Raw genomic sequence first — 57671 nt, forward strand, 5'->3', positions numbered from 1 at the left:
CGCTCCTGCCAGAGGGATCGTCTGCGCGGCAGTTACGGGAAGGCAGAACCTATGTCCTTGCAATCGCATCGAACGGAAAAGCGCAGGCGCGGGTCGCCCTGACGGGACCGGAAGCCTACAGGTTCACTGTGCTTTGTCTCAGGGAGATCACCCGTGCGGTCCTGGCGGGGAGGTGGTCCCCCGGCTTCCAGACTCCCGCGCTATACGGGCGGGCGCTTCTTGAAGGAATCGAAGGAGTGAGATGGGACAAGGAATAGTCGGCAGAGGGAAGGACGAAGCCGGTTCAGCAGGTCCGATCAGCGCCGTATTGACTTGGCCGGCTGGGCTGATTGATCTCGCCAGCGCCGGGCGCCGAAGCCGGTGTCTACGCCGCCAGACGGGCTTCCAGAGCGGGTTCGAGGGGGAACGCACCACGGCAGCAATTCCTCGAGGCGATTGATCGGGTGCAAGGCGAAGCCCCCGGCCACCCAGCCGGCGAGCGTCGAGCGCTCGAAGTCGACGCCTTCGCGCGCATAGATCTCCGACTGCCGGTGTTGTTCCAAGGCTGGCATGGCCCCTCGGAGTTCCGGGCCCGATCAGATATTCATGCAGCCAGCCCCGGTTGCCGCGTGCGTTGGGGTCGACGCCAGTCGATAGCCTAGAGCAGCATCGACAGCTGTGCACTGCTGAGCGATACCGGACCACTGCTCGCCTGCGGCCACACGAAGCGGCTGCGCTGGAGCCGCTTGGCTGCGCTGCGCGATCGCCCGGAGGGCAGGCACTCGCGCAACGACACCGGCGTGGAGGACTAGATGCGCGCGGCGGGCGATATGGGCATCGCGGCGCAGCGCGGATCGCATGCGCCGGGCATCGAGGCCTTCGGCACGAAGGCGGTCACCTGATCGCCTTGAGCCAACCCGTCACCGCCGTAACCACTTCCCTGTCGATGCCGGCGAATCCGTGGTGGCCAGAGGCTTCACACGCGTCGCCCTTGTTGACCCCGCCGCGCAGCATCCGCACCTCGACTGTCGGAGCATGCGTGAGGAGCCTCGTGAACGGCTCGACATCGGCTGCCGGGGTATAGGAGCACTCGTCGCGTTCGTGGTGCACGAGCAGCGTGGGCACCGTCACCCGCTCCAGGGCACCGACCGACCGCTGCACGTTCGGCTGCCTTGGCGTACGTTCCATCAGCATGCCGGCCGTGACCACGATCGCATCGGGGCGCGCATCGCCGGAAAGACGCGCCGCCGCGTTGACCACCGACAGGGCCGCGCGGCTGGTGCCCACCAGATGCACCGGCGGCGCCACCTTGCGCAGATGCTGCACAAGCGCGCCGATGTCGGTGGCGTGCGCCTCGCTCCACCGATAACCGGCAACCGCAGTGCCTGGAAGCTTGTGGTCGGAGGCGATGTCCATCGTCGCCGTGACGTAGCCCGCGCGCACATACAGGCTGCGCGTGCGAACGAGCTGGTTCCCGGCACCCCAGCCGATGCGCCCTTCCTCGGACAGGTCGAGGTTGCCATGGCCGCCAGCCACCAGGATGACGCTGCCCAAGGCCTTTGCCGGCACTTCCAGCAGCGAACGCATCGTCACGCCGGGCCGAGGCTCGATGGTGATCGTCGTCTCTTGCGCGAAGACCGGTCCGACCGTCGCGAAGGCGAACGCGATCGACTGCAGACCGAGCGTCATCGAAAGGCGACCGGCGACCGCACGCCGCACGCGGCTGCTCAACGACTCAACTCCAGCGTCACCCCGATCGTGGTGGTACGTCCGGGCGACGGCTCGTAGAAGCGTCCGTTCGCATCGGCCACGATCACCGAGCCGATGTAGCGCCGGTCGCTGATGTTGTCCACGCGCACGAACTCCGTAAGCCGCCAGCCCTTGCCCCGCTGCTGGAAGCCGCCGCGCAGGTTGCCAATGGTGTAGGCCGAGGCTGCTTCGCTGTTCTGGTCGTTGACGAACACCTTGCCGCTCTGGCGAACCTCGAGGCCGGCGTGGAAGCCGGTGCCGGCGTGGCGCCAGACCAGTTCCGCATACGCGAACCTCGAGGCGACGCCAGGCAACCGGCTGCCGGCGGCAACGGTGGTGGGCGGCGTGCCCGACGTGAACGGCTGCTGGAAGCGTGCATCGAGCGCGGTCCAGGCCACCGCTGTCTCGAAGCCCCCGGCGAGGCGCTGCCGCCAGGCGAGTTCCAGGCCTTCGCGCCGGGTCTCGGACGCATTGCGGAAATCGGTACGCCCGCCCGAGGCGCTGTTGACCACGATCTCGTCCTTCACGTCGACCTGGAACAGCGCGATGTTCAGGTGGCCGTCGTCGCCGGTCAGCGCCTTCACGCCGACCTCGCGGTGCAGGCTGCTGGAAGGCCTGAGCGCGAAGTTCAGGCCGGTGGCCCCGCCCGGCCTGTACGCCAGTTCGGCGAAGGTCGGCGTCTCGAAGCCGCGTCCTACGTTGGCATAGGCATTGACCAGCGGCGTCATCTTCCACAGCAGCCCGGCCGCCGGCGTCGTGCGCGAGAACGACAGTCCACCGCTGTCGTCCGGGTTCCCGGGTGCGATGAAGCGATCGCGCGAATCGAAGCGCACCCGGCTGTGGCGCAGGCCAGCCAGCACGTTCAACCGCGGCAGCGCCTGCCAGTCGGCCTGCGCGTAGAGGTCGGTGTTGGTCACCGTGTCGTCCTGGTCGCGCTTGAGCGCGCCGGCGACGCCATTGTTGTTGATGAAGCCGCGCCGGTTCTCGCTCATCCGGTCGTGGTCGACGCCGACGCTGGCACTGAAGGCGCGTCCGGCCACCTTCGTGTTGCGCGTCCAGCGCAGGCCCATGCCGGCGAAGCCGCGGTCGAGGTCGACCACGCCGCCGGCACTGGTCGCTGCGGCCTGTGCCGCCAGCGGCGTCGCAAGGTACTGGGTGACCTGCCGGTCCCCGGCGTAGAGCCGCGTGTGCAGCGTGTCGCCGCCGGACAGCGGCAGGTCCCAGGTGAGACCGCCCTGGGCCTGCGAGGTACTCTTGCGCGTGCCGAACTGGTAGGCCGCCGCCACCGCCTGACGCGGGTTCAGCGCCGCCTGCGCGGCCGTGAGACCGAGCGGATCGCGCGTCTCGGGCTGGTCGAGCGTGTTGGCCACCAGCGTCAGCACGCCTGCGTTGCCCAGGTCGAACTTCACCTTCGCATTCGCCTGGTCGCGCCGGGTCCAGCTGTTGGCGCGATAGCCATCGGTCTCGAAGCGCGAGACGTCGACGATGCCGTTCAGCGCCCCCTGCTGCCCGCCCGCCTGGAAACCGATGCGCGAGGTGCCATAGGACGAACCCAGCAGGCTGCCGGACAGGGTGGGACGCTCCGGTCCGTCGGCGGTGAACACCTGCACCACGCCGCCTGCCGCATTGCCGTAAAGGCTCGAGAACGGTCCGCGCATGACTTCGATACGCTGCGCCGAAGACAGGTTGAACGAGGCTGCCTGTCCCTGTCCGTCGGGCATCGTCGCCGGGATACCGTCGGCGATCAGCCGGATGCCGCGTACGCCGAAGGCCGCGCGCGCACCGAAGCCGCGCGAGGAGATCTGGAGGTCCTGGGCGTAGTTCTGGCGGTTCTGCACGGCAATGCCCGGCACCCGGCCGAGCACTTCGGACAGGTTCACCTGTGGGTTCGCTTCACGAATGGTCTGGCGGTCGACGCTGTCGATGGACACTGGCAGGTCCATCGGGTCGCGTTCCGTGCGGGTCGCACTGACGGTGACTTCGGGCAGCACCACGCTCGGGGCGACCGCAGCCGCTGGCGCGGCCGCCTGCACCGACTGGGCCCGGGCATCGTGCGTGGCTGCAAACGCAGCAGACACCACCATCCACGGCAATATGCGCATTGTTCTCCCGTCTGTCGACCCAGTGTCCCCGGGTCGGGCAGGGCCCGCCGCAGGCTGTGGCGCGATTGTGCCTGCGCTGGGCGGCCCGGCGCTAGCCGCGCGCGATCGACGCCACGGCCTGCGCCGCGATGCCTTCGCCGCGCCCGGTGAAGCCCAGCCGCTCGGTCGTGGTCGCCTTGACGTTCACGGCCCCCGGATCGGCATCGAGGTCGACCGCGAGATCCGCCGCGATGTTCGCGACCATCGAGGCGACGTGTGGCGCCATGCGCGGTGCCTGCGCGATGATCGTTGCATCGACGTTGCCGACCCGCCAGCCGCGCGCGGCCAGCAGCGAATGCACGTGGCGCAGCAGCGTGCGGCTGTCCGCGCCCTTCCAGCGCGGGTCGGTGTCGGGGAAATGGCGCCCGATGTCGCCTAGCCCGGCAGCACCGAGCAGTGCATCGCAGATCGCATGGAGCAGTACGTCCGCGTCGGAATGGCCGTCGAGCCCTCGCTCGAACGGGATCTCGACCCCGCCGATCACCAGGCGCCGCCCGGCGGCGAAAGCATGTACGTCGAAGCCGCTGCCGATGCGCATCGGGAGGAGTGCTGCAGCCGCCTTGGGCGAGTCGATCATCGCATGTCCGGAAAATGTTGCAGGAAGCCTTCGGCCAGCGCCACGTCGGCTGGCCAGGTGACTTTCAGGTTGCGCGGATCGCCGCGCACCAGGCGCGGACGCAGACCGCCGGCTTCGACCGCCTGCGCCTCGTCGGTAGCCGGCTGCCCACCCGGCCGGGCGGCGGCCTCGACGGCCGCATCGAGCGCGGTGAGCAGCGCTGCGTAACGGAACATCTGCGGCGTCTGCGCGGCCCACAGTCCTTCACGCGAGGGGGTATCGACGACGATTCCCTCCGCATTTCCGCGCTTGAGGGTGTCGGCCACCGGCATCGCCAGCAGCCCGCCGACCGGATCGTCGAGCAGGGTGTCGATCAGCCTCGCCAGCGCCGAAGGCGGCAGGCAGGGCCGTGCCGCGTCGTGGACGAGCATCCAGTCCTGCGCGCCGACGGCTCCGGCCAGCGCGCGAAGCCCGTTGCGCACGCTGGCGGCACGGGTGTCGCCACCGCAGCGGATGACGCGGACGCGCTCGCCGTGCCGCTGCAGGCTGCCGGCGCACCCGGATGCGTCGAAATCGCCATCATCGGGAGCGAGCACCACCGACACGCTGGAGAGCCGCCGCTCGGCGAGCAGCGCCTCGACCGTATGGACCAGCATGGGCCTGCCCGCCAGCGGCAGGTACTGCTTCGGCAGGCCCGAGGCCATCCGCGCCCCGCGTCCGGCGGCAGGGACCAGCGCATGCAGGCATCGGGGATTGGTCAAGGCAGGCCGGGTGGTGGGTTGGAACCGTTCAATGCACGGCAAGTATACGACCCACCGGCCGGGCCGGTACGCGCCGCTATAATCGCGCTCCTTCGAAGTGGCGACACCGAGCCGTGCCAGTTTTCCCCCCTGCCCCCCGTCCGAGTCCCGGCCGGCCGCTGCGTGCCGCGCCGCTGGCCTCGTCCGCGGACGCGCTCGCGATCGCGCGCTGGGCGACTGCGCTCGGGCCGATCGCGGTGTTCACCGCCGATGCACCGGACAGCCAGCGGCTGCTCGAGGAGATCGCCTGGTTCGAGCCGACGCTGCGCGTGCACCAGTTGCCCGACTGGGAGACGCTGCCCTACGACGCGTTCTCCCCGCACCAGGACCTGATCTCCGAACGGCTGGAGACCCTCTGGCAGATCGGCCAGGGCGCCTTCGACGTGGTCACCATGCCGCTGACCACCGCACTCTACCGCCTCGCGCCACCCGAGTTCCTCGCCGGCTACACGTTCTTCTTCAAGTGCGGCGAGGCGCTCGACGTCGACCGCTTCCGGATGCGCCTGGCCTTCGCAGGCTACGCGCACGTGTCGCAGGTGGTGTCGCCCGGCGAGTTCAGCTTCCGCGGCGGCGTGATCGATCTGTTCCCGATGGGCAGCCCCCTGCCATACCGGCTCGACCTGTTCGACGACACGATCGAGACGATACGCACCTTCGATGTCGACTCGCAGCGGAGCATCTATCCGGTGCAGGAGGTGCGACTGCTGCCCGCGCGCGAGTTCCCGCTCGACGATGCGGCGGTCACCCGTTTCCGGCAGAACTTCCGCGCGTCGATCGAGGGCGATCCTTCGCGGCGCCGGCTCTACAAGGACGTGAGCAACCGGGTCGCACCGGCCGGCATCGAGTACTACCTGCCGCTGTTCTTCGACCACACGGCGACGGTGTTCGACTACCTCGGCACGCACACGACGCTGATGGTCCATGGCGACGCGCAGGCCGCGGCCACGCGTTTCTGGAACGACACCCGTTCGCGCCACGAGTTGCTGCGCGGCGATCCCGATCGCCCGCTGCTGCCGCCCGAGCAGCTGTTCCTCGCGGCCGAGCAGTTCTTCGTCGCCACACGTGCCCATCCGCGCATCGACCTGCGCACCACCGCGGCGCCCGGCGACGTACGAAGCGACGGCACCGATACGCTCGCCGCCGGCATGAGTGCGCCGTTGCCGGTGCTGGCGATCGACCGCAAGGCCGACCTGCCACTCAACCGCCTGCTGGCTTTCTGCAGCGCGTTCGCCAGCGAGGGTGGCCGGGTGATGCTGGTGGCGGAGAGCCTGGGCCGGCGCGAGACGCTGCTGCAACTGCTTGCCGAACATTCGAGCGTGCCACGCACGCTCGACAGCCTGGCCGCCTTCGTCGACGACGATGCGCCGCTGGCGCTCGGCGTCGGGCCGCTGGCCAGCGGGTTCATCCTGCCGGCCGCGAAACTCGCTTTCGTCACCGAAGGCGAGATCTATGCGCTGACCGCGCGCAACCGGTCGACGCGTGCAGGCCGCCGCGTCTCCACCGAGAACATGCTGCGCGACCTGTCCGAGGTCAAGGTCGGCGATCCGGTGGTGCATGAGCAGCACGGCATCGGACGCTATGCCGGACTGGTCTCGCTCGACCAGGGCGAAGGCGTCACCGAATTCCTGCAGCTCGACTATGCGGCCGGCGACAAGCTCTACGTGCCGGTGGCGCAGCTTCATCTGATCAGCCGCTACACCGGCGGCTCGCCCGAGAACGCGGACCTGCATCGGCTCGGCAGCGGACAGTGGGAGAAGGCGAAGCGCCGCGCGGCGAAGAAGGCGCGCGACACGGCAGCCGAACTGCTCAACCTCTACGCACAGCGGGCCGCGCGCAAGGGGCACGCGTTCAAGCTGAAGGAGCACGACTACCAGGTGTTTGCCGACGGTTTCCCGTTCGAGGAGACGCCCGACCAGCAGGCGGCGATCGAGGCGGTGATCGCCGACCTGTCCCGCGGCAAGCCGATGGACCGGCTGGTCTGCGGCGACGTCGGCTTCGGCAAGACCGAGGTCGCACTGCGTGCCGCGTTCGTCGCGGTCAACGAGGGCAAGCAGGTGGCGGTGCTGGTGCCGACCACGCTGCTCGCCGAGCAGCACCACCAGACATTCTCCGACCGGTTCGCGGAATGGCCCGTGAAGCTGGCCGAACTGTCGCGCTTCCGTTCGGCGAAAGAGCAGGCCGTGGCGCTGGCCGGCCTCGCGGAGGGAAAGATCGACATCGCGATCGGCACGCACCGGCTGATCCAGCCCGACGTGAAGTTCGCCAACCTCGGTCTGGTGATCATCGACGAGGAGCACCGCTTCGGCGTACGCCAGAAAGAGCGCCTGAAGGCGCTGCGCGCCGAGGTCGACGTGCTCACGCTCACCGCGACGCCGATCCCGCGCTCGCTGGCGATGGCGATGGAAGGGCTGCGCGATTTCTCGGTGATCGCGACCGCTCCCGAGAAGCGGCTGGCGATCAAGACCTTCGTGTCGCGGACCTCCGACGGCCTGCTGCGCGAGGCCTGTCAGCGCGAACTGCGCCGCGGCGGCCAGATCTACTTCGTGCACAACGACATCGGCACCATCGCGAACCTGGAAGAGCGGCTGGTACGGCTGATCCCCGAGGCGCGCATCCGCATCGCCCATGGCCAGATGCGCGAGCGCGAGCTCGAGTACGTGATGCGCGACTTCTACCAGCAGCGCTTCAACCTGCTGCTGTGCACGACCATCATCGAGACCGGCATCGACGTGCCGAGCGCCAACACGATCATCATCGACCGTGCCGACCGATTCGGCCTGGCCCAGCTGCACCAGTTGCGCGGCCGCGTCGGACGCTCGCACCACCAGGCCTATGCCTACCTGCTCACGCACGACGAGGCGCCGGTAAGCGCCGACGCGCGCAAACGCCTGGACGCGATCCAGATGATGGAGGAGCTCGGCTCCGGCTTCTACCTGGCGATGCACGACCTGGAAATCCGGGGCGCGGGCGAGGTGCTCGGCGACAGCCAGTCCGGCGAGATGCAGGAGATCGGCTTCGGCATGTACACCGAGATGCTGTCCTCGGCCGTGCGCTCGCTGCGCGCCGGCAAGGAACCCGACCTCGACGCGCCGCTGGCGATCACCACCGAGATCAACCTGCACGCGACCGCGGTACTACCCGAGAACTACTGCGCCGACGTGCACGAGCGGCTGGTGTTGTACAAGCGGCTCGCCAACTGCGAGTCGCTCGACGACCTCGATGCGCTGTCGGAAGAATTGGTCGACCGCTTCGGCCTGCTGCCGGAAGCGGCGCGCACGCTGGTCGACACGCACCGGCTGCGTATCCTGTCGAAACCGCTCGGCGTGATGCGTATCGATGCCGGCGCGAACGCAGTCCAGATACAGTTCGTCCCCAACCCGCCGGTCGACCCGCAACGGGTGATCGCGCTGGTCCGCAGTCGGCCGGGCCATCGCCTGACCGGTTCCGAAAAGCTGCGCATCGACGTCCCGCTTGCCACCACGGGGGAACGGGTAGAGCTGCTGCGCAAGACCCTGCAGGCGCTGCAATGACACCGACCGAAACGCCCGCCGCACTGATCGTGCAGGGAATCGATGTAGAGACCCGTGCACTCAAGATGCTCGCTACCTTGACCGGCGCGCGGTCGATCGCCGGCCTCGGCAACGGCGCCTTCCGCCTGGTCGAAGCCCGGCCGCACGAGCACATCGCTGGCTTCTGCGCGAACGAGAAGCTCGATTGGGCCTGGGTACCCGCCGCGCGCGGGCTCGACACGCTCAGGCTGGCGGTGTTCGACATGGATTCGACTCTGATCACCATCGAGTGCATCGACGAGCTGGCGGACTTTGCAGGCTGCAAGGACAAGGTATCGGAGATCACCGCGGCGGCGATGCGCGGCGAACTGGACTACCCGTCGAGCCTGCGCCGGCGCGTGAAGCTGCTCGCCGGCATCGATGCCGCATCGCTTGAATCGGTCTTCATCGAGCGCCTGAGGTATTCGCCCGGAGCCGAGTCGCTCCTGCGCCGGCTCCGCTCGCTCGGCGTGCGGACGCTGCTGGTATCCGGCGGCTTCACCTACTTTACCGACCGGGTACGCGATCACCTCCAGATCGATTACACCCGCTCGAACACGCTGGTGGTCGAGGACGGCAGGCTGACCGGCGAGCTCGACGGCAACGTGGTCGATGCCGATGCCAAGGCCGCCGAACTCGCCAGCCATGCACGCGATCTGGGCATCGGCGTGTCGGGGGTGCTGGCCGTCGGCGACGGCGCGAACGACCTGAAGATGATGGCGCTCGCGGGCACCAGCGTCGCGTGGCGCGCGAAACCCGCCGTGCAGGCGGCCGCGACCCACGCACTGAACCATGCCGGCCTCGACGGCGTGCTGAACCTGTTCAACCCGCTCGAGGCATAGGCGCGCGGAGGCACCGGTGGCGGAAGCAATGCTCGATGCACTGATCATCGGCGGTGGGCACAACGGCCTGACCTGTGCCTGCTACCTCGCCGCTGCCGGCCTGAAGGTCCGGGTGCTGGAACGCCGCCCGGTCCTCGGCGGCGCCGCGGTGACCGAGACCTTCCATCCGGGGTTCCGTAACTCGGCGCTTTCCTACACGGTCAGCCTGCTCAACCCGACGGTGATCCGCGACCTGCGCCTGGCGGAACACGGCCTGCGCGTGCTCGAACGGCCGCTGGCGAACTTCCTTCCGCTGTCGGACTCGTCGTTCCTCAAGATGGGCGGGGGACTGGCAGCCACGCAGGCCGAGGTGGCGAAATTCTCGACACGCGATGCGCAGCGGCTGCCGGAGTACTACGAGCGGCTGGAACGGGTCGCCGACGTGCTGCGCGGGATCGTGCTCGAGACGCCGCCAAACGTCGGCGGCGGCTTCGGGGAGATGCTGCGCGCATTGTCTGCCGGCAACCGGGTGCGCCGGCTGTCGATGCCGGAGCGCCGCGACCTGCTCGACCTCGTCGCGAAGAGTGCCGGCGACCTGCTCGACGGATGGTTCGAGTCCGACCCGATCAAGGCGGTGCTAGGCTTCGACGCGGTGGTGGGCCACTATGCCAGCCCGTACACCCCGGGCAGCGGCTACGTGCTGCTGCATCACTGCTTCGGCGAAGTGAACGGACGGCGCGGGGCGTGGGGCCATGCGGTCGGCGGCATGGGCTCGATCACGCAGGCGATGGCCGCCGAGGCGCGTCGGCGCGGCGTCGAACTGGTGACCGATGCCGCAGTGGCCAGCGTACTCGTGCGCGCCGGCCGGGCCTGCGGGGTGGTGCTGGCCGATGGCAGCGAGATCAGCGCGCGCAGCGTGGTCTCGAACCTGAACCCGAAGCTGCTCTACCGGGACCTCGTGCCGCAGGAAAGCCTGGACCCGGAGTTCAGGCAGCGCGTGGCCGGCCATCGCAACGGTTCCGGCACGGTACGCATCAACGTCGCGCTGTCCGAACTGCCCGCGTTCACCTGCCTGCCCGGCACCGGCGTGCACCACCAGTCGGGCATCATCTGCGCACCGTCGCTCGCCTACATGGAGCGTGCGTTCTTCGACGCCCGTACCGAAGGCCTCGCGCGAGAACCGATCGTCGAGGTGCTGATCCCGAGCACGGTCGACGATTCGCTTGCCCCGCCCGGCCAGCACGTGGCCAGCCTGTTCTGCCAGCAGTTCGCGCCGGAGTTGCCGGGCGGCCGGACCTGGGACGACGCGCGCGACGAGGCCGTACGGCGCGCGTTCGCGGTCGTCGACCGCTTCGCGCCGAACTTCAGCCGTTCGGTGATCGCGTACAAGGCGAACACGCCGCTCGACCTGGAGCGCGAGTACGGCCTGGTCGGTGGGGACATCTTCCACGGCGCGCTGACACCGGACCAGCTCTACAGCGCCCGGCCTTTCCTGGGCCATGCCGACTACCGGGGCGCGCTGCCCGGCCTGTACCTGTGCGGCTCAGGAACCCATCCGGGCGGTGGCGTCACCGGCGCCCCGGGACACAACGCGGCGCGCGAGATCGTCAAGGACTGGAAGCGCGGGCGCCTGCGCCACTGAGCCGCATGGCTGCCGGTTCGTATGCAGGGCAGCGCCAGGATTTCGACCACCGCGCGGTTCAGCGCGCCGACGAGCGGCCATGGTAATGGCGGTGTCAACAAGCCAGAGGTATCCTTCCCGCATGGACCATCGCTCACAGTCTCGCCTCAACGGTCTCTGCGGCTATGTCGTGGACCGCGTCACCCATCTGCGTGGCGACACCGACTGGCTCGCCGCCCGGCTGGCCGATCCCTCGAGCCGCGTCGTGCCGGTATGGCGCAGCCGCAACCTGATACGGCCGGGTACCGACCTGTCGGCGGTGTTGCTCGATCGCGAAACGGCTGCAGAACTGATCTCGACGACCGAAACGCTGGTGCTGCTGGGCGAAGACGAGGGCGTCGCCTACTTCGCCGTGGGCCTGCCCGGCCGCGAAGACGAACTGCACGGGCGGCTGAGCAACCTGGGCGAGTTCCGCGACCTGCGCGATACCGCCGCACTGCTGCCCGCGCGCGAGGGTGCGCTGCTGGCGCATGCACGCGCCATGGTGTTCTGGCACCAGACCCACCGCCACTGCGGCAGTTGCGGGTCGCCGACGCGCAGCGCGGAAGCGGGTCACTCCCGCATCTGCCTGAACGAGGCCTGCAAACGTTCCTGTTACCCTCGCACCGATCCGGCGGTGATCGTCGCGGTCAGCCGCGGCGAGCGTATCCTGCTCGGGCGCAAGCCCGAATGGCCGCCCGGCCGCTTCTCGACCGTCGCCGGCTTCGTCGAGCCCGGCGAGACGCTCGAAGAAGCCGTCGCCCGCGAAGTGAAGGAAGAGACCGGCATCGTCTGCAGCGAGGTGATGTACCACTCGTCCCAGCCCTGGCCGTTCCCGAGTTCGATCATGCTCGGCTTCCATGCATTCGCGGCGAGCGAGGCGATCACCGTCGACACCACCGAACTGGACGATGCGCGCTGGTTCACCCGTGAAGAGATGGTCGCAGGCCTGCTTTCGGGCAGCTTCCTGCTGCCGCGCAGCCTGTCGATATCGTTCCGACTGATCGAGGACTGGTTCAACGCCGGACGCGCCGAGGGCATGCCGACGCTGCGCGAACTGGGCGCGGGCAGAACCTGGTAGGCCGGCGCTCGCGCGCCGTCACAGCAGGTTGAACAGGCTCAGGTTCTGCGTCTGCACGAACGACTTCTGCGCCGCCTCGAGCAGGGTCTTCTGCAGCGTGAGGTCACTGATGGCCTGCGCGTAGTCGACGTCTCTGAGTTCGCTCACGCTGGCATCGAACTGCACCGCGAGGTCGCTGTTGGTCGCGACGGTAACTTCCACTTCCTTCATGCGCGCGCCGATCGCGGTCTGCACGTCCAGCGTGCGATTGATCGCCTGGTCGATGTTGGCGAGTGCAGTACCCAGGTCGTTGGTGAGCTTCGCGCTCTGCGCCGGCGTGCTTATGGTCGTGGTCAGGGCATTGATCAGGGCGTTCACCGTGGTGAACATGCTCTGCGTCGGGCTCTGGCGCAGCGTGAAGGTATCGGCGTCCCCGGGGCTGCCGTTGATCGTGACCGTCGCTCCGTAGTCGAACGCGGGTTCTGTCCCCTGGCTGCGCAGGTTGATCGCGCTGCCGGCCGTGAAGGTGCGCAGGTAGGGCCCGGTGGCAGACGCGGCTGCCCCGGTCAGCAGCGAATTGCCACTGACGTTGTCGACCAGGTCGTAGGTCGTCGTGGCCGGGTTGGTCGCGCTGTTGACGTCGAAGCGGATGGTGAAGTCCGACGGGTTGCCAGCCGCGTTCCAGGTGGCCGGATCGGTCACCGCGCCGATGCCTATCGTGCCCGTACCCGTATTGGCGGTGGCCGCTGCAGCCGCGAAATCGCCGTTGCCGGTACGGATCCGCTGGAAGATTTCCGAGCCGGCATCGCTGATCGGCACATAGCGCGATGGGCTGATCTGCAACAGGCGCTGGCCCTGGTCGCCGGAGTACTGCACCGTTCCCGGTGCAGTCTCGGAGAACGGTTGCGTCTGTCCGCGGTAGCCGGAGAACAGGTAGCCGCCCTGCCCGTCGGTCGCATTCGCGAGCGACAGCAGTTCCTGGTAGTTGCCGCGCAGTTCGCGCGCAAGGATCGCCCGGCCGCTGTCGCCGAGCGTGCCATTGCCGGCGCTGACGATCGTGCTGCGCACGTCCTGGAGGGAACGGATCACGCTCTGCAACGACTGCTCGCCCAATGCAAGCGACGAACTGGCTGCGCCTGCGTTCTCCACGAACTGCTGGGTGGCAGACTTCGCCTGCGACAGGTCGAGGATACGGCCGGCCGCGATCGGGTCGTCCGAAGGCGTGCCGACCCGGCGTCCGGTCGAGACCTGCTGCTGCACCTCGAGCAGGGAGCGCTGCCGGTCGATGATCGTCCCGATCCCTTGTTCGAAGAGGGTATTGGTGCTGATGCGGATGCCCATGGTGGAGGTGTGACTCCAGTCAGTTCATTTGCAGGATCGAATCGAACAGCTTCGCCGAAACGGAAATCAGCTTGCTGGCCGCCTGGTAGGCCTGCTGGAAACGGATCAGGTTCGCCGCTTCCTCCTCCAGGTTCACGCCAGACAGCGACTGCTGTGCCGCCTTCGTCTCCTTCAGGATTCCGGTCAATGCGGTCCCGGTCACCTTCACCTCGCTGGCGATCGCCCCGATGCTGCCGACCATCGCGCTGTAGGCCGTCTGGTAGGTGCTCGCGCCACCGTCGAGGCCGGGTACCGACTGCAGACCGGCGAGCAGCAGCGCATTCCGGTTGTCCGTCCGCCCGCCGGTGTTGGCCTGCACCACCAGCGTATCGGCAGCCTTCGGCTGGCCAGCCAGCCGCGTGGACCAGCCGTTGTAGCTGATCGTCATGCCGGCGGTGAAGGTGACGTTGCTCGCCAGCGTTGTCGCGGCGGTGTTGTCCACCACGTTGAACGTGGTGGGCGGCGAGTTGAACGTGATGGTGACGGTATTCGAAAGCGCGGCGTTGAGCGGTGGCTGGCTGCTCGCATCGACCACTGGCGCCTCGATGGTGGCCGATCCCAGGTTGGATACCGTCGCCTGGCTGCGCACCGGTGCGGCCGCGGCGATCAGTGAAGGGTCGCCGAACGCCAGGGCGAGGTCGCGTGCGCCGAAACGGGTCGGCTGCACCAGCCAGCTGTTGCCGGCCGCCGGAGTACCGGCACCCGCCGCCAGCGTGACACCGTCGACCGTCTGCGGCAGGGTCGCGAACGGCCCGCTCGAAACGTCGTCCGACAATCTCGTCACCGTATAGGCCGTGCCACTGAAGGAGACACGGTAATCGCTGAGCGTGAGGGCGGACACGTCGACGATCGATGCACCGATGGTCGCGGTGGTGCCGCTGGCGGGGGTCACGGCTGGCGAGCCCACCGCGAAGAAATCGCCGCCGGCAGCGCCATTCAGGTCCTGGCCCAGGCGATGCTGGGCGTTGAAGGTTTCGCCCAGGCCGATCGCGATCCGCCCCAGCGCATTCTGTGCTGCGTCCAGCGACTCGCTGCGGAACTGCAGCAGCGCACCCAGGCTGCCGCCGGTGATGCTGCGACTGTCGATCGGCACCGGCGCGCCGGTGAACTGGTAGCCGACGTCGAGCCTGCGCGGATCGTCCGGATTGGGTACCGCCGCCAGCGTCAGCGCAGCTTCGCCGACGACCAGCGCCTGCCCGGTGCCGATGGTCACGTTGTAGCCGCCGTCGGACTGTCGAATGACCTGGGCGGACACCAGCTTGTTGAGCTCCATCACCAGGTTGTCGCGCTGGTCGAGCAGGTCGTTCGGCTGCTGCGCACTGGTCCCCGCTGCCGTGGCGATCTGGCCGTTCAGCTTGCCGATCTGGCTGGCGATCGTGTTGATGCTGCCGATCGTGCCGGACAGTTCGATGTTCACGCCCGAACGCAGGTCGGTGAGCCGCTGGTCGAGCGCAGCGAAGCGCGAGACCAGCGCTCCGCTGCCCGACAGAAGCGCTTGCCGAGAGGTGGTCGTACCCGGGCTGGCCGCGACATCCTGGACTGCACGGAAGAACTGCTGCATCGCAGGCGACAGGCCGGCGGCGGGATCGGCCACGAGGTTGTTGATCTGGTTCACCTGCGCCGCATACTTGTCGTAGAACGACGCCTGGGTCTGCGCAAGCTGCGCCTGGCGGTCCAGCACCTCGCTGTAGGCGCGCCGCACGTTGTCGACGTTGACACCGCGCCCGAAGAAGCCTCCACCCGAGAACTGCGGGACCTGCGGTGACGAGTCGATCCGCTGGCGGTGGTACCCGGCAGTGCCTGCGTTGCTGATGTTGTGGCCGGTGGTGACCAGCCCGGCCTGCGCCGCGTTCAGGGCGGTCAGGCCAATGTTCAACACGCTACCGGACATTTCGATCTCCCTGACGGATTATCGGCATCGCCTGTCCATTCTTGACGTCGCCCACCGCCGGGACCGTACCCGCAGCCTGCTCCGCCGCCCTGGCCATCGCGCGCGAACGGTCGATCTGCGAGATCACCATGTCGGCCATGCCGATACCCGGACCGTTGGCGATCCGGTTCGCCAGCTGCTCGTCCAGCAGGCCCGTATACATCCGCGATTCGCTGCTGTCGAAGAGGCCTTCGCCATCGCCCTTCTGCGCATCGCGCATGCTCTTCAGGAGCTGGTTCAGGAACAGTGACTCGAACTGCTTGGCTGCCGCCTGGATCGCCTTCGGGTCGTCTGCCCGGGCCTTCGAGCGCAGCGCGCCGAGCGCGTTCGGATCCAGGGAAGAGCTGGATGGGACGAACTTCGCATCCATCAGATGATCTCCAGCTCGGCCTGCAGCGCGCCGGCGGCCCGCATCGCCTGCAGGATCGACAGCAGGTCCTGCGGGCTGGCTCCGATCGCGTTCAGTGCACGCACCACCTCTGCGAGGGACGGGCTCGCGGGGATCTGCACCAGCTGGCCACGGTCGGCCTTGACCTCGATGTTCGCGCTCTCGGTCACCACCGTCTGTCCCCCGGAAAGCGCGCCTGGCTGACTCACGGCAGGAGTGCTGCTGATCGTCACCGAAAGGCTGCCGTGGGCGACTGCACAAGGCAGCACCGTCACCAGCTGGTTCATCACCACCGAGCCGGTGCGCGCATTGATGATCACCTTCGGCGAAGCGTCGGCGCGTGTCACTGGCAGATTCTCCATGGATGCGAGGAAGCCGACGCGCTGGTGCGGATCGACCGGCGCCTGCACCCGCACATGTCGCGCATCGAGCGCCTGCGCCACCCCGCCGCCGAAGCGGGTGTTGATCGCCTCGGCCAGCCGGTTCGCGGTGGTGAAGTCGGCCTCGCGCAGTTCCAGGTTGACGAACTCGCCCTGTCCGACCGGCGTGGACGGCGTGCGCTCGACCGTCGCGCCGTTCGGGATGCGGCCCGAGTTGAGCTGGTTGATCTGCACGCTCGAGCCACCGGCCGCAGCACCTGCGCCGCCGAGCAGGATGTTCCCCTGCGCAACCGCGTAGATCTGGCCGTCGGCACCTCGCAGCGGGGTCATAAGCAGGGCGCCACCGCGCAGGTTGCGCGCGTTGCCCATGGAGGAAACGGTGATGTCCAGCGTCTGGCCCGGGCGCGCGAAGGCCGGAAGCGTGGTCGTCACCATCACGGCCGCGACATTGCGAAGCTGCAGGTTGGTGCCGGGCGGCAGCTGCACGCCAAGCTGGCCGAGCATGCTGACGATGCTCTGCACGGTGAACGGAGTCTGCGTGGTCTGGTCACCACTGCCGTCCAGCCCGACCACGATGCCGTAGCCGACGAGCTGGTTGGGGCGGGCACCTTGCAGGGTGGCGAGGTCCTTGATGCGGTTCTGGCTCCACGCCGGCACTGAGCCGCTGCCGAGCACGGTGAACAACAGCGCGAGCAACAGCAGACGCGAACGGCCGATGGCTGCGCGAGTGAAGAAGCAGGGTCGATGTGCCATGGTCGGTGCCCAGGTCAGAACGGCAGGAAGGTCAGGAACATGCGAGCCAGCCAGGCCATGCGCTGGGCCTCGCTGATGTATCCGGAGCCCCGGAACTCGATGCGTGCATCGGCCACCCGGGTCGAGGACACGCTGTTGGCCGCGGTCACGTTGTTCGGATTGACCACGCCGGAGAAGCGGATGTACTCGGTGTTGGTGCCGATCGAAACCTGCTTCTCGCCCGACACGAGCAGGTTGCCGTTCGGGTACACCTCGATCACCGTCACCGCGATGCTGCCGGTGAGGATGTTGTTGGTCGACGCACCACCGCTGCCCGCGTGCGAGTTGCTGGATGAAGCCCTCACGTCCAGGCCCTGGAAGCTCTTGCCGAGCATGCCCGCGATCGACGGGACGCTGGCGGTGGTGTCGCCCTCGCGCTTGGCGCTGCTCGACGTCGTGTTGCTCGCCTGCAGGCGCTCCTCGATGGTGATCATGATGGTGTCGCCGACGAAGCGGGCCCGCCGGTCGTTGAACAGCAGCAGGCGCGCGGTGCCGTCCTGGAAGATGGCACCGTCGACCGGCGCCGGGCGCGCCTGCTGCTCGGGACGCACGCTCATCGGCTGGTGGACATTGGTCGGCGGCACGGTGCTGCAACCGGCGGCAGCCAGCAGCAGGAGGAACGACGGAAGACGCAGCAGGGAGCGGAGGGCGGTGTTCATGATCGACTCGTTTCGGCGAGAGTTCTGGTCGGGGGCGCAATGCCGCTATCGGATCAGAGCTGCGTCAGCTTCTGCAGCATCTGGTCGGAGGACTGGATCGAGCGCGAGTTGATCTCGAAAGCACGCTGTGCGGTGATCAGGTTCACGAGTTCCTCGGTGACGTTCACGTTCGAGGTCTCGACGAAGCCCTGGTTCAGGGCGCCAAGTCCGTTGGTGCCGGGCACGTTGGTCTGCGCGGTACCCGACGCGGCGGTCTCGAGGAACAGGTTCTCGCCGCGCGCCTGCAGGCCGGCGGGATTGATGAAGTTGGCCAGCTGGATCTGGCCGACCTGGGTGGGAGCGGCCGCGCCCGCGGCCAGCACGCTCACCGTGCCGTCGCTGCCGACCGTGATGCTCAGCGCGTTGGGCGGGATGGTGATGGTTGGCTGCAGCGGGTACCCGTTCGACGTGACCACCTGTCCCTGGTTGTCGAGCTGGAACGAGCCGTCGCGCGTGTAGGACACCGAACCGTCGGGCAGGGTGACCTGGAAGAAACCGTTGCCGTTCACCGCGAGGTCCAGCGGGTTGCCCGTGTTCTGCAGGTTGCCCGTGGTGAAGATCCGCGCGGTCGCGACCGGACGCACGCCGGTACCCATCTGCAGGCCGGAGGGTACCTGCGTCTGCTGGGTCGACTGCGCCCCGGGCTGGCGCAGCGTCTGGTACAGCAGGTCTTCGAACACCGGACGCTGGCGCTTGAAGCCGTTGGTGCTGACGTTGGCAAGGTTGTTCGAAATGACGTCGACGTTGGTCTGCTGCGCTTCGAGACCGGTCTTGGCAACCCACAGGGAGCGGATCATTCTTGGCTTTCCGAGGATCAGGCGTTGAGGTTGAGCAGCTGCGCCGCCGAGCGTGCGTTCTGGTCGGCGGTCTGCACCATGCGGATCTGCAGCTCGAACTGGCGCGCCTGCGAGATGATGTCGGTGATCGCAGATACCGCGTTCACGTTGCTGCGCTCGAGCGCGCCGGAGGCGAGCGCGACGTTCTCGGCCACCGGCGCCGGCTGCCCGTTCGAGAGCCGGAACAGGCCGTCGTCTCCGCGCACCAGGTCGCGCTCGTTCGGATCCACCAGCTTGATGCGGCCGACGGCGTTGGTGATGTTCGGGATGCCGGCCGTCGGGATGGTCGATACGGTGCCGTCGCGGCCGATGCTGATCTGCGTATCCGGCGGAATCGCGATCGGTCCGCCGTCGCCCAGCACGTCGAGGCCGGTCTTGGTCTGCAGCTGGCCGTTGGCGTTGATCTCCAGCGCACCGGCGCGGGTGTAGGCCTCACGGCCATCCGGCGTCTGCACCGCAATCCAGCCACGCCCCTCGACCGCGACGTCCAGGGTGCGGCCGGTACGGTCGATCGGCCCGGGTGCGAAATTCGTGCCGACGGTCGAATCGACGACGAACGTACGGGTCGCCTGGCCCGGTCCGATGACGGCGGCCGCGCGCGCGCTGTTGTACTGCGAGCGGAAGCCATCGGTGGAGACGTTCGCGAGGTTGTGCGAGGTCGAAGCCTGCCTGGACAGCGCATGCTTCGCGCCGTTCATCGCAATGTAGATCAGGCGGTCCATTCAGTTCTCGCGTCCGGGAGCGGCAGCAGTGGCGGGATCAACGCAGGTTGACGAGGGTCTGCATCACCGCGTCGTTCGTCTTGATGGTCTGCGCGTTGGCCTGGTAGTTGCGCTGCGCGGTGATCAGGTCGACGAGTGCCTGGGTCAGATCGACGTTGCCTTCCTCGAGGGCGGCTGCCTTCAACGACCCCAGCGTGCCACTCCCGGGGGTGCCGGTGACCGGCAGTCCGGAGCGCGGCGTCTCGGCATACTGGCCTGCACCCAGGGGGTTGAGGCCCTGCGCATTGACGAAGGTCGACAGGACGACCTGGCCGAGGTTGCGCGTCTGCCCGTTCGTGTAGCGTCCGCGGATGATGCCGTCGTCGGCGATGTTGAAGCCGGCCAGCTTGCCGGAGGTGAAGCCGTTCTGGCTCAGCGCCGTGACACCGAAATCGGACCCGTACTGGGTGGCGCCATTGAAATTGAAGGACACGGTCAGCGGCGAAGCCGCGCCCCCGGTGACCGGGAACGTCACGCCGGTGATCGGCATGGTCGTGGTCAGCAGGCCGGTGTTCGAGAAGTTGAGGGCTGCGGGCAGCCCGGTCACGTTCGGGGTGGCGGAATTGTCCACCGTCCCGTACAGGTCCCACTGGCCGGCGGTCGCGCTGCGCACGAAGAACAACTCGAGCACGTGCGGGTTGCCCAGCGAGTCATAGACGGTACTTGCCGTCGTGTTCGTGTATGTAGAGGGATCGTTCGCGTTGAACGGCACGGTGATCACCGGCTTGCGCGAATCGAGGTTGAACACCGCGTCGAACTGGGAGGTCGGCGTCGGTGCCAGGTCCGATGTCGAGACGCGCAGCGGCGCCGGCTGGCTCGGCAGGATCACGCCGGAGACGTCGGCGGTGTACCCGGTCAGGTTGTAGTTTGCACCGTTGACTATGTAGCCGGCATTGTCGACCTGGAACTGGCCGTTCCGGCTGTAGGACACGGCTCCGTTCTGTTCCATCCGGAAGAAGCCGTTTCCCGAGATCGCCACGTCGAGCGGGTTGTTGGTGACGGTGATGGTGCCCTGGGTGAAGTCCTGGGCGACGCTGGTGACCTTGGTACCGATTCCGACCGGGCCGGAACCGCCACCGCTCAGGGACGAGGCCATCACGTCGGCAAACTGCGCACGCGATCCCTTGAAGCCAATGACGTTCGCGTTGGCCACGTTGTTTCCGACGACATCGAGGTCGCGTGCGGCGCTGTTCAATCCACTCAAGCCGGTCTGGAAGCTCATCGGTTCTCTCCTGTGGTGCTGTCTGTGTGTGTGCGGTTTCGAAATCGGTGTGTTGCCGCGCCGCTGCCTGCCGGGCTCAGTCGATGCGCCTGACCTGCGACACGTCGGCGGCGCCCATGCTGCGCAGGTTGAGCAGCGAGGAGCCGCCCTGCATGCTCACGCTGTCGACGTAACCGGCGACCAGGCCGGTGGCCGTCACTGCCTTGGATGCGGCGGTCGCATTCAGGCGCAGCGAGTAATCCCCGGCCGCCACCGTCTCGCCGGCATTGTTGCGGCCGTTCCATTCGAAGGTCGACGTACCCTGGGGCAGCGCACCGAAGGCCATGCTGCGCACGGTCCTGCCGGCGGCATCGACGATGCTCACGTCGACCTTGTCGGCGGCGGCGGCCAGTTCGACGCCGACCGTGACCGGGCTCGAGCCGCCGAATCGCACCAGATCGCTCGCCACCACCACCGTGCGGCCGATCAGGGAAGCGTTCTGCGTGGCAGACATCGCGCTGGACATCGCCGACAGCGAGCTGTTCAGCTTGTCGATGCCACCGACGGTGCTGATCTGCGCAAGCTGGGTAGTGACCTGTGCGTTGTCCATGGGGTTCATCGGATCCTGGTTACGCATCTGCGTGACGAGCAGCTTCAGGAAGCGGTCCTGGCTTTCGTCGGCGGTCGAACTGGTAAGGGTGCCGCCGACGGAGGACCGCGGCAGCACGCTGGCGGCGCTGTTGACGGCAGGCAGTACGGTGGACATGGCGCGACTCCTCGGGTCTGTACGGGCGATCAGGTCTGCAGCAGCGACAGCGTGCGCAGGGTCATCGTCTTGGCCGCGTTCATCACGTCGGCATTGGTCTGGTAGGCGCGGGAGGCCGAGATCATGTTCACCATCTCCTCGACCGCATCGACGTTGGGCATCGTCACGTAGCCGCGCGCATCGGCCAGCGGATGGTTGGGATCGAACTGCAGCCGCGGCGGCGACGGGTCATCGATCACCCCGGCCACGCGCACGCCGACGGCCGACTTGTCGCGGCCGACCGGCTGCGCGCTGAACACCACCTGCTTCGCCTTGTATGCGCCGCCGGTGGAGCTCGCGGCGCTGTCCACGTTGGCCAGGTTGCTGGCGACCACGTTGAGCCGCTTGGACTGCGCGGTCATCGCGGAACTGGCGATCTCGAATACGGCATTCATCGACATGGTGTGCTGGCGTCCCTGGTGGGTTGCGCGGATGCGGATCGGCTGGCTGCTGCTACTGGCCGGAGATCGCGCGCTGCAGGCCGCTGACGCGCGACTGCATGAACGCGACATCGGCCTGGTACTTGACCGAGTTCTCGGTGAATCGGGCCATCTCGAGGTTCATGTCGACGGTATTGCCGTCGATCGAGCCCTGGACCACTTCCCGGTACTTCGCGCCACCCGCGCCGGCCACGCCGGAGGAAGGAGCGAGGTGGGCGCCGTGGGTCTGCGCCATCGAGAAACCGCCCTGTCCGGCCTGTATGCGGCGCAGCTGGTCGCGGAAGTCGATGTCGCGTGCCTTGTAGTTCGGCGTGTCAGCGTTCGCGATGTTGGTGGCGAGCACCTGCTGGCGCGCCGCGCGCAGGTTCATCACCTGCAGGCGGTAATCGAAGTGCTGGTCGAGGCGGCTGGTCATCATGGCAATGCGGCAAGCCCGGGGTGGCGACGCCTGCTGTATTGCGATTACCGTGCCAGCACACGGCTTCTCCAGAAAACGTAGCAGCTTCAACAACTTGCACCGATCCGCCAGTTTCGGCGGCTGTCACCGGACCGATTGCCGCCGTGGCATCCATTGCCGCAGGCGGCAATCGATGCCGCGGCGGCGACGGCGCTAGTCCTCGGCGACCACGCGGTTCTTGCCGGCCTCCTTGGCACGGTACATCGCCTGGTCGGCTCGCCTGACCACATCGGCTTCCGATTCCCCGCGACGCAGCTGCACCACGCCTGCGCTGAACGTGATCAGCAGCCTTTCGTTGTTGGCCAGGAAGAACTGCCTGGTCAGTTCGCGCTGCAACCGCTCGATCGCGACCCTGCCCGCATCGAGCGTTGTCTCCGGCAGCAGCACGACGAACTCCTCGCCGCCATAGCGTCCGATGGTGTCGCTCGGACGCAGCAGCGCCTTGGCGACCGTCACCAGGTGCACCAGGGCTTCGTCGCCAGCGCTGTGTCCGTGCGTATCGTTCAGCTTCTTGAAGTTGTCCAGGTCGATCACCGACACGCAGAGTGCGCTGCCGTAGCGCTCGGCCCGCGAGGCCTCCCGGGTCAGGGCTTCGTTCAGCCCGTGCCGGTTCAGGCTGCCGGTCAGCGCATCCTCGCGCACCTTCTCGCTGATCTCCTCCAGTTCGGTCTCGAGCTGTCGGATCTTCGATTCGGCCGCTTCCGCCTGGCGACGTGCGGCCGTGACCTCATCGTGCGAGCGAAGGGTATCTCGCTGCATGTCGCGCATGTCGCCCATCAACCCGTCGAGTACATCCTTCAGGCTGCCGATGTCCTCGATACGCTCGATGCGCTCGGCATGGACGCCGATCTTCTCGTGGTACACGGCGGTGCTGTCGGACATCTCGCCGAGCCGCTCGATGAAGATGCTGAACATGTCCTTCAGCGTGCTCTTGGCATCGGCAATGCTGTGCTTGAGCGCGCCCTGGCGCAGGATGATCTCGCGGAAGCGGGCCTGCGCATCGGTCAGCAGTTCCGGGGTCGGAGGCCGCGCCATCAACTGGCGCATTACCTCCACCTGCCCGCCGATCCACTGGTCGTCATCGACCAGTTCACCGATGTTGTCGATGAGCAGCCGGACCAGGCCCATCAGTTCCGGAACCATCCTGGCGTCGAGGCCGCGTGCGCCGGCCGTGCCCTTCCAGAATGCATCGAGGCGCGTCGCAAGCTGGGCGCACGCCTCGGTGGAATCGGCCGACGCGGCGAGATCGGCAAGAGCGACCAGTTCCGCATTGAGCGAAGGATCGATGACGAAACGGGGTGCGACGTCATTGCGCAACACCTCGGCGAGGAGGCGGCGCAGGGTCTCGACCGAGGACAGCGGTGTGCCAACCGCGTCCAGTCGAGCCAGCGCACCGGCCGCCAGCGGCATGGCCGGCGCGGCGGCGGGATCGCCGGCCGAGGCCTCTCGCAGCGCGAGGATTTCCGCCCCGAAAGCCTTCCAGTTCCGGCTGACCAGCGCGCGCTGCAGGCGGGCCACAGGCTCCTTCAATGCCGGATCCGTGCGCGGCAGATCGCGCAACGCGCCAAGCATCGGCTCTAGTGTGCCGTCCGCGTGCTGATTGTCGGTGCCCGAAATTTCCTCGTAGACACGCTGGTAGTTGTCAGGTGTCGGCGCGAGTTTGCGCACCGCCAGCATGCGCAGCGTTTCGCGGGCGAAATCGGCGGGACTCTTGCCGGTGGGTGCCGCCGGGCCGACAGGCCCGGCGACCGCCGGGTTGACACTCTGCATGCCTGATCCGTTCCAAGGCTGACAAGGGCGCGGTTAGTGCTGTAACGTCAACCCGGCACCAGATCTTTAGCTGTACCTGAAGGAAAAGCGCGATGTCCGTGAATACGCTCCCGAAGCCCCTGTCCGACCGTCCGCCTGCGGACCCCGACGAAGGCGCCGGCATGCCAGCTGCAACGCCCCGAATCCGGCAGATCGGCCGCGCACTCGCGCTGGCCTGTCTGCTGCTGCCTGCGTGGACCCTCGTTCCACCGGCCATGGCGCAATCGGCGGCCGGCCAGGCAACCGTTTTTCCTGCACTGCATGAGCGGATCGTGCAGCAGGTACAGCGGCATCTGCAGGAGCAGACATCCTCGCTGCCGGGCGAGGTCCGCATCACGGTGAACGCGCCGGACGAACGCACCCGCCTGGCCGGCTGCGACGAGTTGCAGGTGTCGCTCGCGCCGGGAGCCCGAGCCTGGGGACAGGTCCCGGTCGGGGTACGCTGCGTACGCCCGCAGGGATGGCAGATATACGTCCAGGCGACGGTACGAGTGTCGGCACCAGTGGTAGTTGCGGCACGTCCGTTGCTTGCGGGCAGCGTGGTCGACACGGCCGACCTGACTACGCGGATCGAAGAGCTGACCGCGCTGCCGGCGTCGGTCATCCAGGATCCGAACCAGGCGGTCGGGCGCGTCGCGGCGTCCACCGTTTCAGCCGGCAGCGTGTTGCGCGCCGAGAACCTCAAGCAGGTCCTGGCGGTAGTCAATGGACAGACCGTGCGCCTGGTTTACGAATCGGCGACACTCAGCGTATCGTATGACGGTCGTGCGCTGGGCAATGCTGCGGTCGGCCAGGGCGTAGACGTGCGCGTCGGGTCGGGCAAGGTCGTACGCGGCATCGTCCGGTCGAATGGCGTAGTTGTCGTACAGTGACGTGCCGGGGCACGCAGCGTGCGCACCCGATCGGCAGTTCGCGCCGATCCGGCCTGGCTGCCGCAATCCTGCACGACACGAGACACTTTGTTGGCGGACATTCCTAAAGGTCCTGTTTCAGGAGCCGTAAACGGAACCATGAAGATGAAAATCGACAGCGGCATCCCCTCCTCCACCCCGGTCACCCGCGTCGCCGAGACACCGGGCCGTCAGAATACCGTCGCTCGCGCCACGACCTCGGGCTCGTCCGGGGACAGCGTCGAAATCACCAGTCTTTCGGCGAGGCTGAACCAGCTCGAGGGCGTGCTGGCAGGCGTGCCGGTGGTCGACAGCGCACGGGTGCAGGCGATCAAGGACGCGATCAGCGAAGGCCGTTTCCAGGTCGACTCTGAAGTGGTAGCCGACCGTCTGCTCTCCAGCGTGAAGGAACTGCTGATCCAGCGCGGCCCTGCCTGAAGGCGTGAGTCCTCCCGCCGCGCCGCGGATCGCCCCGACGGATCCCCGCTCTCGCTTTACGGCCGACCTGCAGGCCGAAGCGGCGGCCTTTGCCGATTTCTTCGAACTCCTGCGCACCGAGCAGGCTGCGCTCGAGTCACGCGATATCGAGGCGCTGCTGCAGATCGCCCCGGCCAAGTCGGAACACATCCGCACGCTGAACGACCTCGCGCGCCGCCGCGCGGTCTACCTGACCGGGCAGTCGTTCACCCCCGACCGATCCGGCATGGCGCAATGGCTGATCGTGCATGGCGGCGCCGACCAGGGGTCGTTGTCCGCCATCTGGCGCAACCTGATCGATACCGCCGCAAAGGCGCAGGCGCTCAATCGCGAGAACGGGGTGCTGATCGAAACCCGGCTGCAGCACAATCAGCGCCTGATGTCGGCGCTCGCGGCGGGTGTGCAGCCGTCGCTCTACGGCCCCGACGGGCAGACCCGCATCGGCAGTACCGGACGAAACCTCGGCAAGGTCTGAGCCCGATCGCCAGCGGCCTCGGGCACATGCCACGCAGACCTAATTGCGTGGATCGCCACCGGACGCCGGCATGCCTGCCGGTCGAGGCTGCTGCGACTGACCGGGTTCGGGTTCCGCCTGGATGATCACCGCGACCCGACGATTGCGTGCCCGCGCCTCGGGCGTATCGCCAGGTTCGATCGGCTGGTTGTCGGCATGGCCGATGGCGGTAAGCCTCGGCGCGGCGATGCCGGTCTCGACGAACAGCCTGACCACCACCGCCGCACGCGAGGCGGACAACTCCCAGTTCGACGCGAACGCCGGGGTGGAGATCGGCACGTTGTCGGTGTGCCCCTCGACTGCGATCGCACCGCCCGTGCGCGCGAGTACGCGCGCCACTTCGGACAGCGTCTTCGTAGCAGCAGGTTCGAGCGAGGACTGGCCGGAACGGAACAGCACGCTGGCATTGATCTCGATCACCAGCCCGCGACGGGTCTCGCTGACCCGGACCAGGCCCTCCTTGACGAGCGGATCGAGCATCGTCGACAACTCGGCGCCGAGTTCGCGCATGCGCGCCATCATCGCCCGCATCGCAGCCTCGTCCCTGGGCGACCCCGGCGCCGGACCGATGATGCCGCCCTGCTCCTGCCCGACGATCGAGCGCGGCGAGTTGCTCGGGCTCTCGGCATCCGGCAGGCGCGATGGATTCTGGAAGGCCTGCACCAGCGAGTCGCTGAGCACCCGGTACTTGCTCTCGTTCACCTGCGAGATTGCGTACATGACCACGAAGAACGCGAACAACAGCGTGATGAAGTCGGCGTACGACATCAGCCAGCGTTCGTGCGATTCCGGCTCCTCCGGCAGGCGCTTGCGCGGCATCGTGGCGGCTAGACCAGGTAACCCTGCAGGCGGATCTCGATCGACCGAGGGTTCTCGCCGTTGGCGATACCCACCAGCCCCTCGATCAGCATCTCGCGCGTGCTGACGTCGCGCGCGACCAGCGCCTTGATCTTGTTGGCAACGGGCAGGAACACGAGATTGGCGAGCCCGACACCGTAAATGGTTGCAACGAACGCAACCGCGATGCCGGCACCGAGCCTGGCCGGATCGGTGAGGTTTTCCATGACCTGGATCAGGCCCATCACCGCACCGAGGATGCCCACCGTCGGCGCGTAGCCGCCCGCCGATTCCCAGACGCGGGCAGCGGCCCGGTAGCGCGCCTCGAACGCATTGATCTCCAGTTCGAGCGCTTCGCGCAGCACGTTCGGCTCGGCACCGTCGACCAGCAGCTGCAGGCCCTTGCGTTCGAACGGCTCACGCGAGGCTTCGATTGCAGTCTCGAGCGCGAGCAACCCCCCGCGGCGGGCCGTCTGGCTCCATCCGGTGATCCGGCCGATCAACTTCTTCGGCTCGTGCGGAGGCGGCTTGAATACCCAGCCCGCGGTGCGCAGCGCGTCGGAAAACTGCTGCGCCGAGCTCTGCAGCATGACGGCTCCGGCTGTGCCGCCGACCACGATCAGGAAGGCCGTGACCTGCAGCAGCGAGGCCGGATGCCCGCCTTCGAGCATCAGGCCACCGATGATCGCAGTCAGGCCCAGCAACAGGCCGGCTATGCTTATCCGGTCCATCAGGAGGTCACGCGCGCCGGGCTGTGCTGGGCCCCGGTCGCGCTCACGCGTTCTGCGTCCACTCCTTCATCCGTGTACGCAGCCGGGCCACCGCCTGACTGTGGAGTTGACAGATGCGCGACTCACTGACGCCCAGGACCTGGCCGATCTCCTTCAGGTTCAGCTCTTTTTCGTAGTAGAGGCCCATCACCAGCTTCTCGCGCTCGGGGAGGTTGCTGATCGCGTTGACGAGCATCTGGCGGAAGCCCTTGTCCTCGATGATCGCAAGCGGGTTGGACTGATTGTCTGCGAGGAAGAAGTCGAAGAAGTCATTGTCATCGGACTCCTGGAAATCCTCGTAGTGCAGCAACTGCGATCCACGGGCGTCGCTCAGCATGTGCTGGTAGTCGGAGAGCGGCACGTTCATCTCGTCGGCCAGCTCGGTCTCGTTGGGCTGGCGACCGAACTTCTGCTCGAGCTTCGCTACCGCGGCCTCGATCTTGCGAAGGTTCTTGCGGACGTTGCGCGGCAGCCAGTCGGCATGGCGCAGCTCGTCGAGCATGGAGCCCCGGATGCGCTGCACAGCATACGTTTCGAACTGCGCGCCCTGCGTGCTGTCGAAGTTGTCCGAGGCATCCAGCAGCCCTATCAGGCCAGCCTGGATGAGGTCGTCGACATCGACGCTGGCTGGCAGCCGGGTCATGAAGTGGTAGGCGATCCGCTTAACCAGCGGTGCCATCTCCTTGACGATGGCATCCTTGTCGTCTATCGAGGCAATCGGGGGCATCTAAAGGGGCGATCCTGTACTGAATTACCGCGATACTAGTGCGGTTCGGCCCGGCGCGCCGAACGGCGACAGTTTCTGGGACGGGCTGGGGGTCGAGTCGTACGACGGGTTGCGGGGCGTTTTGCGTTCTACGACAGCCCCCGCTTCTGCCCTCGCATTCTGCGCCGGATCAACGGCTCGCGCCGTCTCGCCGACCAGCAGGGCCTGCCAGGCCTGTTCCGGTGCGCTTGGCAGCGGCACCGGGATGTCGATCCGTTCGGCCAGCATCGCACTGGCGGCGGCAGCGCAGCTTCCCGGGAAGACCTCGGCGAGCGGGCGATGGAGGCGTTCGGCGCGTGGCACCGTCGGATCGACCGGCACGGCGCCGGCATAGTCCACCTGCACCTGCAGGAAGCGGCGTGCGGTCTGTGCCACCTTCTGCCACGCCGCCTCCGCCGTACCGGCATCGTTGGCACGTGCCATCCACCACAGGTACCGCTGCTGCCCGACCTCGAGGGCCAGCATCTTCAGCGCGGCATAGGCCGCGGTCACCGAACGCTGGACCGTGGTGGATCCGAGCAGGACGGTACCGGCTTGCGCCGCGGCCGGCCACCAGCGCTCCACCCGGTCGGCAGGCACGTCGAGCAGTACGCAATCGAAGCGCACGGCAAGATCGGACAGGGTACGGGCGACGGCGGCCCCGGCTGCCGGGTCGACCGCTGCGGGTAGGCGGGCAGGGCCGAGCCTGGCGGCCGGCACCCAGGTCACGCCGCCGGCAGCATGCAGCAGCACCTCGTCGAGTCGGCGCTGGCCGGACAGCGCCTCGGCCAGGTCACCGCGCGGAAACAGCCCGAACCAGCCAGCGCCACTGCGTAACTGCGGCTGTGCGTCGACCACCAGCACGGCATGGCCGCGCCGCGCCATCGCGCCCGCCGTCGCGGCGACCAGCGCGGTCTGTCCGATCCCGGCATCGCCACCGATGAACAGCGCACTGCGCAGCGTCGATCCGCCCAGCAGGCGGCGCAGGCTCGAGGCCTGATCATCGCCCGGGCCGATCATCGCGGGATCCTCCCCGGCTGCACGCGCGATGACGGAAGATCCTGGGGCAGCGGGTCACGCACCGGAGCCTCCGCTGGCGGCAACCAGGGCGAACTCGTCGCTGGCCGGGGTAAACGGGTTGGCGGCCTCACGACCGCGCAGCGCGCGATCGATCAGGTAGAGCGGATTGGGCAGGTGCAGGTCTTCCGGCACGCGCTGGCCATTGGTCACGAAGCACACCGGCAGCCGGTGGCGCAGCACTACATCGAGCACGCCGCCCAGCGACACCGCCTCGTCGATCTTGGTCAGGATGCAACCGTCGAGCCCTCCCCCCGCATAGCGCGTCGCGACGTCCTCCAGCGTGCTGCCGGCGGAAGCGGCCGACAGCAGCAGCAGCCGCCGTACGCCGCGGCCCTCGCCGGACAGCAACGCAGCCTGCTCGGCAAGCCGGCGATCGCGCTGGCTCATGCCTACGGTATCGATCAGCGTAAGGTGGCGCGCCGCCAGGTCGCCCAGCGTCATCTGCAGTTCGGGTTCGTCGCGCACCGCGATCACCGGGACACCGAGAATGCGCCCATAGATGCGCAGTTGGTCGAGAGCGCCGATCCGGAAGCCGTCGGTGGTCAGCAGCGCGGCGCTGGACGCCCCACGCGCGAGCACGCAGCGCGCAGCCAGCTTGGCGACCGTCGTGGTCTTGCCGACACCGGTCGGTCCGACCAGCGCAAACACGCCGCCCTGTTCGCAGGGGTCGACCGGCTGCAGCAGCGTCTTCAGCCGGTCGAACAGCAGGGCGCGCACCTGCCGCCAGGCAGTGTCGACCGGCGTATCGGGTACCGGGACGCCGCGCACGGGCGTCCCGGCCGTGTCGGGTTCCGTGGCATGGTGTCGGCTGACCGCCTCGGCGAGGTCGCGCGCGAGCAGCGTGCTGAAGCCAGCCGCAAGCAGCCGCCGCATCACTTCGGTCTCGACCGGCGAACGCCGTGACCGCTCGCCCCAGGCAAACCCGGCCAGCTGATGCTCGACCAGCGAGCGCAGCGAGCGGACCTCGGCGGCGATCTCGGTGATCGCACCGGGGTCTGCGGCGCTGCGCGCCGCGGCCGCCGGCCGCGCGACTGCCGGTGCCGGTGCCGGCTCGGGCGCAGGCGATGCCATCGGCACGGCTGGCGCTGCAGGCGCCGCAGCCGCCGGACCGGGCGCCACCGAGCCGCGCGCGCCGGCCGGCACCTGCAGCGGCGGCCACGGTGCCGCCGGCGGCGCGGCGCGGCGCACGACATCGGGGAGATCCGGATCGTCCGCGAGCGCGGCCTGGGTATAGGCATCGATCGCCGAACGCCGGAGCGGCTCGACCTCGGTCCGGGGCGGGAACGGTGCGGGCAGCATCGCCGGCTCGGCGCCGGATTCGATCATCGCCACCAGTTCGACGCCGCCCGAGGGCAGCCGCCGGTTGGACAGGATCAGCGCATCGGCGCCCAGCGCATCGCGTACTTCGCGCAAGGCATCGCGGGTCGACTGGGCCTGGAAACGCCGGACGATCATCCCCGTCCTCCGAGCACGGCAACCACGCGGATGGTCTTGCTGTCAGGGATTTCCGAGTGCGAAATCACCTTGAGCTGGGGAACGGCACGCTTCAGGAACCGCATCAGCAGGGCTCGCAGCGCCGGCGCGACCAGCAGCACGGCCGGTTGTCCCGACTGTTCCTGGGTCTGGGCGAGTACCGCCGCCTGGCGCAGCAGGTTCTCGGCGAGCGAAGGCTCCAGGCCGGCGCCGTCGGCCTGCCGGTCGGCCTTGTCGCCGGCGCGTCCCTGGGTCATCTGGGTCAGCATCTGCTCGAGTGTGGGGTCGAGCGCGATTACCGGCAACTCCCCCGCGCCCGGGAACACCGACTGCATGATCGCGCGCCCCAGCGCGATGCGCACATGGCTGGTAAGTTCCTCGGCATCCTGCGTCTTCGCGCCGTGTTCGGCCAGCGACTCGATGATCGTGCGCATGTCGCGGATATGGACACCGTCGGACAGCAGGTTCTGCAGAACGCGCTGCACGACCGTGAGGTTCAGCACCCGTGGCACGAGGTCTTCCACCAGCTTGGGGGAATCCTTTGCGATGTGGTCGAGCAGCGCCTGAGTCTCTTCACGGCCGAGCAGTTCGTGCGCATTCGACTGGATCATGTTCGACAGGTGGGTCGCCACCACCGTCCCGGCGTCGACCACCGTGTAGCCGAGGCTCTGCGCCTGGTCGCGCTGGCCGGCATCGATCCAGGTGGCTGGCAGACCGAATGCAGGATCCTTCGTGGCCGTGCCCTGCAGGTTGCCCAGTACCCGCCCGGGATTGATCGCCAGGAACATGCCGGGGAACACTTCGCCGGTACCGGCATCGACGCCCTTGAGAAGGATCCGGTAGGCATTGGGCCGCAGCTCGAGGTTGTCCCTGATGTGCACCGCGGGCACCAGGAAGCCGAGGTCCTGCGCGACCTTCTTGCGGATGCCGCGGATGCGCTTGAGCAGTTCACCGTCCTGGGAGCGGTCGACCAGCGGGATCAGCCGATAGCCGACTTCCAGGCCGAGCATGTCGACCGGCACCACGTCGTTCCAGCCGACCTCGGCTGGCTCCGCCCTTGGCGGCGGCGGCGGGGGAGGCAACGCCGCCGCCTGCTGCTGCTTCTGCGCGGTGTACCAGCCGATCCAGCCGAGACCCCCGGCGATCGCGAGAAAGGCCAGGTTGGGCATGCCAGGAATCAGGCCGACCAGCCCGATCATGCCGGCGGTGATGTACATCACCTGCGGCCGGTTGAACATCTGGCCGATGAACTGGTTGGACAGGTCCTGCTCGCTGCCGGCGCGGCTGACCACGATGCCGGCGGCCGTCGAGATCACCAGGGCCGGAATCTGCGCAACGAGGCCGTCGCCGATGGTCAGCAGCACGTAGGTCTCGGTCGCATCGCCGAAACCCATGCCATGCTGGAGCATGCCGATCAGGAGCCCGCCGACGATGTTGATCACGACGATCAGGATGCCGGCGATCGCATCGCCGCGGACGAACTTCGACGCACCGTCCATCGACCCGTAGAAATCGGCTTCGGCGGCGATCGCCTGGCGCCGCGCGCGCGCCTCGTCCTCGCGGATCAGCCCGGCATTCAGGTCGGCGTCGATCGCCATCTGCTTGCCCGGCATCGCATCGAGCGTGAAGCGTGCCGCAACCTCGGCGATGCGGCCTGCACCCTTGGTGATCACCACGAAATTGATCACGACCAGGATGATGAACACGATCAGGCCGACCGCGTAGTTGCCGCCGATCAGGAAGTGGCCGAAGGCCTCGATCACCTGGCCGGCGGCATCCGGGCCGGTGTGGCCTTCGAGCAGGATGACCCGGGTGGAGGCGACGTTGAGCGACAGGCGCAGCAGCGTGGTGACCAGCAGGATGGTCGGGAACACCGAAAACTCGAGCGGCTTCAGCGTGTACAGCGCGACCAGCAGCACGATCACCGACAGTGCGATGTTGAACGTGAACAGCAGGTCGAGCAGGAGCGTGGGCAGCGGCAGGACCATCATCGCGAGCACGAGGATGATCAGCATGGGCGCCGCGGCGCGCGTCCACTGCGAGCTTGCGGGCTGGCCGCCCGGCAGGGTCAAGGCCCCGCCCGGGCCTGGCGGCAGGGCGCTCATCGGTCAGCTCCCGAGGCAGGCAGCAGCCCTCCCCGCACCCGGGCCGGCTGCAGCGCCGGCACGGCCTCTGCTTCCGCGTCCGGCCCCGGGTCGAGGTCGGCAGGAACGTCCAGCAGCGTCGGCGCACCCGGCAGTACCGAGCCATAGCCGCGCGCGAGGCGAAGCTGGTACACCCAGGCCAGCACCTCGGCGACCGCGGCATAGAGCGCCGCCGGGACACCGTCGCCGACCTCGGCATGCCGATGCAGCGCACGCGCGAGCGGCGGCGCGCTCAGCACCGGCACGTTGTTCTCGCGCGCGAGGTCGATGATGCGGCTGGCGACCTCGCGCGAGCCCTTGGCCACCACCTGCGGCGCACGCATGCGGCCCTCGAGGTACTGCAGGGCCACCGCGTAATGCGTCGGGTTGGTGACTACCACGTCCGCCTTGGGCACCGCCGACATCATCCGGCGGCGTGCCATCTCGCGCTGCATCGCCCGGATCCGCCCCTTGACCTCGGGGTTTCCCTCGGTCTCCTTGCCCTCCTGGCGCACCTCCTCCTTGGTCATTCGCAACTGCTGCACGTGATTCCAGATCTGGAACGGCACGTCGATCGCGACGATCAGCAGCATCGCCAGCATCACCGCGACGAACGCATCGGTCATCATCGAGCCGACGTGCGCGAGCGCGGTCTCGATCGGCTCCAGCGCGAGCATCGCCATCGCGTCCTTCTGCTTCCAGAGCATCACCACCACGACCGCGCCCAGCACGACCATCTTCAGGATGGCCTTGATCAGTTCGACCGCGCCTTGCCAGGAAAACGTGCGGCCGAGGTAAGCAGTCGGCGACAGGCGGCTCAGCTTCGGCTGCAGCGCGTCCGCGCTGAACAGCCAGCCGGACAGCAGCATCGGCGCGAGCAGCGCGACCAGTAGCGAGGCGACGAACAGGGGCGCCATCACCCATAGCGCGCCGACCATCGTTTCGTACAGCCGGGAGAGCGCTACGCCGACATCGAATGCGCTGGCACGGTCGAGTTGCAGCCCGCTGGCGAACAACGTGCGCATGCCGTCGATGAGCGTTGCGCCGGCGAAAAGCAGAAGGCCGCCGGACACCAGCAGCGACGAGAAGCTGTTGAGCTCGGTCGAACGGGCAACCTGTCCTTGCTCGCGCGCCTGTTCTATGCGGCGGGAGCTGGCTGGTTCTGTCTTTTCGAGATCGCTCTGCTGCGATTCCGCCATGGCTGGTCAAGTCGTTTCGCGATAGTAGCATGCAACGAGTCCGCGAAAACCCCCACGCCCGACGCGCGGCACGCGTTCGTGCTAACTTCTTCAGGGGCTGCAGTGCCCACTGCAGCGCCTTTCTCGCCCCATTCCCCAGACAGGCCGGCAACCCCGGTGCAAACGCCATGCCAGACCAGCGCGACCCGGTCCGCTCAGAACTGTTCCCGCCGATCGAGCCCTTCTCCAGCGGCATGCTCGCGCTCGACGGCCGGCACCGGATGTACTGGGAGCAGTCGGGCAATCCCTCCGGCGTACCGGTCGTGTTCCTGCATGGCGGCCCGGGGGCGGGCAGTTCGCCGGAACACCGGCGGTTCTTCAATCCGGCGTTCTACCGGATCGTCGTCCTCGACCAGCGCGGTGCGGGCCGGTCGCTGCCGCACGGCGACCTGGTCGACAACACGACCCCTCTGCTCATCGCCGACCTGGAACAGCTGCGCGCGCACCTGAACATCGATCGCTGGCTGGTTTTCGGAGGGTCATGGGGAAGCACGCTGGCGCTGGCCTATGCCGAGGCGCACCCGGAGCGCTGTCACGGACTGATCCTGCGCGGCATCTTCCTGTGCCGCGATTCGGAGATCGAGTGGTTCCTCTACGGCCTGAAGGCGATCTTCCCGGAAGCCTGGCGCGCGTTCACCGCGCAGCTGAGCGCCGCCGAGCGGGAAGACATCCTCGTCTCCTACCATCGCCGGCTCATTGACCCGTCGCCCGCGGTGCACATGCCGGCCGCACGGGCGTGGAGCGTGTACGAAGGCAGCTGCTCTACGCTGCTGCCCAGCCCGGAGACGGTTTCGTACTTCTCCGGCGACAGCGTTGCACTCGGCCTCGCCCGGATCGAAGCGCACTACTTCATCAACCGCATCTTCCTCTCCGACAACGCGCTTCTCGACAACATAGGTCGCATCCGGCATCTGCCGGGCGTGATCGTCCAGGGGCGGTATGATGCCGTCTGCCCGATCGTCAGCGCAGACGACCTGCACCAGGCGTGGCCGGAGGCCCAGTACGTCGTCGTTCCCGATGCCGGACACTCGGCGTGGGAAGCGGGCATCAGGGCGGAACTGGTCCGCGCGACCGAACGCTTCCGGCTGCGACTGGCCGGCTGACCGCGGATCCGGCAGTCGCGCCGGGTACGGCACCCCTGGCGCATCCGGGCGCAGGCCGCCCCCCGCAGACAGGACGGGCCTGACGCACCCTGACGCACCCTGATGCACCCCGACGCACCCTACGCACTTTACGCACCCCTACGCAGCCCTTCCCGGAATCCAATCGCCAGAACGCACACCGTGCACCGAGACACCGAACAGATGGAGTCAAGTCAAGCATGAAGCTCTACACCTACAAGGCCGCCGCTGGCGCGGCGTCCACCGTCGGCGTCCTCGACGCCGACGGCATGCACCTGGTCGACCTCGCGGCAACCGCCGCTACCGGGGGCGCGGCGCTGCCGTTCGACCCGACGAGCATGCAGTCGCTCATCGATGCCGGCGCGCCCGGCCTGGCCGCTGTGTCGGCGCTGGCTTCGCATGCGAAGGCGGTACGCATCGCGCTATCGACCGTCACGCTGTGCGCGCCGCTGCCGCGCCTGCTCCGCAACGTCTACTGCGTGGGCTGGAACTACCTCGACCACTTCAACGAGGGCGCAGCCCATCGCAAGACCGCCGTCGAACTGCCCGACCACCCGGCGCTGTTCACCAAGGCATCGAACGCCCTGAACGGACCCTTCGACCCGATCCCGTACAACGCCGAGGTCAGCGAGAAGATCGACTGGGAATGCGAGATGGGCATGATCATCGGCCGCCGCGGACGCAACATCCCGGAAGCCGACGCGATGTCCCATGTGTTCGGCTACACCGTCCTGAACGATGTCACCGCGCGCGACATGCAGCGCTACCACGGCGGGCAGTGGTTCAAGGGCAAGAGCCTGGACGGCAGCTGCCCGATCGGACCGTGCATCGTGACGGCCGATTCGATACAGCCCGAGTCGCTCGACATCTTCACGCGCGTCAACGGCGTCGTGAAGCAGGAATCCAACACCCGCCACCTGTTCTTCAAGCTGCCGCGGCTGATTGCCGAGCTGTCGCGAGGGCTTACGCTCGAACCCGGCGACCTGATCGCCACCGGTACGCCGCAGGGCGTGGGTTACGCCCGCACGCCACCGGAGTTCCTGAAGCCGGGTGATGTCCTCGAGACCGAGGTACAGGGCATCGGCGTGATCCGCAATCCGATCGTCGCAGTGAACGACTGAACCACGGCAGCCGACCCCGGCTGCACCCAGGCATCAGTCGCGTTTTCGTCAGGAGTAATCGGACATGCGTACCGAAGTTCATGTGCACGGCACCGTGGTGCTGGTCGAAGGTGTTTCCATCGGCCAGGTGGAGGGTGCCCTCCGCCCCTGGCTCGACTACCTCGACTGCGCTTCGATCAAGGAAGCCCGCAGCCTGGAGCAGGACGAGCCCGGCATCGTGTTCGACCGCAAGCGGTTCCTGCTCGAGATCTGCTGGACCGGGGACGTCGGCCGCAACTTCCAGGGCGTGCTGGGCGATGCACTCGCCGGCCTGGGCCCGCTGGCCGAAGAAGCCTCTACGGTCGAGATCACCTACTTCCACGACAAGGGCGACGAGGTGCAACTGATGTTCGTCGGTCCTACGCCGCAGGCGATCCACGACATGCAGCGGCGCCTGATGGTCGAGGAAGTGTCCAACCTGCTCGGCCGGCAGTTCGGTGCCGAGGACGTCTCTCAGGTCGGGGCACTGATCAACAAGCTCTTCGCGGAAGACTGGACACGCAAGCAGGCGGCTGGCGAAAGCGGGCTCGCCAGCGCGACGCAACCGCATACGCGACCCAAGCAGTTGCACTGACGGCGCGGGCGGGTACGCTCAGACCGCAGCGTTCACCCGGAACGGCGGCGGATCGTCCATGCGGCGGCGCTCGCCCCGGCGATCTCGGCCGCTGCGTGTGTCCAGCATGACGGGCACCTGGAGCCGGCGCCTGTCGGGTCCTGCCCGACGTGAGCCCTGCCGACGCTCCGCTGGCGGCAGCCCGCCCTGAAGCGGCTGCGCGGCTGGTTGCGCCCGGAACAAGCCCGGGATCGCCGACTGGCCCGCGTCGGACGTACCGGCCGCAGCCACACCCGCGACGTCGCGGCGGGCGACTGCGGCGACTTTCTGGGAGGGTATCGTCGGAAACTGCATCGTCGAGTGCCGGGCTGGAATGGACAAGCAACCGGGCGCTGCATCGCCCCTGCGCGAAGGCTACCGCGGTTTCGACCCCGCCGCAGCCGAACTGGCGATCGACTCGAGCGCCGACTTCTGCACCTCGAGCGTCTTCACCGTCATCTGGATGAAGCCGACGTTCATCTTCAGCCAGTTCTCGACCGCCTGCAGTTCATTGATCCGGCGCTCGATCTCCTTCGGGTCGGCGGTCGGAGTGAACATCGGCGGCATGCCCGGAAAGCCTGGCATCGGAGTCGTTGCGGACATCGCGGCCATGCCGGGCAGGCCATAAGCCTCGGGCGACCACATCTTGCGGACCCATTCGAAGAACTCGCTGGTCTGGTCGGTGGAATCAGCCATGCAGGCCTCCTGCGACGGTGGGAATGCGGATACGGACGAGAGTCGGATTGGGTACTCTACTCGCAACTAGGAATGCACCGGAACCCATGGACGACATTGTCGCGCAGGCGATGGCCCGATGGCCGGATGTTCCGGCGGTCTACGGCTGGCTGCGTCTCGACCGCCGGGGACGATGGCTGGTGAAGGGCGAGCCGATCGGCCATCGACCGACGGTAGAGTTCATCGGCCGCAATTACCACTGCGATGCGCAGGGACGGCACTTCTTCCAGAACGGCCCGCAGCGGGTCTTCGTCGACGTCGACCATTTTCCCCACGTGCTCTGGCTGGACGGCAGGGCCGGCAACCAGGCTGCCCTGGTCACGCACGCGGGTGCGCCGGTCGCTCGGCCGTACCGGGCCTGGATCGACCCTGCCGAGGGCGTGGTCGTCGAATTCGCATGGACCGGCTCGGCCATGCCCGCGCTCGGAAGCGTGCTCGACCGTGACCTGCCGGCGCTGGTCGACTGCTTCACCTGCGCGGATGGCCGTGCACTCGACGCGGATGGCTGGGAGCGCCTGCTGGAAGGACGCGCCTCGGGCACCCGTCTGGCGATCGGCGATACCCTCCTGCCGGTGGCAAGCCTGCCGGCGCTCGACTCGTTTCCATTCGTCCGCGCACCGCGCCCGGCAGCGGGCGAGGATGCCTGCACCTGATGCTGCCTCCCCGATCAACGCTCCCGATGCAAGAAGGATTGTGCGCATGACCCAGACGAACCCGCCCTCCGTCGCCATCGTCGGTGCCGGCCTGTCAGGCCTCACCTGCGCACGCACCCTGCAGGACGCGGGGTTCCGCGTACAGGTGTTCGACAAGTCGCGCGGGGTCGGCGGCCGGCTCGCGACGCGGCGTACCGATCATGGTTCGTTCGACCACGGGGCACAGTACTTTACCGCGCGGGATCCGCGTTTCCGCGAGCGGGTGGAGCAATGGGTGGCACAGGGGCTTGCGGCACCGTGGACGCCCGCACTGTTGGCCATCGACATGGCGAGCGGAAGCCCCGTGCGTACCGCCGTCGGGGACGGGACGATACGCTACGTCGGCCTGCCGGCAATGAATCGCATCGGCCGCACGCTCGCCGATGGCCTCGAGGTACGTACCGACTGCACGGTCACCGCCGCGCGCCGCGTCGCAGGCGCCGGTCACCGGAAACAGTGGCAACTCTCCGCCGCCGACGGCAAGGGTGCCGCCGTGGCACCGGAGGGCAGCTTCGACTGGCTGGTGGCTGCGATACCTTCCCCGCAGGCTGCCATGCTGCTCGGCGAAGCCGGCGGCCTGCAGGCGCAGGCCCGCGCGCTGCCGATGGTGCCGTGCTGGGCGGTGCTGGCCTCGTTCGATGCACCGGTCGAGGCCGGCTTCGATGCGGCCTTCGTCAACGGCTCGGCCCTCACCTGGATCGCACGCAACAATGCCAAGCCGGGCCGCGACCCCGGCCCGGAATGCTGGGTCCTGCACGCTGCGCGCGACTGGAGCGAAACAGCCCTTGAAGATCCGGCCGAAGCAGTCTGCGCGCGCATGCTGGCGGAGTTCAGCCGCGTCACCGGATACAGCCGCGCGCCGCTGACCGCACGGGCGCATCGCTGGCGCTACGCCGGTCCTGGTGCCCGAACCGATCTCGCCTGCCTGTTCGATGCCACAAGCAGCGCGGGGGCGTGTGGCGACTGGCTCGCCGGATCCAGGGTCGAGGGCGCATGCCTCAGCGGCCTGGACCTGGCCGGACGCATCCTCGACGCCACGCACTGATCGTCCATGGCAAGCGGCCATGCCCGTGCAGGCTGCACGACACCGGGCCGGTGCTGGTATGGCATAGTCACGCTGGTGAAGGGCGCAGCCATCCCGGCCCGCGCATTTGCCCCGAGGAGGTCCAGCATGCTCGCCATGGTCAGGGCGGTATCCGCCGCTGCAGTGTTTTCGATCATATCCGTTGCGATGCCACTCGCGGCGCATGCCGCGGAAGACGCGCGCACGAAGCAGCAGGAACTGATGGGAACCTGCAACCGGATGGCTGCGCAGAAGGAAATGAAGGGCGACGACCGCAAGAAGTTCATGAGCGCCTGCCTGAAGGGCGAGGTACCGATGGCTCCAGCCCGCACGCCGCAGCAGGAACGCATGGCCAATTGCAACACCGAGGCCGGAAGCAAGGCGCTGAAGGGCGACGACCGCAAGAAATTCATGAGCGATTGTCTCAAGGGGTAGCCGACCCCTTCAGTCCGCAGGCCGATCGCTGAGCATGGGGCTCGTCTGGCGGACGCTATCGCCCCATAAACAAGCACTTCTCACGAAAACGCGAACGTATTCCCGACCGTCGCATAGGGTCAATGCAGAACCTGTCCGCACGCTCATCCCTGAAATTATTTTCTTTGACAATCAATGCGTTACATTGATTTGCAGAGAAATCGGACGGTGACGATAGGCGCAGTTCGGTCGGTCTGCTATTCTTTTCTCGCAGCCCACAAGGCTGGCGGAAGCAACTCCAGACTGTCGAACCAGTGTTTCTCGATCAGGCGACAGCCGATGTGAAAGCCTCGGCGGTACGCCTGAAAGAAGGGTCGGCAGAGCTTCGAAATCGCAGCCGGTCAACGCCCGAATATCGGGAAGGGCCAGGCACCCGGCACGGTAACCGGCCGGGGCGCTGCGAGTGATGAAGCAGGCGCTGTAACCGGGTTGACCATAGTTGCCGTCGCGGGCTTCGCTATCGACTTCCCAACTGCAGGCTTTTCCGGAGTTCTGACGACCGCCGGTCCTGGGGCTGTCTTTTTTTGTGCGCTCTTCCTGGGCACCGCCTTCGCCATCGACTTCGCGACAGCCTTCGCCACCGCCTTCACCACCGCAGGCTGCGCGTGCGCACGCGAGGGAGCCCTGCCGGCTGCTTCCTTGCCGCCCTTGCCGGCCGCCTTGCCACCACCTTTCTTCGCAGCCTTCTTTGCGGCCTTCCGGGCAGCCTTCTTTGCCGCCTTGGCGGTAGATTTCTTCGCGACCTTCTTCGCGGTCTTGCCGACTGCTTTCTTCGCGCTCTTCGCAAGGGCCTTCTTCGGCGCCGCTTTCTTGGCTGGCGTGCGTGCGACCTTCGCCACCTTCTTGGCCGCCTTGCGGGTCGCTTTCTTCGCGACCTTCTTCGCCACCTTCTTGGCGGGTACGCGCCCCGGAGCCTTCCCCGTCGCCTTCTTGGCAACCGGTCGTGCCGTTTTCTTCGCCGTGGATTTCCGTGCAACCTTCTTCGCGACTTTCTTGGCCATCAGTGACTCCCGCTGTGAGAACTGGGGTGGATTAACGAGCGCACTTCATTCCCAGGACAGTGCGCCGCCGGTCTGATACTCGATGACACGCGCCTCGAAGAAGTTGCGTTCCTTCTTGAGGTCGATCATTTCGCTCATCCAGGGGAAGGGATTATTCGCACCGGGGAAGAGAGGCTCGAGCCCGATCTGCTGGCATCGACGATTGGAAATATACCGCAGATACTCCTTGAACATCGGCGCATTAAGGCCGAGAACGCCGCGCGGCATCGTGTCTTCCGCGTAGCGGTACTCGAGTTCGACAGCGGTGTTCATCAGTTGCCGCATCTCTTCGCGGAACTCCGGCGTCCAGAGGTGCGGGTTCTCCGCCTTCACCGTGTTGATCAGGTCGATGCCGAAGTTGCAGTGCATCGACTCGTCGCGAAGGATGTACTGGTACTGCTCCGCCGCGCCGGTCATCTTGTTCTGGCGGCCGAGCGCCAGGATCTGTACGAAGCCCACGTAGAAGAACAGGCCTTCCATGATGCAGGCGAAGACGATCAGGCTCTTGAGCAATTTCTGGTCGGCTTCCGGCGTGCCGGTGCGAAACGCCGGGTTGGTCAGCGTGTCGATGAAGGGAATCAGGAACTCGTCCTTGGCCCGGATCGAAGCGACTTCATGGTAGGCGTTGAACACCTCGCTCTCGTCGAGGCCGAGCGACTCGACGATGTACTGGTAGGCGTGCGTATGGATCGCCTCCTCGAACGCCTGGCGCAGCAGATACTGCCGGCACTCCGGCGCCGTGATGTGACGATAGGTACCAAGCACGATGTTGTTGGCTGCGAGCGAATCCGCGGTCACGAAGAATCCGAGGTTGCGCTTGACCAGCCTGCGCTCGTCCTCGGTCAGGCCGTTCGGATCCTTCCAGAGCGCGATATCGCGGCTCATCTGGATCTCCTGCGGCATCCAGTGGTTCGCGCAGGCGTCGAGGTACTTCTTCCATGCCCATTCGTACTTGAACGGAACCAGCTGGTTCACGTCGGTCTGGCCGTTGATGATCCGCTTGTCGTCCGCGGATACACGGCGCGCCGCGGCGGCGACCGCCGGCGTGGCGGCCGCTGGTGCCTCCGCCGTGTCGAGGCTGCGCCCGATCGCCCGCTGGGCCAGCTGCGCCCCGGCTGTGGCGCCGAAATCTTCTTCGAATGAAAGCATGAGTCTCTTTTCCTTGTGAATCAGTCGATAGCCAGGGTCACTGGCAGGCTTCGCAATCAGGATTGTCGATGGAGCAGAACTTCGCGTCGGTGGCCGGCAGCGGATCGGCGGACGCCGCCATCGCACCGCCCGCCGCGCCGCCGTTCACCGCGACCGCATTGAGCTGGCCGGCCTTGATCGTGGACTTCTCGGCGGACGTGGCACCGATCGTGCGCAGGTAGTAGGTGGTCTTCAGGCCGCGCAGCCACGCCAGCTTGTAAGTGTCGTCGAGCCGCTTGCCCGACGCGCCGGCCATGTAGATGTTCAGCGACTGCGACTGGTCGATCCACTTCTGGCGCCGGGCCGCGGCCTCGACCAGCCAGGACGGATCGACCTCGAACGCGGTCGCATACAGGCTGCGCACTTCGGCCGGGATGCGGTCGATCTTCGCCAGGCTGCCATCGAAGTACTTGAGGTCGGAGATCATCACCTCGTCCCACATGCCGAGCTTCTTCAGGTCGCGCACGAGGTACTCGTTGACCACGGTGAACTCGCCCGACAGGTTCGACTTCACATACAGGTTCTGGAAGGTCGGCTCGATGCACTGTGACACGCCGGTGATGTTGGCGATGGTGGCGGTCGGAGCGATCGCCATCGTGTTCGAGTTGCGCATGCCGTGGCGCGCTATCCGCGCGCGCAGCGCGTCCCAGTCCAGGGTAGCCGACTCGTCGCACTCGACGAAACCGCCCCGCTCCTCGCGCAGCAGGCGGATCGTGTCGATCGGCAGGATGCCGCGGTCCCAGAGGGAGCCCTTGAACGTCGCGTAACGGCCCCGCTCGGCGGCGAGCTCGGTCGATGCCCAGATCGCGTAGTACGAAATGGCCTCCATCGAGCGATCGGCGAATTCGACCGCTTCCTGCGACGCGGTCGGGATGCGCAGTTCGTGCAGGCAGTCCTGGAAGCCCATCAGGCCGATGCCGACCGGACGATGCTTCATGTTCGAATTGCGCGCCTTGTTGACCGCGTAGTAGTTCAGGTCGATCACGTTGTCGAGCATGCGCATCGCGACGTTGATCGTACGCTGCAGCTTCTCGTGGTCGATGACCTCCTTGCCGCCGTCGAGCTTGAGGTGCGCTTTCAGGTTCACCGAACCCAGGTTGCACACCGCGGTCTCTGCATCGCTCGTGTTCAGCGTGATCTCGGTGCAGAGGTTGGAGCTGTGCACCACGCCGACATGCTGCTGCGGCGAACGGATGTTGCACGGATCCTTGAAGGTGATCCAGGGATGTCCCGTCTCGAACAGCATCGAGAGCATCTTCCGCCACAGTTGCAGCGCCGGGATCTTCTTGAACAGCCGGATCTCGCCGGCGGCCGCCTTGTCTTCATAGCGAAGGTAGGCTTTCTCGAACGCTGCGCCGAACTTGTCATGCAGGTCGGGCACGTCGGCCGGCGAGAACAGCGTCCACTCGCCAGCATTCATCACCCGCTTCATGAACAGGTCGGGAATCCAGTTCGCCGTATTCATGTCGTGCGTCCGGCGACGGTCATCGCCGGTGTTCTTGCGCAGTTCGAGGAACTCTTCGATGTCCAGGTGCCAGGTCTCGAGGTAGGAACACACCGCGCCCTTGCGCTTGCCGCCCTGGTTCACCGCGACGGCGGTGTCGTTGACTACCTTGAGAAACGGGACCACGCCCTGGCTCTTGCCGTTGGTGCCCTTGATGTGCGAGCCCAGGGCGCGCACCGGCGTCCAGTCGTTGCCGAGACCGCCGGCGAACTTCTGGAGCATCGCGTTCTCCTTGATGGCCTCGTAGATGCCATCGAGGTTGTCGGCGACGGTCGTCAGGTAGCAGGACGACATCTGACTGTGCCGGGTACCCGAGTTGAACAGCGTGGGCGTCGAACTCATGTAGTCGAAAGACGACAGCACGTTGTAGAACTCGATCGCCCGCGCCTCGCGGTCGATCTCGCCCAGCGCGAGCCCCATCGCGACGCGCATGAAGAACGTCTGCGGCATCTCGATCCGCCGTTCGTCGATGTGCAGGAAGTACCGGTCGTACAGGATCTGCAGCCCGAGGTAGTCGAACTTCAGGTCGTTGTCGGCGATCAGCGCGCGACCGAGGCGCTCGAGGTCGTACTGACCGAGGCGCTCGTCGAGCAGTTGTGCCGCGACCCCTTCGCGGATCAGGCGCGGAAAGGCCAGCGCGTAGCCCTCCTTCATCTGCGCATGGGTCTTCTCCTCGCCCAGTGTCTCGATGCGCAGATCGTTCAGCAGCAGGCGCGCGGTGACATAGCTGTACCCGGGTTCCTGCTCGATCAGCGCGCGGGCCGAAAGCACCGCCGACTTGCGTACTTCGCCGATCGGCACGCCGTCGTACAGGTCGCGCAGGGTCGCGTCCATGATCGTGCCGGCGTTCGTCTCGGGCAGCCCCTGGCAGGCCTCCTCGATCAGGCCCTTCAGCCATGCGAAATCGAGCGGTACGAGTTCGCCGTCGACCTTCACCCGGATCGGTGCAGCGGCTGCCGGCGCGCCGGCAGCCGGTTGCGCCTTGCGCAGTTCCGCACGGGTGCGCGCGCGCTCTTCGCGGTAAAGGACGTACGAGCGTGCCACCTCGTGCAGGCCCGACCGCATCAGCGACAGTTCGACCTGGTCCTGAATGTCCTCGATATGAAAGGTGCCCCCGTGGGGCTGGCGCCGCAGCAATGCGTTGATTGCCATGTTCGTCAGCTGAGCGACCTGCTCGCGCACGCGTGCCGAACCTGCTGCCTGCGAACCGTCGACAGCCAGGAATGCCTTGGTCATCGCGATGGCGATCTTGCCGGGCTCGAAGCCGACGACGGCCCCGTTGCGGCGGATGACCTTGTACTGCGCGTAGCGTGCATCGGCCGGTGCGAGCGCCGCCTCGGTGACGGATACCGGCATCGCCGGCGTGGCCTGAGGCGGAAGTTCGCTCGCTGTCTGCATTGCTTGTCTCCAGTTCGATACATCAAAAGAACGGCGGTGCGCCGATGGGCTGGCGGGGATGGCACCGCCCGCCAGGCTCCACACCGTGGACCGCCGTTGCCGCGCAGAGCAGGGCGACCCCACATCTTGTGTGCAAACCCGCCCCGCCTCACTATAGCTACCCTGTCACCCACAACATCTAGTGGATGTACGTTGTTCTGTCTCTAATTCTAGGGGTTTCGACCGGATCGTCAAGCAAGTGACGGTGATTTTTTTCTCGTGCCGCAGCCTGCCCCGGCTTGCCAGCACCGATGCCGTGCTGCAGCAAACCCCGGGCAGTCAGCAACCGGCGGCGATTCGCACCGTTTGCAGGTGGATGTCGACTGTCTCGTCGATGTCGCGCGCATAGCCACCGGCCATGCAGGCAGCGATGGGCAGGCCTGCTCGCGCGCAACGGCCGAACACCAGGCGGTCTCGCGTGGCAAGGCCCTCGCGCGACAGCGACAGGCGCCCCAGCCGGTCGCCCGCGTAGGGGTCGGCTCCGGCCAGGAAGATCGCCAGCCCCGCGCGTGCCGCGGCAAACGCGTGGTCGAGGCCGCGATCCAGGCGCTCGAGGTATTCGGCATCATCGGTGCCGTCGTCGAGTTCGATGTCGAGGTCGCTCGATTGCTTGACGAAGGGGTAGTTGTTCCGGCCGTGGATGGAAAAGGTGAATACCGACGCATCCCCTGCCAGGATGGACGCCGTGCCGTCCCCCTGGTGCACGTCGCAGTCGATGACGAGCACCTGTCGTGCATGGCGTGCGGCCTGCATCGCCGCCGCGGCGATGGCGGCATCGTTGAACACGCAGTATCCGGCGCCGCGGTCGCGAAAGGCGTGGTGCGTGCCGCCGGCCAGGTTGACGGCCGTGCCGTCGGCGAGCGCGGCGCGGCAGGCGGCGATCGTTGCACCGGCGGAACGACGCGAGCGCTCGACCATCTCCGGCGACCACGGGAAACCGATGTCCCGCTGCTGCCGCGCCGTCAGCGTACCGGTCGCCACCGCCTGCAGCCAGGCGGCATCGTGCGCCCGCAGGATCTCCTCGTCGCTGGCGGCAGGCGCCAGTTCAAGCCGGACGGCGTCCGGCGGCAGTTCGGCGCTGACCCGCGCCCGCAGCCGGGCATACTTCTCCATCGGGAATCGGTGTCCCGGCGGCAGCGGCAGCACGAAGCTGTCGCTGTAATACGCGCGCACGTGCGTCAGCCCGCCATCGCAGCGTGCAGGCGCTGCCAGTCGAAGTACGGGCCCGGATCGGTCTTCCGGCCGGGGGCAATGTCGCTGTGGCCGGCAACATCGCCGAGCGGATACCGCATGCGCAGCGTCCGCACCAGACGCCCGAGTACGTCGTACTGTGCGGGTTCGAAAGGGTCCTCGTCGCTGCCTTCGAGTTCGACACCGATCGAGTAGTCGTTGCACCGGGCACGTCCCTGGAAGCTCGACACGCCAGCGTGCCAGGCGCGCTTGCCGCACGCAACGAACTGGATCAGTTCGCCGTCTCGTCGCACCAGGAAATGGGCGGACACGCGCAGGCCGCGCAAGGGTCCGAAATACGGATGCGCATCGGAGTCAAGCCGGTTCAGGAACAGGTCGACGATCGCGTCGCCGCCGTAGACCCGCGGCGGCAGGCTGATGTTGTGCACCACCAGCAGGTCCAGCGTCGTACCCCGAGGACGGGCGTCAAAATTGGGCGAAGGCACCTGGCGCGCGGCGCGCACCCGCCCGGCGCGGTCGATCGCGGCTGGCGCTGTCACCCTTGTCCTGCGCTCGCCGTCATTCGATGCCAAGCCGCTCCATCCGATAGCGAAGCTGGCGGAACGAGATGCCGAGGATCCTGGCCGCCGCCGTCCGGTTGTAGCGGGTCTTCTCGAGGGCTTCCAGGATCGCCTGCCTCTCGAGGGTGGCAAGGTAGTCTTCCAGTGGCAGGCCGCGGATGTCGGCAACATCGACCGCCACGGGCTTCAGCTGCAGATCGTCGCGGGTGATCTCGCTGCCCGAGCACAGGGCGAGCGCCCGCTCGAGGACGTTCTCGAGTTCACGCACGTTTCCAGGGAATGGATAGTCCTCGAGCGCGCGCAGCGCCGCACCCGACAGTGTCGGGGCGCGGGTGCCATCCTGCGCGCCGCGCCGCCGGAGGAACTCCCCGGCCAGCAGGCCGATGTCCTCCTGCATGTCGCGCAGCGCGGGCATCTTCAGTTCGATCACGTTCAGCCGGTAGAACAGATCCTGCCGGAAGCGCCCGGCCTTCACTTCCTCGGAGAGATCCTTGTGCGTGGCCGAGATCACCCGGACATCGACCGGATCTTCCTGCGGCGAGCCGACCTTGCGCACGCGCTTTTCCTGGATCGCGCGCAGCAGCTTGACCTGCATCAGCAACGGCAGCTCGGCCACTTCGTCGAGGAACAGCGTACCGCCATCCGCGGCCTGGAAGAATCCGCCGCGTTCGCTGTCGGCGCCCGTGAACGCGCCCTTTCGATAGCCGAAGAACTCGCTCTCGACCAGGTTCTCCGGGAGCGCACCACAGTTGACCGGCACGAACGGACGCTCATGGCGCACGCTCTTCTGGTGGATCAGCTTGGCCGCGAGTTCCTTGCCGCAACCGGACTCCCCCGAGATGTGGATCGGCGCCTGGCTGCGCGCGAGGCGATCGATCATCTGCCGCGCCTGGCGCATCGAGGCGCTCTCGCCAAGCAGCGCATGCGCGACGGGCGCGCCAATGACCGACGCGCCAATGACCGGCGCGCCACCGGCCACCGCATCCTTGTCTTCGGAAAGTTTCAGCGCCGACTTGACCAGCGCCCGCAGCTGATTCACCTGCACTGGCTTGGGCAGGTAGTCGAAGGCACCGGCCTTGAGCGAGGCCACGGCGTTCTCGGCGCTGCCGAAGGCGGTGATCACTGCCACCGGCATCTGCGGCCAGAAGCGCGAGGTGTACTCGAGCAGCGCAAGCCCGTCGCCGTCGGGCAGCCGCATGTCGGTAAGGCAAAGGTCGTAATGATGCTTCTGCAGCAACCGGCGCGCCTCGAATTCACTCTCGGCCGAGTCGGTGGCGAGGCCCATCCGGTTGAGCGTGAGGCTCAGCAGTTCGCGGATGTCGGCCTCATCATCGACGATCAGGGCGCGCGCGTTCATCGGTGCCGGTTCGTCCGCGCCAGGCATTCGTGCTGCCCTGCCGGATATACGGAATCCACGGAATGGACTTCATGCATGATTCGACTCTGAGGCAGCCTGGCATTGCAGGGTGAACCGGGTCGGTAGCGGCCCGGCAGCGAACTCGAGCGTACCGCCATTGGCATCGGCCAATTCGCGCGCCAAGTATAGACCGAGCCCGGTGCCGCTACTGGCCGTGGTGAAGAACGGTTCGAACATGTGCTGCTGCACGGCCGGCGGGATGCCCGGGCCATCGTCGAGCACGTCGATGAACACGCTCGCCGGCCCGGCGCAGCGCACCGCTATGCGGATGCTGCCGGCCGACTGGCTGCCGTGGCGCAGCGCATTGCGGCAGAGGTTCCACATCACCTGATTCAGGTGGCTGCGATCGAACTGCACGCCGAGCGGTCCTTCGGCCTCGACCACCAGCACCGACCGATCGATGCGTTCGTTGTCGCAGAACTCGATCGCGAAGGTGCCGAGGTAGCTGCCCAACTCGACGCTCTCGCGATGAACGCGGTCGCGCCGGTTCAGCTTCAGCACCTCCTGCACCATGCCGTCGATCCGGTGCGTGTTGTCATGGATGATCTGCAACAGGCGCGCATCGGTGGCGCTGGCCGACTCCGCTTCCTGCAGCAATTCGGTCGCATGGTTGATCGCCGAGAGCGGGTTGCGGATCTCGTGCGCGATGTTCGCGGTAAGCCTGCCCAGGGCCGCCAGCTTCAGCTGTTGCGCTTCGGCCTGAATGCGCGACAGATCCTCCAGGAACAGTACCGACCGCCCGACCGCGCCGCCGCCGACCGGAACCACGCGCAGGCCGACTTCGCGCAGGGCGGGCTTGCCGGGCTGCGGCAGCCGCAGCGCCTTCGCCAGCGGCACCCGATCGTGCTGCCAGCGCGCATGGGCCTCGGCCACCTGCGGCGAATACTCGCTCAGCGTGGCATGGCGTTCCGGCAGGCCGCGCCCGCCGAGCAGTTCGACCGCCCGGCTGTTGATCTGGCGGATGATCCCTCGCTCGTCGACCACCACTACGCCGTCCTGCATGTCCTGGATGATCAGCTTGTTGACCTCGGCCAGGTTCGCGAGATCGACGCCCCGCTGCGCCGCCAGGCGCTCGCTCGCGACTGCGTAACCCGCCAGGGAGCGTGCCAGGAACGCAGTGGCGAAGTAGCAGATGCTGAGCAGCCCGGCCTGCACGAACTGCGCGGGCCGGTCCGGATCCGACAGGACACTCCATGCCTGCTCGCCGAGCACGGAGAGCGATCCCACCGCCGCGTAGAACAGCATCATCCGGCCCCGGCTGATCAGCGCAGCGCCCGCCTGCGACGCCAGCAGCAGCAGCCCCAGCCCGCTGGAGAGGCCGCCGCTTGCGTGCATCGCCAGCACGACGAACAGCGCGTCGGCCACGGCGTGCGTGGTGAGCTGGGTCTCGAAGTCGGGCTTGCGCGCGAGGATCCCCACGAGGGCACTGGCCGAAAAGACGGCATAGAGGCCCATCGCCCACAGGAACAGTTGCGGCTGGCTGCGCCCGAACAACTGCTGCTGGTCGAGCAGCCAGATCGCGAGCATCACCACCGGCACCAGGCAGCGGTAGACGTTGAAGTACAGCAGCGACCGCCAGTAGTCGTCGCGGGAGGCACGACCCGCGCTCGCCACCGCCACGGCGCCCGCCATGCTCAGTGCAACCGCTCGTGTTCCCGGCTGCAGAACCGCGCGCCGCGCGCCTCCACGCTCTCAGCCTTGGGCAGGAACACACCGCAGTGCGCGCAACGGACCATATCCTCGACCGGCCGGCCAGTCTGCCGCCGGTCACGACGGGCCGCGGCACGTGCCTTCCCGGTGACCATCCAGACGATCACCGCGATCACCGCGATCAGCACCAGGTACTTGATCAAGGTGGCCCGTTTCGCGGGTGCGTCACTGTCCCGGCGCCTCGGGATCCATGTGCAGTGCTTCCAGGAAGCGCGAGACCATGTTGTAGGCACCTACGGTGGCGGTCAGTTCGACCATCTGGCGCGGGTCGAAGAACCGTGCAGTCGCGTCGAACACGGCGTCGGGCACGTGGATCTCGCGCGTCATCGAATCGGCATAGGCGATCACCGCCCGCGCACGGTCGTCGAACAGGTCCGCCGGCGGCAGCGCCAGTGCCGGAAGCGTGCGCAAGGCCTCGAGTTGCGTGTCGGACATGCCTTCCTTGCGCGCGAACGGAAGGTGCGCGGCGAATTCATAAGGCGCATCGTTGATGACGGCCACGCGCATGATCGCGAGTTCGGTGTACAGCGCCGGAACCAGACACTGCTGCCGGATCGCCGTCAGCAGATGCAACCATCCCTCCGCCACCGGCGGGCTGTTCATCAGCATCCGGTAGAGATTGAGCATCTTGCCCCCGCGCTGTTCGCGGATACGACGGGCAAGGTCCGGATGGTCTGACTCTTCGGCGTAGGCCACACGGGCCATGGGACACCTCACGGGATCAAGGCGCCTGGTCGGGGTGAGAGGATTCGAACCTCCGACTCCTGCGTCCCGAACGCAGTACTCTACCAGGCTGAGCTACACCCCGAATTTGCGCAACGACAACAAAACGACAACTGCACTGATCTGACAACCCTGCCGACCCGGGCATCGGTGGCCGGTTACCCGGTCAGACGTCTCGCGCCACAGCAAAGGCGGCGAAGTCTATCAGAGAATCGCGGAACTTCGAATCGGGAAATGAACGAATTGCATCCTGGGCACACTGTGCCTCGCGCACCGCCTGGTCGCGCGCATAGGCGAGCGACCCGCATTGCTCGAGTGCGGCCAGCACTTCGCCGAACCGCTCGACGGTGCCCTCCTCGATCACCTCGCGCAACATGACGCGCTGCGCACCAGGTGCGTTGGCGAGTGCATGGATCAGCGGCAGCGTCGACTTGCCTTCGGCGAGGTCGTCGCCGAGGTTCTTGCCGATCGAAGTCCGGTCACCCGAATAGTCCAGCACGTCGTCGATCAGCTGGAATGCGGTACCGAGGTGCATCCCGTACGCGGCGAGCGCCTGTTCTCGTGCCGGCGACTGGCGTGCAAGCACCGAGCCGAGCCGGGCGGACGCCTCGAACAGCTTCGCGGTCTTCGACCGCACCACCCGCAGGTATTCGGCCTCGGTCAGGTCGGCGTTGTGCACGCCGAGCAGTTGCAGCACTTCGCCCTCGGCGATCACGTTCGTTGCGTCGGCCAGCACCTCGAGCACCCGGAGGTCGCCGATCCCGACCATCATCTGGAAGGCGCGCGAATAGATGAAATCGCCGACCAGTACGCTGGCGGCATTGCCGAAGCTGGCATTGGCGGTCGGCCGCCCGCGGCGCAGCGACGACTCGTCGACGACGTCGTCATGCAGCAGCGTGGCCGTATGTATGAACTCGACCACCGCCGCGATCTCGAGATGGGCCCGGCCGTGGTAGCCGGAGGCGCCCGCAGCCAGCACCACAAGCGCCGGTCGCAACCGCTTGCCGCCGCTGGAGACGAGATACTCGGCGACCTGCCGGATCAGCGGCACCTCGGAGGCCAGCCTGTCGCGGATGATCTGCTCGACCGCGTCGAGGTCGGCCTTGATAAGGGTGCGGAACACTTCCATCGGGGCTCGGCGCGGGGCGCGATCGTGAGCGTCGAATTTCTTCGGCAAGCCCGATAGGATAGCAGGAGCCACTGCGGGCAGGCGTCCAGGCTGCAATGCACGCCGCAGGGATGGCCCGGGAGGCGGCGCGGCTCGTCTGCACGCCGATCGCCATCCTTTCCTTTGACTGCGGCCGATCGCGTGGGTATCATTGCGGGTTCCGTAGTTTCCGGTGTGCCGGATGCGCCGGCCAGTCTTCCCAGGAGCGTTCCCATGTATGCGGTCATCCAGACCGGTGGCAAGCAGTACCGCGTTGCCGTCGGCGATCAACTGAACATCGAGAAGCTGGCGGTTGCCGTCGGCGACGAAATCGCGCTGGACAAGGTCCTGATGGTGTCCGATGGCGAGACACTGTCCGTCGGCAAGCCGCTGCTCGAGAACGCGACGGTGAAGGCTACCGTGATCGGCGAAGGACGCGGCGACAAGGTCCATATCTTCAAGATGCGTCGGCGCAAGCATTATCGCCGCAGCCAGGGTCATCGCCAGTCGTACACCATGGTCCGCATCGACACCATCCAGGCCTGAGCCAGCGCCGGCCAGAACACAGGAGTCAGAGATGGCACACAAGAAAGCAGGCGGCAGTTCACGCAACGGCCGCGATTCACAGGCCAAACGTCTCGGCGTGAAGCGCTACGGCGGCGAAGCCGTCACCGCAGGTTCGATCATCGTCCGTCAGCGCGGCACCCGCATGCGCGCCGGCGACAACGTCGGCATCGGCCGCGACCACACCCTCTTCGCACTGGTGCAGGGGCTGGTCAAGTTCGAGCTCAAGGGCGAGCAACTGCGCACGACGGTCAGCATCGTTCCTGCCTGAGCAGGAGACCGCCCACGCGGTGACGGAGCCCTGCCGGCGACGGCAGGGCTTCTTCGTTTCCGCGCCCCGGCATCCTCCAGATGAAATTCGTCGACGAAGCGATCATCGATGTCCTGGCCGGAAACGGCGGGGACGGCGCGGCCAGCTTCCGCCGCGAGAAGTACATCCCGCGTGGCGGCCCCGACGGCGGCGACGGTGGCCGCGGCGGCAACATACACGCGGTCGCCGACCGCAACATCAACACGCTGGTCGACTTCCGTTTCGCGCGTACCCACCGCGCCGGCCATGGCGAACGCGGGATGGGTTCCGACTGCTACGGCGCGGCAGGCAAGGACATCCTGCTGCGCATGCCGGTCGGTACGCTGGTGTACGACGCCGAGACCGGCAGCCCGATCGCCGATCTGGCCAGGGACGGCGACACCGCCCTGCTCGCCCACGGCGGCAAGGGCGGGCTCGGAAACCTGCATTTCAAGTCGAGCATCAACCGGGCGCCGCGACAGTCGACGCCGGGAGAACACGGGGAGGTTCGCAAACTGCGGCTGGAACTGCGCGTGCTGGCCGACGTCGGGCTGCTGGGCATGCCCAACGCCGGAAAGTCGACGCTGATCCGCGCGGTCTCGGCAGCGCGGCCCAAGGTCGCCGATTACCCGTTCACCACGCTGCATCCCAACCTGGGCGTGGTACGGGTCGACATCGACAACAGCTTCGTGATCGCGGACATTCCCGGGCTCATCGAGGGCGCCGCCGAAGGGGCCGGCCTCGGCCACCAGTTCCTGCGCCACCTGCAGCGCACGCACCTGCTGCTGCACCTGGTCGACGTGGTGGACGATGCACAGGACCCGGTGGACGCAGTACGCAAGATCGCGCGCGAACTCGTGAAATACGATCCTGCGCTCGGCGACAAGCCACGCTGGCTCATCCTGAACAAGATCGATGCGCTGCCCGACGGAGATGCGACGAAGCTGCAGAAAGACATCGTGCGCCGACTGCGCTGGAAGGCGCCGGTGTTCTCGATCTCCGCCGTATCCGGCGAAGGCTGCCAGCCGCTGATCCGTGCGATCAGCGACCACCTCGCTGCGGCACGTGCCGCCATCGACTCCGGAACACCCTCCCCGGACGCCTGAACCACGCCCGCTTCACCCCTGCAAGCCATGACCACAGCGAACGCCGCCGCCACCGCCAGTACCACGCCGGACAGCACGGCGCTGCCGGCGTTCAGCAGCGCCCGTCGCATCGTCGTCAAGGTCGGCAGCAGCCTGGTCACGAACCGCGGCCAGGGCCTCGACCGCGAGGCACTCGCGCGCTGGGCGTCGCAGATCGCACGCCTGCGCGCCGGCGGACGCGAGATCGTGCTGGTGTCCAGCGGTGCGATCGCCGAAGGCATGCAGCGGCTGGGCTGGTCGAAGCGGCCGAGCGCGCTGCACGAACTGCAGGCGGCTGCGGCGGTCGGCCAGATGGGGCTCGCCCAGGTCTACGAAAGCTGCTTCCGTGAACACGGCCTGCTGACGTCGCAGATCCTGCTCACCCACGAAGACCTTGCCGACCGCCGCCGCTACCTCAACGCACGCAGCACGCTGGTCACCCTGCTCGGTCTGGGCGTGATCCCGATCATCAACGAGAACGATACGGTCACCACCGAGGAGATCAAGCTCGGCGACAACGACACGCTGGCATCCCTGGTCACCAACCTCATCGAGGCCGAGGCACTGGTGATACTGACCGACCAGACCGGCATCTTCACCGGCGACCCGAGGCTGGATCCCTCGGCAACCCTGCTCGCCACGGCAAGGGCTGGCGATCCGCACCTGGAGTCGATCGCCGGCGGCGTCGGCAGCGCAATCGCGCGCGGCGGCATGCTGACCAAGGTGCTCGCCGCGAAGCGGGCGGCGCGCAGCGGTGCCTACACCATCGTGGCCAGTGGCGAGGAGCCGGAAGTACTGGTGCGGCTGGCTGAAGGCGAGGCGATCGGTACGCTGCTGGTGCCCGACACCGCCCCGATGGCCGCGCGCAAGCAATGGCTTGCCGACCAGTTGCAGGTGCGCGGGCAGGTCACCGTCGATGCCGGTGCGGTGCGCGCACTGCTGGTCGAAGGCAAGAGCCTGTTGTCCATCGGCGCCACCGCGGTCAGCGGCGACTTCGACCGGGGCGAACTCGTACGCTGCATAGGCCCGGACGGCACCGAAATCGCGCGTGGGCTTGCCAACTATCCGTCTTCAGAGGTCGCGCGCATCCTCGGCGTGCGTTCCGGCGACATCGAGGTACGGCTCGGCTACGTGGTCGAGCCCGAACTGATCCATCGCGACAACCTGGTGGTGACGGCACGGCGGTAGACGCGCGCGGGCGACGGCGCGCAGCGCCCGACTAATCCCTCACGGCGCGCGGGTGGATGCCCGCCTTCAGCGCCGAGCGCAGTTCCTGCAACGAGGCCACCGGCAGCCTGGCCGGGCAGAAGATATCCCTGTGCAGGACCTCGCGCATGCCCGTCGGGTCCTGGCGATCGATCGGATTCCAGCCTGGCGCGCGCACCGGCACCCATCGACCATCGACGCTGCCGGTTGCCAGGATGATGCGCTCCCGGGATCCGCAGCGCATGGCTTCGAAGGTGACCGACCGCGCGCCGCTGGCGCTGCGTGCCACGAACGTGTAGCGGACTTCCCCCCCCGCAACGAGTTCGAGCGAACGCTGGTCGACCCAGAACCGGAGGTCCGCGCGAACCCCCTGCTGCAGCAGGATCAGGTCACGCTCTTCCGGCCAGGCCGGCAGCGCGATCGCAAGGTCCCCGCCATTGTCGCCCGCGCCCGGCAGCAGCACCTGCGGCCTGCCGTCGACGGACGCCTGCTTCGCGTCGCTGGCGGCCGGCGGGACCGCGGGGGCAACGCCAGGCCCTGCGGTACCACACCCCGTCGCCAGAAGGGCTGCGGCGATCATCACGGCCGGCAGCATGCCGGCACACAGGCGCGAGGAACAACGGACAAGCAGGACGGGGACTGGCGAATCGATGCGCATCTGGAGTCTCGGGCGGGGCAAGGTCTACGATTGTAGGCTGCGGCATGCTCCGCGATGCATCGACTGGGCCGCCCCCGCCGCGAGCCCGGCGCACGCAGGCCCAGGACGCGTTCAGGCTGCCCGGGTCTGGTCCTGCCCGGCGTCAGCCAGCGCGATCGGACGCTGGGCATCGATCTCGGCAGGGTTCAGGCCCGCATCCGGACGCAGACCCGCCGATCGCGCACCCGTGCGCGGAAGGTATCGCGCGAGTTCCGCCAGCGCGTTGTGGTAGACCTCGCGCTTGAATTCGACGACCGATTCGACCGGGATCCAGTAGTCGCTCCACCGCCATGCGTCGAATTCAGGCCGTTCGTTGGCGCGCAGGCGCACGTCGCAGTCGCGCCCGGTCAGCCGCAACAGGAACCAGATCTGTTTCTGGCCACGGTAGAGACCGCGCGAATCGCGCCGGGTCCATTGCTCGGGCACGTCGTAGCGCAGCCACTCGCGGGTACGGCCGAGGATGCGCACATGGCACGACTGCAGGCCGACCTCTTCCTCGAGTTCGCGGTACATGGCCTGTTCCGGCGTCTCGCCGCGCTTCATGCCGCCTTGCGGGAACTGCCAGGCGTCCTCGCGCACGCGCTTGCCCCAGAACACCTGGTTGCGGGTGTTGCTCAGGATGATGCCCACATTCAGGCGATAGCCATCGCGATCGATCACCGCATGCCCCCGGATCCGGCGTCACGTGAGAACTTTACGGACGTGACGGAATTTTTTCACATTTCTTGCGTTGTGGGTAGCTGCCCTTGCGGCAAAGCGATACTCAGATCAGCAGGCGATTCTCGCTGTAGGGGTTGGCCTGGCGAAGGGCTTCGACGAAAGTGCCGAATTCCAGTCCGTACACCTGCTCGAGCCGGCGGGCGCGGTCGCGCAGGTGCTGCCAGCGCCAGTCGCCGTCAGCCGTTGCGAACCCGAAGGCGATCATGTTGCCCGGCCGCGCGACCGGCAGCAGCAGCACCCGCCCGGAAAAAGCGTCGAGGAAACGGTCACGATAGACCGGATACTCCGGCGCGTTGCTCCAGAGATTCACCGCACACACACCCTCCCGGCTGAGGGCTGCTGCAGTGGCAGCGAAGAAATCCGCGGTCGCACAGGCGGCTACCTGCCGATGCTCGTCGTACACATCGACCAGCAGCAGGTCGACCGCACCGGCGACGCCGCTGGCCAGGCAGGCCACCGCATCCCCGAGCGTCACGGTGAGCCGCTCATCGTCCGGCGGCAGTGCGAAATGCGACCGGGCCACCGCAATCACGTCGGGATTCGCATCGACGGCCTGCAGTCTGCATCCGGGCAGCCGATGATGGATGTACTTGGCGAGTGACCCGCCGCCCAGTCCGAGCAGCAGTGCGCGCTTCGGATCGGGCCGCAACAGCAGGCTGCACAGCATGGCCCGGGTGTACGCGAGTTCGAGGCGTACCGGGTCCGACAGGCGCATCGCGCTCTGGATGGTCTCGCTGCCGCCAAGGTACAGCCGCCGCACGCCTGCCTCGTCGCGGTAACGTACCGCGTCCGTCCCGCCGGCTCTGCGTCCCGCCCGGTCACGCCACCAGTCCACTGCACCTCCCCGAACACTCGACGATCGCCGAAAGGATCGGCACGGCACGCCAACGGCACGACGGAACACCCGTAAAATCAGGGGGCTTGCACGGCCGGGACAATTCACGGCCGCACCGTTCCACCTTCGACCACGGATTGCCAC

The 57671-nt window shown here is 67.3% G+C and carries 54 protein-coding genes and 1 tRNA gene; 18 read left to right on the forward strand and 37 right to left on the reverse strand.

Going from position 1 to position 57671, the window contains the following annotated elements; translation table 11 throughout:
* Positions 1–296 precede the first annotated feature (296 nt).
* The 5 genes from ING98_16070 to ING98_16090 form a co-directional block, all read right to left on the reverse strand.
* A complete protein-coding gene (locus ING98_16070; GenBank protein ID MCA3103383.1) occupies positions 297–551 on the reverse strand; it encodes a hypothetical protein in 255 nt (84 codons plus the stop codon).
* A 322-nt stretch (positions 552–873) separates the two neighbouring features.
* Positions 874–1710, reverse strand: coding sequence for an alpha/beta hydrolase (locus ING98_16075; GenBank protein MCA3103384.1), 837 nt, complete (start codon positions 1708–1710; stop codon positions 874–876).
* A complete protein-coding gene (locus ING98_16080; protein ID MCA3103385.1) occupies positions 1707–3830 on the reverse strand; it encodes a TonB-dependent receptor in 2124 nt (707 codons plus the stop codon). Before ING98_16080 ends, ING98_16075 begins: the two co-directional genes overlap by 4 nt.
* A 91-nt stretch (positions 3831–3921) precedes the next feature.
* Complete coding sequence (locus tag ING98_16085) at positions 3922–4407, reverse strand: 2-C-methyl-D-erythritol 2,4-cyclodiphosphate synthase (protein MCA3103386.1); 486 nt, start codon at positions 4405–4407, stop codon at positions 3922–3924.
* Positions 4408–4442: 35 nt separating this feature from the next.
* Positions 4443–5129: a 2-C-methyl-D-erythritol 4-phosphate cytidylyltransferase gene (locus ING98_16090; GenBank protein MCA3103387.1), complete on the reverse strand. Its 687-nt coding sequence runs from the start codon at positions 5127–5129 to the stop codon at positions 4443–4445.
* A 170-nt stretch (positions 5130–5299) separates the two neighbouring features.
* On the opposite strand from ING98_16090, the gene mfd reads away from it, so the two are divergent.
* The 4 genes from mfd (at position 5300) to nudC (ending at position 12335) form a co-directional block, all read left to right on the forward strand.
* Complete coding sequence (gene mfd / locus ING98_16095; GenBank protein ID MCA3103388.1) at positions 5300–8755, forward strand: transcription-repair coupling factor; 3456 nt, start codon at positions 5300–5302, stop codon at positions 8753–8755.
* Positions 8752–9615 carry a phosphoserine phosphatase SerB gene (serB, locus tag ING98_16100; protein MCA3103389.1) on the forward strand — a complete coding sequence of 288 codons (864 nt, stop codon included), beginning with the start codon at positions 8752–8754 and terminating at the stop codon, positions 9613–9615. The genes mfd and serB overlap by 4 nt, the downstream gene beginning before the upstream one ends.
* 28 nt (positions 9616–9643) lie before the next feature.
* Entirely contained in the window at positions 9644–11236 is a 1593-nt protein-coding gene (locus ING98_16105) for an NAD(P)/FAD-dependent oxidoreductase (GenBank protein MCA3103390.1), read from the forward strand.
* 121 nt (positions 11237–11357) lie between these two features.
* Positions 11358–12335: an NAD(+) diphosphatase gene (nudC, locus tag ING98_16110; GenBank protein MCA3103391.1), complete on the forward strand. Its 978-nt coding sequence runs from the start codon at positions 11358–11360 to the stop codon at positions 12333–12335.
* An 18-nt stretch (positions 12336–12353) separates the two neighbouring features.
* On the opposite strand, the gene flgL is transcribed toward nudC, so the two are convergent.
* The 12 genes from flgL to ING98_16170 form a co-directional block, all read right to left on the reverse strand.
* Complete coding sequence (gene flgL / locus ING98_16115; protein ID MCA3103392.1) at positions 12354–13655, reverse strand: flagellar hook-associated protein FlgL; 1302 nt, start codon at positions 13653–13655, stop codon at positions 12354–12356.
* 19 nt (positions 13656–13674) lie between these two features.
* Positions 13675–15585, reverse strand: a complete 1911-nt coding sequence (gene flgK, locus ING98_16120; protein MCA3103393.1) for a flagellar hook-associated protein FlgK — start codon at positions 15583–15585, stop codon at positions 13675–13677.
* Positions 15575–15994 (reverse strand): rod-binding protein, encoded by a 420-nt coding sequence (locus ING98_16125; protein ID MCA3103394.1) that lies wholly within the window; start codon positions 15992–15994, stop codon positions 15575–15577. Before ING98_16125 ends, flgK begins: the two co-directional genes overlap by 11 nt.
* Positions 15994–17145 (reverse strand): flagellar basal body P-ring protein FlgI, encoded by a 1152-nt coding sequence (locus tag ING98_16130; protein ID MCA3103395.1) that lies wholly within the window; start codon positions 17143–17145, stop codon positions 15994–15996. Before ING98_16130 ends, ING98_16125 begins: the two co-directional genes overlap by 1 nt.
* Positions 17146–17159: 14 nt before the next feature.
* Positions 17160–17741 (reverse strand): flagellar basal body L-ring protein FlgH, encoded by a 582-nt coding sequence (locus tag ING98_16135; GenBank protein MCA3103396.1) that lies wholly within the window; start codon positions 17739–17741, stop codon positions 17160–17162.
* A gap of 155 nt (positions 17742–17896) precedes the next feature.
* Positions 17897–18679, reverse strand: coding sequence for a flagellar basal-body rod protein FlgG (gene flgG / locus ING98_16140; protein MCA3103397.1), 783 nt, complete (start codon positions 18677–18679; stop codon positions 17897–17899).
* Between the two features lie 17 nt (positions 18680–18696).
* On the reverse strand, positions 18697–19440 hold the full coding sequence (gene flgF / locus ING98_16145) for a flagellar basal-body rod protein FlgF (GenBank protein ID MCA3103398.1): 744 nt from the start codon (positions 19438–19440) through the stop codon (positions 18697–18699).
* Positions 19441–19477: 37 nt separating this feature from the next.
* The gene (gene flgE / locus ING98_16150; protein MCA3103399.1) at positions 19478–20701 is read right to left on the reverse strand and encodes a flagellar hook protein FlgE; all 1224 of its coding nucleotides are present in this window, start codon (positions 20699–20701) and stop codon (positions 19478–19480) included.
* 76 nt (positions 20702–20777) lie between these two features.
* Entirely contained in the window at positions 20778–21446 is a 669-nt protein-coding gene (locus ING98_16155; GenBank protein ID MCA3103400.1) for a hypothetical protein, read from the reverse strand.
* A 29-nt stretch (positions 21447–21475) separates the two neighbouring features.
* Entirely contained in the window at positions 21476–21886 is a 411-nt protein-coding gene (flgC, locus tag ING98_16160; protein MCA3103401.1) for a flagellar basal body rod protein FlgC, read from the reverse strand.
* Between the two features lie 52 nt (positions 21887–21938).
* The gene (gene flgB / locus ING98_16165; GenBank protein MCA3103402.1) at positions 21939–22340 is read right to left on the reverse strand and encodes a flagellar basal body rod protein FlgB; all 402 of its coding nucleotides are present in this window, start codon (positions 22338–22340) and stop codon (positions 21939–21941) included.
* A 195-nt stretch (positions 22341–22535) separates the two neighbouring features.
* Positions 22536–24152, reverse strand: a complete 1617-nt coding sequence (locus tag ING98_16170) for a GGDEF domain-containing protein (GenBank protein MCA3103403.1) — start codon at positions 24150–24152, stop codon at positions 22536–22538.
* A 92-nt stretch (positions 24153–24244) separates the two neighbouring features.
* Between ING98_16170 and flgA the strand changes: the two genes are divergently transcribed.
* The 3 genes from flgA (at position 24245) to ING98_16185 (ending at position 26033) form a co-directional block, all read left to right on the forward strand.
* On the forward strand, positions 24245–25063 hold the full coding sequence (flgA, locus tag ING98_16175; protein ID MCA3103404.1) for a flagellar basal body P-ring formation protein FlgA: 819 nt from the start codon (positions 24245–24247) through the stop codon (positions 25061–25063).
* 138 nt (positions 25064–25201) lie between these two features.
* Positions 25202–25519, forward strand: a complete 318-nt coding sequence (gene flgM / locus ING98_16180) for a flagellar biosynthesis anti-sigma factor FlgM (protein MCA3103405.1) — start codon at positions 25202–25204, stop codon at positions 25517–25519.
* Positions 25520–25523: 4 nt separating this feature from the next.
* Positions 25524–26033, forward strand: a complete 510-nt coding sequence (locus tag ING98_16185) for a flagellar protein FlgN (GenBank protein MCA3103406.1) — start codon at positions 25524–25526, stop codon at positions 26031–26033.
* Between the two features lie 39 nt (positions 26034–26072).
* Here the strand turns inward: ING98_16185 and motD are convergent, their stop codons facing one another.
* Genes motD through flhB form a run of 7 tightly spaced genes read right to left on the reverse strand, consistent with a single transcriptional unit; the run spans position 26073 to position 34299 of the window.
* The gene (motD, locus tag ING98_16190) at positions 26073–26891 is read right to left on the reverse strand and encodes a flagellar motor protein MotD (GenBank protein ID MCA3103407.1); all 819 of its coding nucleotides are present in this window, start codon (positions 26889–26891) and stop codon (positions 26073–26075) included.
* An 8-nt stretch (positions 26892–26899) separates the two neighbouring features.
* Positions 26900–27640, reverse strand: a complete 741-nt coding sequence (locus ING98_16195) for a flagellar motor protein (GenBank protein MCA3103408.1) — start codon at positions 27638–27640, stop codon at positions 26900–26902.
* A 43-nt stretch (positions 27641–27683) separates the two neighbouring features.
* A complete protein-coding gene (locus ING98_16200; GenBank protein MCA3103409.1) occupies positions 27684–28406 on the reverse strand; it encodes an RNA polymerase sigma factor FliA in 723 nt (240 codons plus the stop codon).
* Positions 28407–28430: 24 nt separating this feature from the next.
* Positions 28431–29444, reverse strand: coding sequence for a hypothetical protein (locus tag ING98_16205; GenBank protein ID MCA3103410.1), 1014 nt, complete (start codon positions 29442–29444; stop codon positions 28431–28433).
* A 54-nt stretch (positions 29445–29498) separates the two neighbouring features.
* Positions 29499–30959: a flagellar biosynthesis protein FlhF gene (gene flhF / locus ING98_16210; GenBank protein MCA3103411.1), complete on the reverse strand. Its 1461-nt coding sequence runs from the start codon at positions 30957–30959 to the stop codon at positions 29499–29501.
* Complete coding sequence (gene flhA / locus ING98_16215; GenBank protein ID MCA3103412.1) at positions 30956–33082, reverse strand: flagellar biosynthesis protein FlhA; 2127 nt, start codon at positions 33080–33082, stop codon at positions 30956–30958. The genes flhF and flhA overlap by 4 nt, the downstream gene beginning before the upstream one ends.
* The gene (gene flhB, locus ING98_16220) at positions 33079–34299 is read right to left on the reverse strand and encodes a flagellar type III secretion system protein FlhB (protein ID MCA3103413.1); all 1221 of its coding nucleotides are present in this window, start codon (positions 34297–34299) and stop codon (positions 33079–33081) included. Before flhB ends, flhA begins: the two co-directional genes overlap by 4 nt.
* A gap of 167 nt (positions 34300–34466) precedes the next feature.
* Between flhB and pip the strand changes: the two genes are divergently transcribed.
* The 3 genes from pip to ING98_16235 all read left to right on the forward strand — a co-directional run bounded on the left by pip (position 34467) and on the right by ING98_16235 (position 37193).
* The gene (gene pip, locus ING98_16225; GenBank protein ID MCA3103414.1) at positions 34467–35441 is read left to right on the forward strand and encodes a prolyl aminopeptidase; all 975 of its coding nucleotides are present in this window, start codon (positions 34467–34469) and stop codon (positions 35439–35441) included.
* Between the two features lie 218 nt (positions 35442–35659).
* Positions 35660–36580, forward strand: a complete 921-nt coding sequence (locus tag ING98_16230) for a fumarylacetoacetate hydrolase family protein (protein ID MCA3103415.1) — start codon at positions 35660–35662, stop codon at positions 36578–36580.
* Positions 36581–36644: 64 nt separating this feature from the next.
* Positions 36645–37193 carry a hypothetical protein gene (locus tag ING98_16235; protein MCA3103416.1) on the forward strand — a complete coding sequence of 183 codons (549 nt, stop codon included), beginning with the start codon at positions 36645–36647 and terminating at the stop codon, positions 37191–37193.
* A 393-nt stretch (positions 37194–37586) separates the two neighbouring features.
* Here ING98_16235 and ING98_16240 read toward each other — a convergent pair whose 3' ends face one another.
* A complete protein-coding gene (locus ING98_16240; protein ID MCA3103417.1) occupies positions 37587–37907 on the reverse strand; it encodes a hypothetical protein in 321 nt (106 codons plus the stop codon).
* A gap of 86 nt (positions 37908–37993) precedes the next feature.
* Here ING98_16240 and ING98_16245 point away from each other — a divergent pair, with 86 nt between their 5' ends.
* From ING98_16245 to ING98_16260, 4 genes are all read left to right on the forward strand, one after another.
* On the forward strand, positions 37994–38599 hold the full coding sequence (locus ING98_16245) for a DUF2946 family protein (protein ID MCA3103418.1): 606 nt from the start codon (positions 37994–37996) through the stop codon (positions 38597–38599).
* A 46-nt stretch (positions 38600–38645) separates the two neighbouring features.
* The gene (locus tag ING98_16250) at positions 38646–39683 is read left to right on the forward strand and encodes an NAD(P)-binding protein (GenBank protein MCA3103419.1); all 1038 of its coding nucleotides are present in this window, start codon (positions 38646–38648) and stop codon (positions 39681–39683) included.
* Between the two features lie 135 nt (positions 39684–39818).
* Positions 39819–40136: a hypothetical protein gene (locus ING98_16255; protein ID MCA3103420.1), complete on the forward strand. Its 318-nt coding sequence runs from the start codon at positions 39819–39821 to the stop codon at positions 40134–40136.
* Between the two features lie 468 nt (positions 40137–40604).
* Positions 40605–41252 (forward strand): hypothetical protein, encoded by a 648-nt coding sequence (locus tag ING98_16260; protein ID MCA3103421.1) that lies wholly within the window; start codon positions 40605–40607, stop codon positions 41250–41252.
* Here ING98_16260 and ING98_16265 read toward each other — a convergent pair.
* The 9 genes from ING98_16265 to ispB form a co-directional block, all read right to left on the reverse strand.
* Positions 41222–42364 carry a ribonucleotide-diphosphate reductase subunit beta gene (locus ING98_16265; GenBank protein ID MCA3103422.1) on the reverse strand — a complete coding sequence of 381 codons (1143 nt, stop codon included), beginning with the start codon at positions 42362–42364 and terminating at the stop codon, positions 41222–41224. The two genes, ING98_16260 and ING98_16265, sit on opposite strands and share 31 nt — an antisense overlap.
* Before the next feature lie 37 nt (positions 42365–42401).
* Entirely contained in the window at positions 42402–45305 is a 2904-nt protein-coding gene (locus ING98_16270; protein ID MCA3103423.1) for a ribonucleoside-diphosphate reductase subunit alpha, read from the reverse strand.
* Between the two features lie 318 nt (positions 45306–45623).
* Positions 45624–46517 (reverse strand): histone deacetylase, encoded by an 894-nt coding sequence (locus ING98_16275; protein MCA3103424.1) that lies wholly within the window; start codon positions 46515–46517, stop codon positions 45624–45626.
* 5 nt (positions 46518–46522) lie between these two features.
* Positions 46523–47266, reverse strand: coding sequence for a 1,6-anhydro-N-acetylmuramyl-L-alanine amidase AmpD (ampD, locus tag ING98_16280; protein ID MCA3103425.1), 744 nt, complete (start codon positions 47264–47266; stop codon positions 46523–46525).
* Positions 47267–48521: 1255 nt separating this feature from the next.
* Positions 48522–50144, reverse strand: a complete 1623-nt coding sequence (locus ING98_16285) for a two-component sensor histidine kinase (protein ID MCA3103426.1) — start codon at positions 50142–50144, stop codon at positions 48522–48524.
* Between the two features lie 2 nt (positions 50145–50146).
* Positions 50147–50362, reverse strand: coding sequence for a hypothetical protein (locus ING98_16290; protein MCA3103427.1), 216 nt, complete (start codon positions 50360–50362; stop codon positions 50147–50149).
* Between the two features lie 25 nt (positions 50363–50387).
* Positions 50388–50927: a carboxymuconolactone decarboxylase family protein gene (locus ING98_16295; GenBank protein MCA3103428.1), complete on the reverse strand. Its 540-nt coding sequence runs from the start codon at positions 50925–50927 to the stop codon at positions 50388–50390.
* Between the two features lie 26 nt (positions 50928–50953).
* Positions 50954–51030: transfer RNA gene (locus ING98_16300), tRNA-Pro, on the reverse strand.
* Between the two features lie 81 nt (positions 51031–51111).
* Positions 51112–52074 carry an octaprenyl diphosphate synthase gene (ispB, locus tag ING98_16305; protein MCA3103429.1) on the reverse strand — a complete coding sequence of 321 codons (963 nt, stop codon included), beginning with the start codon at positions 52072–52074 and terminating at the stop codon, positions 51112–51114.
* A gap of 252 nt (positions 52075–52326) precedes the next feature.
* Between ispB and rplU the strand changes: the two genes are divergently transcribed.
* The 4 genes from rplU (at position 52327) to ING98_16325 (ending at position 55257) form a co-directional block, all read left to right on the forward strand.
* Complete coding sequence (gene rplU / locus ING98_16310; protein ID MCA3103430.1) at positions 52327–52638, forward strand: 50S ribosomal protein L21; 312 nt, start codon at positions 52327–52329, stop codon at positions 52636–52638.
* A gap of 31 nt (positions 52639–52669) precedes the next feature.
* The gene (gene rpmA, locus ING98_16315) at positions 52670–52927 is read left to right on the forward strand and encodes a 50S ribosomal protein L27 (protein MCA3103431.1); all 258 of its coding nucleotides are present in this window, start codon (positions 52670–52672) and stop codon (positions 52925–52927) included.
* Between the two features lie 80 nt (positions 52928–53007).
* A complete protein-coding gene (gene obgE, locus ING98_16320) occupies positions 53008–54051 on the forward strand; it encodes a GTPase ObgE (protein MCA3103432.1) in 1044 nt (347 codons plus the stop codon).
* 27 nt (positions 54052–54078) lie between these two features.
* Complete coding sequence (locus ING98_16325) at positions 54079–55257, forward strand: glutamate 5-kinase (GenBank protein ID MCA3103433.1); 1179 nt, start codon at positions 54079–54081, stop codon at positions 55255–55257.
* 31 nt (positions 55258–55288) lie between these two features.
* Here the strand turns inward: ING98_16325 and ING98_16330 are convergent, their stop codons facing one another.
* The 3 genes from ING98_16330 to ING98_16340 form a co-directional block, all read right to left on the reverse strand.
* Positions 55289–55870 (reverse strand): hypothetical protein, encoded by a 582-nt coding sequence (locus ING98_16330; protein MCA3103434.1) that lies wholly within the window; start codon positions 55868–55870, stop codon positions 55289–55291.
* 174 nt (positions 55871–56044) lie between these two features.
* Positions 56045–56632, reverse strand: a complete 588-nt coding sequence (locus ING98_16335) for an RNA pyrophosphohydrolase (protein ID MCA3103435.1) — start codon at positions 56630–56632, stop codon at positions 56045–56047.
* A 103-nt stretch (positions 56633–56735) separates the two neighbouring features.
* Positions 56736–57452 (reverse strand): spermidine synthase, encoded by a 717-nt coding sequence (locus ING98_16340; GenBank protein MCA3103436.1) that lies wholly within the window; start codon positions 57450–57452, stop codon positions 56736–56738.
* Between the last annotated feature and the right edge of the window lie 219 nt (positions 57453–57671).

The sequence above is a fragment of the Rhodocyclaceae bacterium genome, from assembly GCA_020248265.1.
Lineage (GTDB): Bacteria > Pseudomonadota > Gammaproteobacteria > Burkholderiales > CAIKXV01 > CAIKXV01.

Coding starts and splice junctions, on each gene's coding strand:
- ING98_16070 (MCA3103383.1), bottom strand. CDS start 551: ATGCCAGCCTTGGAACAACACCGGCAGTCGGAGATCTATGCGCGCGAA.
- ING98_16080 (MCA3103385.1), bottom strand. CDS start 3,830: ATGCGCATATTGCCGTGGATGGTGGTGTCTGCTGCGTTTGCAGCCACG.
- ING98_16085 (MCA3103386.1), bottom strand. CDS start 4,407: ATGCGCATCGGCAGCGGCTTCGACGTACATGCTTTCGCCGCCGGGCGG.
- ING98_16090 (MCA3103387.1), bottom strand. CDS start 5,129: ATGGCCTCGGGCCTGCCGAAGCAGTACCTGCCGCTGGCGGGCAGGCCC.
- serB (MCA3103389.1), top strand. CDS start 8,752: ATGACACCGACCGAAACGCCCGCCGCACTGATCGTGCAGGGAATCGAT.
- ING98_16105 (MCA3103390.1), top strand. CDS start 9,644: ATGCTCGATGCACTGATCATCGGCGGTGGGCACAACGGCCTGACCTGT.
- nudC (MCA3103391.1), top strand. CDS start 11,358: ATGGACCATCGCTCACAGTCTCGCCTCAACGGTCTCTGCGGCTATGTC.
- flgL (MCA3103392.1), bottom strand. CDS start 13,655: ATGGGCATCCGCATCAGCACCAATACCCTCTTCGAACAAGGGATCGGG.
- flgK (MCA3103393.1), bottom strand. CDS start 15,585: ATGTCCGGTAGCGTGTTGAACATTGGCCTGACCGCCCTGAACGCGGCG.
- ING98_16125 (MCA3103394.1), bottom strand. CDS start 15,994: ATGGATGCGAAGTTCGTCCCATCCAGCTCTTCCCTGGATCCGAACGCG.
- ING98_16130 (MCA3103395.1), bottom strand. CDS start 17,145: ATGGCACATCGACCCTGCTTCTTCACTCGCGCAGCCATCGGCCGTTCG.
- ING98_16135 (MCA3103396.1), bottom strand. CDS start 17,741: ATGAGCGTGCGTCCCGAGCAGCAGGCGCGCCCGGCGCCGGTCGACGGT.
- flgG (MCA3103397.1), bottom strand. CDS start 18,679: ATGATCCGCTCCCTGTGGGTTGCCAAGACCGGTCTCGAAGCGCAGCAG.
- flgF (MCA3103398.1), bottom strand. CDS start 19,440: ATGGACCGCCTGATCTACATTGCGATGAACGGCGCGAAGCATGCGCTG.
- flgE (MCA3103399.1), bottom strand. CDS start 20,701: ATGAGCTTCCAGACCGGCTTGAGTGGATTGAACAGCGCCGCACGCGAC.
- ING98_16155 (MCA3103400.1), bottom strand. CDS start 21,446: ATGTCCACCGTACTGCCTGCCGTCAACAGCGCCGCCAGCGTGCTGCCG.
- flgC (MCA3103401.1), bottom strand. CDS start 21,886: ATGTCGATGAATGCCGTATTCGAGATCGCCAGTTCCGCGATGACCGCG.
- flgB (MCA3103402.1), bottom strand. CDS start 22,340: ATGACCAGCCGCCTCGACCAGCACTTCGATTACCGCCTGCAGGTGATG.
- ING98_16170 (MCA3103403.1), bottom strand. CDS start 24,152: ATGCAGAGTGTCAACCCGGCGGTCGCCGGGCCTGTCGGCCCGGCGGCA.
- flgA (MCA3103404.1), top strand. CDS start 24,245: ATGTCCGTGAATACGCTCCCGAAGCCCCTGTCCGACCGTCCGCCTGCG.
- flgM (MCA3103405.1), top strand. CDS start 25,202: ATGAAGATGAAAATCGACAGCGGCATCCCCTCCTCCACCCCGGTCACC.
- motD (MCA3103407.1), bottom strand. CDS start 26,891: ATGCCGCGCAAGCGCCTGCCGGAGGAGCCGGAATCGCACGAACGCTGG.
- ING98_16195 (MCA3103408.1), bottom strand. CDS start 27,640: ATGGACCGGATAAGCATAGCCGGCCTGTTGCTGGGCCTGACTGCGATC.
- ING98_16200 (MCA3103409.1), bottom strand. CDS start 28,406: ATGCCCCCGATTGCCTCGATAGACGACAAGGATGCCATCGTCAAGGAG.
- ING98_16205 (MCA3103410.1), bottom strand. CDS start 29,444: ATGATCGGCCCGGGCGATGATCAGGCCTCGAGCCTGCGCCGCCTGCTG.
- flhF (MCA3103411.1), bottom strand. CDS start 30,959: ATGATCGTCCGGCGTTTCCAGGCCCAGTCGACCCGCGATGCCTTGCGC.
- flhA (MCA3103412.1), bottom strand. CDS start 33,082: ATGAGCGCCCTGCCGCCAGGCCCGGGCGGGGCCTTGACCCTGCCGGGC.
- flhB (MCA3103413.1), bottom strand. CDS start 34,299: ATGGCGGAATCGCAGCAGAGCGATCTCGAAAAGACAGAACCAGCCAGC.
- pip (MCA3103414.1), top strand. CDS start 34,467: ATGCCAGACCAGCGCGACCCGGTCCGCTCAGAACTGTTCCCGCCGATC.
- ING98_16230 (MCA3103415.1), top strand. CDS start 35,660: ATGAAGCTCTACACCTACAAGGCCGCCGCTGGCGCGGCGTCCACCGTC.
- ING98_16235 (MCA3103416.1), top strand. CDS start 36,645: ATGCGTACCGAAGTTCATGTGCACGGCACCGTGGTGCTGGTCGAAGGT.
- ING98_16240 (MCA3103417.1), bottom strand. CDS start 37,907: ATGGCTGATTCCACCGACCAGACCAGCGAGTTCTTCGAATGGGTCCGC.
- ING98_16245 (MCA3103418.1), top strand. CDS start 37,994: ATGGACGACATTGTCGCGCAGGCGATGGCCCGATGGCCGGATGTTCCG.
- ING98_16250 (MCA3103419.1), top strand. CDS start 38,646: ATGACCCAGACGAACCCGCCCTCCGTCGCCATCGTCGGTGCCGGCCTG.
- ING98_16255 (MCA3103420.1), top strand. CDS start 39,819: ATGGTCAGGGCGGTATCCGCCGCTGCAGTGTTTTCGATCATATCCGTT.
- ING98_16265 (MCA3103422.1), bottom strand. CDS start 42,364: ATGCTTTCATTCGAAGAAGATTTCGGCGCCACAGCCGGGGCGCAGCTG.
- ING98_16270 (MCA3103423.1), bottom strand. CDS start 45,305: ATGCAGACAGCGAGCGAACTTCCGCCTCAGGCCACGCCGGCGATGCCG.
- ampD (MCA3103425.1), bottom strand. CDS start 47,266: ATGTTGCCGACATCCGCGGCCTGCCACTGGAAGACTACCTTGCCACCC.
- ING98_16285 (MCA3103426.1), bottom strand. CDS start 50,144: ATGGCGGGCGCCGTGGCGGTGGCGAGCGCGGGTCGTGCCTCCCGCGAC.
- ING98_16295 (MCA3103428.1), bottom strand. CDS start 50,927: ATGGCCCGTGTGGCCTACGCCGAAGAGTCAGACCATCCGGACCTTGCC.
- ispB (MCA3103429.1), bottom strand. CDS start 52,074: ATGGAAGTGTTCCGCACCCTTATCAAGGCCGACCTCGACGCGGTCGAG.
- rplU (MCA3103430.1), top strand. CDS start 52,327: ATGTATGCGGTCATCCAGACCGGTGGCAAGCAGTACCGCGTTGCCGTC.
- rpmA (MCA3103431.1), top strand. CDS start 52,670: ATGGCACACAAGAAAGCAGGCGGCAGTTCACGCAACGGCCGCGATTCA.
- obgE (MCA3103432.1), top strand. CDS start 53,008: ATGAAATTCGTCGACGAAGCGATCATCGATGTCCTGGCCGGAAACGGC.
- ING98_16325 (MCA3103433.1), top strand. CDS start 54,079: ATGACCACAGCGAACGCCGCCGCCACCGCCAGTACCACGCCGGACAGC.
- ING98_16330 (MCA3103434.1), bottom strand. CDS start 55,870: ATGCTGCCGGCCGTGATGATCGCCGCAGCCCTTCTGGCGACGGGGTGT.